The sequence below is a fragment of the Pseudomonas sp. ZY71 genome (assembly GCF_036542145.1).
Taxonomy (GTDB): domain Bacteria; phylum Pseudomonadota; class Gammaproteobacteria; order Pseudomonadales; family Pseudomonadaceae; genus Aquipseudomonas; species Aquipseudomonas koreensis_A.
Genome location: NZ_CP144274.1, coordinates 1,604,834 through 1,660,897, shown reverse-complemented (window position 1 = coordinate 1,660,897; position 56,064 = coordinate 1,604,834). Strand labels below are relative to the sequence as shown.

General features: G+C 59.3%; 55 protein-coding genes and 1 pseudogene (1 of these 56 running past the window's edge). 24 read left to right on the top strand and 32 right to left on the bottom strand.

Features of this window, described 5'->3' with window-relative positions:
- The first annotated feature begins 16 nt into the window (after window positions 1-16).
- Window positions 17-1,315, top strand: a complete 1,299-nt coding sequence (locus VY732_RS07370; RefSeq protein WP_322846275.1) for a mechanosensitive ion channel family protein — start codon at window positions 17-19, stop codon at window positions 1,313-1,315.
- A gap of 121 nt (window positions 1,316-1,436) precedes the next feature.
- Here VY732_RS07370 and VY732_RS07365 read toward each other — a convergent pair whose 3' ends face one another.
- The 3 genes from VY732_RS07365 to VY732_RS07355 all read right to left on the bottom strand — a co-directional run bounded on the left by VY732_RS07365 (window position 1,437) and on the right by VY732_RS07355 (window position 3,792).
- Window positions 1,437-2,303: a carboxylate/amino acid/amine transporter gene (locus VY732_RS07365; RefSeq protein ID WP_102900312.1), complete on the bottom strand. Its 867-nt coding sequence runs from the start codon at window positions 2,301-2,303 to the stop codon at window positions 1,437-1,439.
- A gap of 344 nt (window positions 2,304-2,647) precedes the next feature.
- The gene (locus VY732_RS07360; protein ID WP_116028893.1) at window positions 2,648-3,247 is read right to left on the bottom strand and encodes an FMN-dependent NADH-azoreductase; all 600 of its coding nucleotides are present in this window, start codon (window positions 3,245-3,247) and stop codon (window positions 2,648-2,650) included.
- A gap of 230 nt (window positions 3,248-3,477) precedes the next feature.
- Window positions 3,478-3,792 (bottom strand): 3-phosphoglycerate kinase, encoded by a 315-nt coding sequence (locus VY732_RS07355; RefSeq protein ID WP_077571578.1) that lies wholly within the window; start codon window positions 3,790-3,792, stop codon window positions 3,478-3,480.
- A 49-nt stretch (window positions 3,793-3,841) separates the two neighbouring features.
- On the opposite strand from VY732_RS07355, the gene VY732_RS07350 reads away from it, so the two are divergent.
- The 5 genes from VY732_RS07350 (at window position 3,842) to aqpZ (ending at window position 9,072) form a co-directional block, all read left to right on the top strand.
- Window positions 3,842-4,765, top strand: coding sequence for a LysR family transcriptional regulator (locus VY732_RS07350; RefSeq protein ID WP_007914443.1), 924 nt, complete (start codon window positions 3,842-3,844; stop codon window positions 4,763-4,765).
- 14 nt (window positions 4,766-4,779) lie between these two features.
- The gene (locus VY732_RS07345) at window positions 4,780-5,583 is read left to right on the top strand and encodes an alpha/beta fold hydrolase (protein ID WP_331695097.1); all 804 of its coding nucleotides are present in this window, start codon (window positions 4,780-4,782) and stop codon (window positions 5,581-5,583) included.
- Between the two features lie 3 nt (window positions 5,584-5,586).
- Window positions 5,587-6,150, top strand: a complete 564-nt coding sequence (locus tag VY732_RS07340) for a peptidylprolyl isomerase (RefSeq protein ID WP_331695096.1) — start codon at window positions 5,587-5,589, stop codon at window positions 6,148-6,150.
- A gap of 90 nt (window positions 6,151-6,240) precedes the next feature.
- Complete coding sequence (locus VY732_RS07335; RefSeq protein WP_137218130.1) at window positions 6,241-8,073, top strand: ABC transporter ATP-binding protein; 1,833 nt, start codon at window positions 6,241-6,243, stop codon at window positions 8,071-8,073.
- A gap of 303 nt (window positions 8,074-8,376) precedes the next feature.
- Window positions 8,377-9,072 carry an aquaporin Z gene (aqpZ, locus tag VY732_RS07330; protein ID WP_077571574.1) on the top strand — a complete coding sequence of 232 codons (696 nt, stop codon included), beginning with the start codon at window positions 8,377-8,379 and terminating at the stop codon, window positions 9,070-9,072.
- Window positions 9,073-9,185: 113 nt separating this feature from the next.
- Here the strand turns inward: aqpZ and VY732_RS07325 are convergent, their stop codons facing one another.
- Entirely contained in the window at window positions 9,186-10,310 is a 1,125-nt protein-coding gene (locus VY732_RS07325) for a GNAT family N-acetyltransferase (protein WP_331695095.1), read from the bottom strand.
- Window positions 10,311-10,593: 283 nt separating this feature from the next.
- Between VY732_RS07325 and VY732_RS07320 the strand changes: the two genes are divergently transcribed.
- Window positions 10,594-11,916, top strand: coding sequence for a putative porin (locus VY732_RS07320; protein WP_077571572.1), 1,323 nt, complete (start codon window positions 10,594-10,596; stop codon window positions 11,914-11,916).
- A gap of 145 nt (window positions 11,917-12,061) precedes the next feature.
- Here VY732_RS07320 and VY732_RS07315 read toward each other — a convergent pair whose 3' ends face one another.
- The 5 genes from VY732_RS07315 to aceK form a co-directional block, all read right to left on the bottom strand.
- Window positions 12,062-12,298 carry an anti-sigma factor family protein gene (locus tag VY732_RS07315; RefSeq protein WP_077571571.1) on the bottom strand — a complete coding sequence of 79 codons (237 nt, stop codon included), beginning with the start codon at window positions 12,296-12,298 and terminating at the stop codon, window positions 12,062-12,064.
- Window positions 12,292-12,903, bottom strand: a complete 612-nt coding sequence (locus VY732_RS07310; RefSeq protein ID WP_077571570.1) for an RNA polymerase sigma factor — start codon at window positions 12,901-12,903, stop codon at window positions 12,292-12,294. Before VY732_RS07310 ends, VY732_RS07315 begins: the two co-directional genes overlap by 7 nt.
- A 137-nt stretch (window positions 12,904-13,040) precedes the next feature.
- On the bottom strand, window positions 13,041-14,162 hold the full coding sequence (locus VY732_RS07305) for a beta-ketoacyl-ACP synthase III (protein WP_116028888.1): 1,122 nt from the start codon (window positions 14,160-14,162) through the stop codon (window positions 13,041-13,043).
- Between the two features lie 328 nt (window positions 14,163-14,490).
- Entirely contained in the window at window positions 14,491-18,402 is a 3,912-nt protein-coding gene (gene hrpA / locus VY732_RS07300) for an ATP-dependent RNA helicase HrpA (protein ID WP_331695091.1), read from the bottom strand.
- 277 nt (window positions 18,403-18,679) lie between these two features.
- Entirely contained in the window at window positions 18,680-20,401 is a 1,722-nt protein-coding gene (gene aceK, locus VY732_RS07295; protein ID WP_123594761.1) for a bifunctional isocitrate dehydrogenase kinase/phosphatase, read from the bottom strand.
- Between the two features lie 399 nt (window positions 20,402-20,800).
- Between aceK and VY732_RS07290 the strand changes: the two genes are divergently transcribed.
- Window positions 20,801-22,426 (top strand): methyl-accepting chemotaxis protein, encoded by a 1,626-nt coding sequence (locus tag VY732_RS07290; protein WP_331695090.1) that lies wholly within the window; start codon window positions 20,801-20,803, stop codon window positions 22,424-22,426.
- Between the two features lie 85 nt (window positions 22,427-22,511).
- A complete protein-coding gene (locus VY732_RS07285; RefSeq protein ID WP_123594763.1) occupies window positions 22,512-23,420 on the top strand; it encodes a DMT family transporter in 909 nt (302 codons plus the stop codon).
- Window positions 23,421-23,541: 121 nt separating this feature from the next.
- Here VY732_RS07285 and VY732_RS07280 read toward each other — a convergent pair whose 3' ends face one another.
- Complete coding sequence (locus VY732_RS07280) at window positions 23,542-24,405, bottom strand: DMT family transporter (protein ID WP_331695089.1); 864 nt, start codon at window positions 24,403-24,405, stop codon at window positions 23,542-23,544.
- Between the two features lie 95 nt (window positions 24,406-24,500).
- Entirely contained in the window at window positions 24,501-24,665 is a 165-nt protein-coding gene (locus VY732_RS07275) for a hypothetical protein (RefSeq protein WP_331695087.1), read from the bottom strand.
- Between the two features lie 190 nt (window positions 24,666-24,855).
- Here VY732_RS07275 and VY732_RS07270 point away from each other — a divergent pair, with 190 nt between their 5' ends.
- Both VY732_RS07270 and VY732_RS07265 read left to right on the top strand, forming a co-directional pair.
- Entirely contained in the window at window positions 24,856-25,383 is a 528-nt protein-coding gene (locus VY732_RS07270; protein WP_331695085.1) for a hypothetical protein, read from the top strand.
- On the top strand, window positions 25,380-25,580 hold the full coding sequence (locus tag VY732_RS07265) for a hypothetical protein (RefSeq protein WP_127926226.1): 201 nt from the start codon (window positions 25,380-25,382) through the stop codon (window positions 25,578-25,580). The genes VY732_RS07270 and VY732_RS07265 overlap by 4 nt, the downstream gene beginning before the upstream one ends.
- Before the next feature lie 57 nt (window positions 25,581-25,637).
- Here VY732_RS07265 and VY732_RS07260 read toward each other — a convergent pair whose 3' ends face one another.
- Together VY732_RS07260 and cysK are read right to left on the bottom strand one after the other, a co-directional pair.
- Window positions 25,638-26,576: an aspartyl/asparaginyl beta-hydroxylase domain-containing protein gene (locus VY732_RS07260; RefSeq protein ID WP_034153190.1), complete on the bottom strand. Its 939-nt coding sequence runs from the start codon at window positions 26,574-26,576 to the stop codon at window positions 25,638-25,640.
- A gap of 184 nt (window positions 26,577-26,760) precedes the next feature.
- Window positions 26,761-27,735, bottom strand: coding sequence for a cysteine synthase A (gene cysK, locus VY732_RS07255; protein ID WP_077571562.1), 975 nt, complete (start codon window positions 27,733-27,735; stop codon window positions 26,761-26,763).
- A 127-nt stretch (window positions 27,736-27,862) separates the two neighbouring features.
- On the opposite strand from cysK, the gene VY732_RS07250 reads away from it, so the two are divergent.
- Window positions 27,863-28,939: a DUF748 domain-containing protein gene (locus tag VY732_RS07250; RefSeq protein WP_077571561.1), complete on the top strand. Its 1,077-nt coding sequence runs from the start codon at window positions 27,863-27,865 to the stop codon at window positions 28,937-28,939.
- Between the two features lie 7 nt (window positions 28,940-28,946).
- Here VY732_RS07250 and VY732_RS07245 read toward each other — a convergent pair.
- Window positions 28,947-29,204, bottom strand: a pseudogene (locus tag VY732_RS07245) (DUF2442 domain-containing protein); the annotation flags it as partial.
- Between the two features lie 281 nt (window positions 29,205-29,485).
- On the opposite strand from VY732_RS07245, the gene VY732_RS07240 reads away from it, so the two are divergent.
- A complete protein-coding gene (locus VY732_RS07240) occupies window positions 29,486-30,331 on the top strand; it encodes an AAA family ATPase (protein WP_007911294.1) in 846 nt (281 codons plus the stop codon).
- A gap of 12 nt (window positions 30,332-30,343) precedes the next feature.
- Complete coding sequence (locus VY732_RS07235; RefSeq protein WP_007911295.1) at window positions 30,344-31,522, top strand: vWA domain-containing protein; 1,179 nt, start codon at window positions 30,344-30,346, stop codon at window positions 31,520-31,522.
- 62 nt (window positions 31,523-31,584) lie between these two features.
- Here VY732_RS07235 and VY732_RS07230 read toward each other — a convergent pair whose 3' ends face one another.
- The 5 genes from VY732_RS07230 to VY732_RS07210 all read right to left on the bottom strand — a co-directional run bounded on the left by VY732_RS07230 (window position 31,585) and on the right by VY732_RS07210 (window position 35,968).
- Window positions 31,585-32,133: a hypothetical protein gene (locus VY732_RS07230; protein ID WP_331695081.1), complete on the bottom strand. Its 549-nt coding sequence runs from the start codon at window positions 32,131-32,133 to the stop codon at window positions 31,585-31,587.
- A gap of 118 nt (window positions 32,134-32,251) precedes the next feature.
- On the bottom strand, window positions 32,252-33,169 hold the full coding sequence (locus VY732_RS07225) for a biotin-dependent carboxyltransferase family protein (protein WP_331695079.1): 918 nt from the start codon (window positions 33,167-33,169) through the stop codon (window positions 32,252-32,254).
- Window positions 33,166-33,870: a 5-oxoprolinase subunit B family protein gene (locus VY732_RS07220; protein WP_331695078.1), complete on the bottom strand. Its 705-nt coding sequence runs from the start codon at window positions 33,868-33,870 to the stop codon at window positions 33,166-33,168. Before VY732_RS07220 ends, VY732_RS07225 begins: the two co-directional genes overlap by 4 nt.
- Window positions 33,867-34,619 (bottom strand): 5-oxoprolinase subunit PxpA, encoded by a 753-nt coding sequence (locus VY732_RS07215; RefSeq protein WP_116028877.1) that lies wholly within the window; start codon window positions 34,617-34,619, stop codon window positions 33,867-33,869. Before VY732_RS07215 ends, VY732_RS07220 begins: the two co-directional genes overlap by 4 nt.
- 62 nt (window positions 34,620-34,681) lie before the next feature.
- On the bottom strand, window positions 34,682-35,968 hold the full coding sequence (locus tag VY732_RS07210) for an MFS transporter (RefSeq protein WP_116028876.1): 1,287 nt from the start codon (window positions 35,966-35,968) through the stop codon (window positions 34,682-34,684).
- A 159-nt stretch (window positions 35,969-36,127) separates the two neighbouring features.
- Between VY732_RS07210 and VY732_RS07205 the strand changes: the two genes are divergently transcribed.
- Window positions 36,128-37,039: a LysR family transcriptional regulator gene (locus VY732_RS07205; RefSeq protein WP_116028875.1), complete on the top strand. Its 912-nt coding sequence runs from the start codon at window positions 36,128-36,130 to the stop codon at window positions 37,037-37,039.
- A gap of 109 nt (window positions 37,040-37,148) precedes the next feature.
- On the opposite strand, the gene VY732_RS07200 is transcribed toward VY732_RS07205, so the two are convergent.
- The 3 genes from VY732_RS07200 to VY732_RS07190 are packed head-to-tail and all read right to left on the bottom strand — an operon-like array spanning window position 37,149 to window position 38,994.
- Complete coding sequence (locus tag VY732_RS07200) at window positions 37,149-37,691, bottom strand: DUF2937 family protein (protein ID WP_331695075.1); 543 nt, start codon at window positions 37,689-37,691, stop codon at window positions 37,149-37,151.
- A gap of 13 nt (window positions 37,692-37,704) precedes the next feature.
- A complete protein-coding gene (locus VY732_RS07195; protein WP_007911322.1) occupies window positions 37,705-38,481 on the bottom strand; it encodes a class II glutamine amidotransferase in 777 nt (258 codons plus the stop codon).
- Window positions 38,482-38,496: 15 nt separating this feature from the next.
- Entirely contained in the window at window positions 38,497-38,994 is a 498-nt protein-coding gene (locus VY732_RS07190) for an MFS transporter (protein WP_077571553.1), read from the bottom strand.
- Window positions 38,995-39,220: 226 nt separating this feature from the next.
- Here VY732_RS07190 and VY732_RS07185 point away from each other — a divergent pair, with 226 nt between their 5' ends.
- Both VY732_RS07185 and VY732_RS07180 read left to right on the top strand, forming a co-directional pair.
- Entirely contained in the window at window positions 39,221-41,275 is a 2,055-nt protein-coding gene (locus VY732_RS07185) for a S9 family peptidase (RefSeq protein ID WP_331695074.1), read from the top strand.
- Window positions 41,276-41,477: 202 nt separating this feature from the next.
- Window positions 41,478-41,951 carry a cyclic nucleotide-binding domain-containing protein gene (locus tag VY732_RS07180; RefSeq protein WP_077571551.1) on the top strand — a complete coding sequence of 158 codons (474 nt, stop codon included), beginning with the start codon at window positions 41,478-41,480 and terminating at the stop codon, window positions 41,949-41,951.
- Here VY732_RS07180 and VY732_RS07175 read toward each other — a convergent pair.
- Entirely contained in the window at window positions 41,948-42,232 is a 285-nt protein-coding gene (locus VY732_RS07175; protein WP_077571550.1) for a hypothetical protein, read from the bottom strand. The two genes, VY732_RS07180 and VY732_RS07175, sit on opposite strands and share 4 nt — an antisense overlap.
- An 80-nt stretch (window positions 42,233-42,312) precedes the next feature.
- Between VY732_RS07175 and VY732_RS07170 the strand changes: the two genes are divergently transcribed.
- The 4 genes from VY732_RS07170 to VY732_RS07155 all read left to right on the top strand — a co-directional run bounded on the left by VY732_RS07170 (window position 42,313) and on the right by VY732_RS07155 (window position 44,541).
- On the top strand, window positions 42,313-42,999 hold the full coding sequence (locus VY732_RS07170; protein ID WP_007911335.1) for a spermidine synthase: 687 nt from the start codon (window positions 42,313-42,315) through the stop codon (window positions 42,997-42,999).
- A 48-nt stretch (window positions 43,000-43,047) separates the two neighbouring features.
- Window positions 43,048-43,419: a YajD family HNH nuclease gene (locus VY732_RS07165; protein WP_007911336.1), complete on the top strand. Its 372-nt coding sequence runs from the start codon at window positions 43,048-43,050 to the stop codon at window positions 43,417-43,419.
- A 192-nt stretch (window positions 43,420-43,611) separates the two neighbouring features.
- Window positions 43,612-44,082 (top strand): RNA methyltransferase, encoded by a 471-nt coding sequence (locus VY732_RS07160; RefSeq protein WP_007911337.1) that lies wholly within the window; start codon window positions 43,612-43,614, stop codon window positions 44,080-44,082.
- A gap of 81 nt (window positions 44,083-44,163) precedes the next feature.
- Window positions 44,164-44,541 carry a YgaP family membrane protein gene (locus VY732_RS07155; RefSeq protein ID WP_007911338.1) on the top strand — a complete coding sequence of 126 codons (378 nt, stop codon included), beginning with the start codon at window positions 44,164-44,166 and terminating at the stop codon, window positions 44,539-44,541.
- Between the two features lie 102 nt (window positions 44,542-44,643).
- Here VY732_RS07155 and VY732_RS07150 read toward each other — a convergent pair whose 3' ends face one another.
- Together VY732_RS07150 and VY732_RS07145 are read right to left on the bottom strand one after the other, a co-directional pair.
- Window positions 44,644-45,873 carry a hypothetical protein gene (locus tag VY732_RS07150; RefSeq protein WP_331695073.1) on the bottom strand — a complete coding sequence of 410 codons (1,230 nt, stop codon included), beginning with the start codon at window positions 45,871-45,873 and terminating at the stop codon, window positions 44,644-44,646.
- A gap of 35 nt (window positions 45,874-45,908) precedes the next feature.
- Entirely contained in the window at window positions 45,909-46,358 is a 450-nt protein-coding gene (locus VY732_RS07145; protein ID WP_034153170.1) for a YcgN family cysteine cluster protein, read from the bottom strand.
- Between the two features lie 279 nt (window positions 46,359-46,637).
- Here VY732_RS07145 and VY732_RS07140 point away from each other — a divergent pair, with 279 nt between their 5' ends.
- A complete protein-coding gene (locus VY732_RS07140) occupies window positions 46,638-47,231 on the top strand; it encodes a nitroreductase family protein (RefSeq protein WP_212622761.1) in 594 nt (197 codons plus the stop codon).
- 122 nt (window positions 47,232-47,353) lie between these two features.
- Here VY732_RS07140 and VY732_RS07135 read toward each other — a convergent pair whose 3' ends face one another.
- The 4 genes from VY732_RS07135 to VY732_RS07120 form a co-directional block, all read right to left on the bottom strand.
- Window positions 47,354-48,286 carry a D-2-hydroxyacid dehydrogenase gene (locus VY732_RS07135; RefSeq protein ID WP_331695070.1) on the bottom strand — a complete coding sequence of 311 codons (933 nt, stop codon included), beginning with the start codon at window positions 48,284-48,286 and terminating at the stop codon, window positions 47,354-47,356.
- Window positions 48,287-48,390: 104 nt separating this feature from the next.
- Complete coding sequence (locus VY732_RS07130; RefSeq protein WP_331695069.1) at window positions 48,391-48,684, bottom strand: YcgL domain-containing protein; 294 nt, start codon at window positions 48,682-48,684, stop codon at window positions 48,391-48,393.
- Entirely contained in the window at window positions 48,681-49,814 is a 1,134-nt protein-coding gene (rnd, locus tag VY732_RS07125) for a ribonuclease D (protein WP_077571546.1), read from the bottom strand. The genes VY732_RS07130 and rnd overlap by 4 nt, the downstream gene beginning before the upstream one ends.
- A gap of 163 nt (window positions 49,815-49,977) precedes the next feature.
- On the bottom strand, window positions 49,978-51,627 hold the full coding sequence (locus VY732_RS07120) for a phosphoethanolamine transferase (protein WP_077571545.1): 1,650 nt from the start codon (window positions 51,625-51,627) through the stop codon (window positions 49,978-49,980).
- Window positions 51,628-52,041: 414 nt separating this feature from the next.
- Between VY732_RS07120 and VY732_RS07115 the strand changes: the two genes are divergently transcribed.
- Both VY732_RS07115 and VY732_RS07110 read left to right on the top strand, forming a co-directional pair.
- Window positions 52,042-53,235, top strand: coding sequence for a cyanate transporter (locus VY732_RS07115; RefSeq protein ID WP_331695068.1), 1,194 nt, complete (start codon window positions 52,042-52,044; stop codon window positions 53,233-53,235).
- 176 nt (window positions 53,236-53,411) lie between these two features.
- Window positions 53,412-54,347 (top strand): LysR family transcriptional regulator, encoded by a 936-nt coding sequence (locus VY732_RS07110; RefSeq protein WP_331695067.1) that lies wholly within the window; start codon window positions 53,412-53,414, stop codon window positions 54,345-54,347.
- 3 nt (window positions 54,348-54,350) lie between these two features.
- On the opposite strand, the gene VY732_RS07105 is transcribed toward VY732_RS07110, so the two are convergent.
- The 3 genes from VY732_RS07105 to VY732_RS07095 form a co-directional block, all read right to left on the bottom strand.
- Window positions 54,351-54,716 (bottom strand): 5-carboxymethyl-2-hydroxymuconate Delta-isomerase, encoded by a 366-nt coding sequence (locus VY732_RS07105; RefSeq protein WP_077571543.1) that lies wholly within the window; start codon window positions 54,714-54,716, stop codon window positions 54,351-54,353.
- Window positions 54,717-54,897: 181 nt separating this feature from the next.
- Window positions 54,898-55,818 (bottom strand): LysR substrate-binding domain-containing protein, encoded by a 921-nt coding sequence (locus tag VY732_RS07100; RefSeq protein WP_077571542.1) that lies wholly within the window; start codon window positions 55,816-55,818, stop codon window positions 54,898-54,900.
- Between the two features lie 87 nt (window positions 55,819-55,905).
- A protein-coding gene (locus VY732_RS07095; protein WP_331695066.1) for a DUF6311 domain-containing protein crosses the window boundary here: on the bottom strand, window positions 55,906-56,064 show its end. Its footprint extends 1,938 nt past the window's final position; the window shows 159 of its 2,097 coding nt (coding positions 1,939-2,097); the start codon falls outside the window, past its right edge; the stop codon is at window positions 55,906-55,908.

Below are 56,064 nucleotides of genomic sequence, written 5' to 3'. Positions count from 1 at the left end.
AAGAATCGTTGCTCATATGGATTTCAAACAGCTCTGGCTCAACGCCCAGGACCTCTGGGGCACCCTCGAACAGCATCCACTTTTGCAGGCCGGCCTCGCCCTGACGCTGCTGCTGGTCATCGCGCTGGTGCTCGGACGAGTGGCGCGATACCTGATCCTGCACGCCAGCCGCATGCTCGGCCGCCAGCCGGCGCTCCACTGGATCAATGACTTCCGGCACAACAAGGTATTTCAACGTCTGGCGCAAATGACGCCGTCGCTGGTGATCCAGTTCGGTCTGCATCTGGTGCCGGAACTGAGCAAAACCGCGATGACTTTCCTCGGCAACGTGGCGTTGTCGTTCACCATCCTGTTCCTGCTGCTCTCGGTCAGCGCCCTGCTCAATGCCCTGCTCGACATCTATGCGCGCACCGAGCATGCGCGCACGCGTTCGATCAAAGGCTACGTGCAGCTGGCAAAAATGGTTTTGTACGTGTTCGGCGCGATCATCATCGTCGCCACACTGATCGACCGTTCGCCGCTGTTGCTGCTGTCCGGTCTGGGTGCAATGTCGGCGGTGATTCTGTTGGTCTACAAGGACACGCTGCTGTCGTTTGTCGCCAGTGTGCAGTTGACCAGCAACGACATGTTGCGGGTCGGCGACTGGATCGAGATGCCGCAAGTCGGCGCCGATGGCGATGTGGTCGACATCACTCTGCACACGGTCAAGGTGCAGAATTTTGATAAAACCATCGTCTCGATCCCGACCTGGCGCCTGATGTCCGAGTCGTTCAAGAACTGGCGCGGCATGCAGCAGTCCGGCGGACGGCGGATCAAGCGCAGCCTGTTCATCGATGCCAGCGGTGTGCGTTTCATCCGCGATGACGAAGAAGAAAAGCTCTCGCAAGTGCACTTGCTGACCGATTACATGAGTCGCAAGAAAGCCGAACTCAAGGCTTGGAACGAGGCGCAGGGCAATGTCGCGGCAATGTCAGCCAACCGCCGACGCATGACCAATATCGGCACCTTCCGCGCCTATGCACTGGCGTATCTGAAGAGCCATCCGGAGATTCAGCCGAACATGACCTGCATGGTCCGCCAGATGCAGACCACGGCGCAGGGCATTCCGCTGGAGATCTACTGCTTCACCCGCACCACGGCGTGGGCCGATTACGAGCGGATTCAGGGGGATATTTTCGATTATCTGCTGGCGGTGCTGCCGGAGTTCGGGCTGAGTCTGTATCAGCAGCCGAGTGGTGGGGATTTGCGCTCTGGATTGCTGCCGGCGGTGCTCGGCGCGGCGAGCATTCCCGAGCCGCAGAAACATCTCATGTAACCCACAAATAAAACTGTAGGAGTGAGCCTGCTCCGGGCGGCGTTCCGACGATGGCGGTGTGTCAGTCAACATTGATTTGTCTGACACACCGCCATCGCGAGCAGGCTCACTCCTACAGGGGTTACGCGGTGGCTGGGGATTTGCGGATGCCCAGTCGGCTGATCCATACGGCAGCGAGGATGACGCTGCCGCCGAGGAACAACCGCCCCAGTTCCTCATGCTGATTCCAGATGAGCAGATTCAGCAGCAACCCCACCGGCACATGCAGGTTGTTCATCACCGCCAACGTGCCGCCGTTGACCATGCACGCGCCCTTGTTCCACCAGTACATACCCAGCGCGGTCGAGACCAGGCCGAGGAACAGCAACACGCCCCATTGCAGCGGCGCTTCCGGGAGGAAGTTGGCTTTGCCGAACATCAGGAATGCCGGCAGCACCACCGCCAGCGCGCCGAGATAGAAGAAGCCGAAACGCCGGTAATGCGGCAGGTCGCTCGGGTGCTTGGCCACCAGATGCTTGTACATCACCTGTCCAGCGGCGTAGGTGAAGTTGGCCAGTTGCAAGAGCAGGAAGCCCATGAAGAAGTCCGGATTGATGCTGTCGAAACGAATCACCGCCGCCCCGCCCACCGCCACCAGCGCAGCGATCAGTGCCCACGGATTGAAGCGCCGGTTCAGGGCATCTTCGATCAGGGTCACGTGCAACGGCGTGAGGATGGTGAACAGCAACACCTCCGGCACCGTCAGCACGCGGAAGCTCAGGTACAAGCAGACGTAGGTCACACCGAACTGCAACGCGCCGATCACCAGCATGCCGCGCATGAACGAAGGTTCCACCGAGCGCCAGCGGGTCAACGGAATGAACACCAGCCCGGCCAGCACGACGCGCACCAGCACCGCGAAGTAACTGTCGACATGACCGGCCAGGTATTCGCCGATCAGACTGAAGGAAAACGCCTGGATCAGCGTGACAAAAAGTAGATAGCCCATGCTCGCCTCGAAATCGAATGGCGGCGACGATAGCGGTTTTTGCGCAAGACCGCGAACCCTCCAACAACACAAATCCCCTGTAGGAGTGAGCCTGCTCGCGATAGCGGAGTGTCAGTCAATACTGATGTGTCCGAACAACCGCCATCGCGAGCAGGCTCACTCCTACAGGGATCTACGTCGTTCTGTGAATCGCAGGCAAAAAAAAGCCCGATCTCGCAAATGCGTTCAATCGGGCTACAGCACTCAGGAGCAACAAGTGCAAAGGGAGGTTCGATGCGCGTAGAGCCTTGAAGGGGTTGCGCCAGGTCACTTAAACAATCGGCGATTATCTGGCGATTAACATATCAAGCGACCTGGGAGAGCTTGGCGTTGGCTTGATTCAGACCTTTCTCCTGGAAGTCGCCACCGAGGTTCATGCCCTCGGCGTGAATGAACGTCACGTCGTTGATGCCGATGAAGCCCATGACCTGACGCAGGTACGGTTCCTGATGATCCGCCGGGCCGCCGGCGTAGATACCGCCGCGAGCGGTGAGTACGTAGGCACGCTTGCCGCTGAGCAGGCCTTGCGGACCGGTTTCGGTGTACTTGAAGGTCACGCCGGCACGCAGCACGTGGTCGAGCCAGGCCTTGAGGGTGCTCGGGATCGCAAAGTTGTACATCGGCGCCGCCATCACCAGCACGTCAGCGGCGAGCAGTTCATCGGTCAATTCGTTGGAACGATCCAGCGACGATTGCTCGTTGGCGTTGCGCTGCTCGGCGGGTTTCATCCAGCCGCCCAGCAGGTTGCTGTCCAGATGCGGAACCGGGTTCATGGCGAGGTCACGTACGGTGATCTGATCGGCAGGGTGCGCCGCTTTCCACTGACTGATGAAGGTCTGAGTCAGTTGACGGGATACCGAGTCTTGCTGGCGGGCGCTGCTTTCGATGATCAGAACGCGGGACATGGTGTGTAGCCTCCATCCGAGAATGTTGTAGGTCGATGGAGTGAAGGTTAAACAGAGTCGAATCGATGAAAAAGCGCAAATAATTGCTGCAAAGTATCGAATAATTCGTTTAGATGCTGAACCATGCTCCTGTAGGAGTGAGCCTGCTCGCGATAGCGGTGTGTCAGTTAACACAGATGTATATGACACACCGCTATCGCGAGCAGGCTCACTCCTACAGGGGATCGGTGTTATTTCGGGGTGCAGGTCAGTTTGATGCGCAACTTGATGATCTCGCGGGTGAACTTGGCCGTGGCGTTTTTGTGTTTGCCGGCCGGTACATCGATCGTGCGGGTGCGCGGTGCTTCCGGGCCATTGCTGAACACCGCTTTGCACGTTGCATCGACATCACCGTAGTTGGCCACCCGAATCGATCCGATGTCGTTGTCGGTGTCGAAGGTCTCGTAGTCGATCTTCATGCCGTTGAGGTCTTTCTGCACATCGATCGGGTACGCAAAAGCAGTCAGCGGAAGCAGCGCCAGCAGCACACAACAGAATTTTTTCATTCGGCAGTCTCCATGAGGGACGGCCAGCTTAGGACAAGAGGAGCTATTGATGAAAGCGCCCCGCGTGACCCTTGATCAATGGCGAACATTGCAGGCCGTGGTCGACCACGGCGGATTCGCCCAGGCCGCCGAGGCCTTGCACCGTTCGCAATCGTCGGTGAGTTACACCGTCGCCCGCATGCAGGACCAGCTCGGCGTGCCGTTGCTGCGCATCGACGGGCGCAAAGCCGTGCTCACCGAAGCCGGTGGCGTATTGCTGCGCCGTTCGCGGCAACTGGTGAAACAGGCCAGTCAACTGGAAGATCTTGCCCATCACATGGAGCAAGGCTGGGAAGCTGAAGTCCGTTTGGTGGTCGACGCGGCTTACCCGAGCGCGCGGATCGTTCGCGCGCTGACCGCGTTCATGCCGCAGAGTCGCGGCTGCCGCGTGCGTTTGCGTGAGGAAGTGTTGTCAGGTGTCGAAGAAGTGCTGCTCGAAGGCGTGGCCGATCTGGCCATCACCGGCCTGAGCATTCCCGGTTACCTTGGTGCGGAACTGAGCGACGTCGAATTCGTCGCCGTTGCTCATCCCGATCACCCGCTGCATCGGCTCAATCGCGAACTGAGCTTTCAGGATCTGGAAACCCAGATGCAAGTGGTGATTCGCGACTCCGGCCGCCAGCAGCCGCGTGATGTCGGCTGGCTCGGTGCCGAGCAGCGCTGGACCGTCGGCAGCCTTGCCACGGCGGCCACGTTCGTCAGCAGCGGGCTCGGTTTTGCCTGGCTGCCACGGCATATGATCGAGCGCGAACTGAAAGATGGCTCGCTCAAGCTGCTACCGTTGGACAGGGGCGGCAACCGCAATTCCAGCTTTTATCTGTATTCGAACAAGGACAAACCCCTGGGCCCGGCCACGCAAATCCTCATCGAACTGCTGCGTACCTTCGACACCTTGCCGCTGGACGCACCGTTCGCCGCCCCTGAACAAGCCTGACACGGAGTTCACCGATGGCGTATTTCGAGCACGAAGGTTGCAACCTGCACTACGAGGAATATGGCCACGGCACGCCGTTGCTGCTGGTTCACGGGCTCGGCTCGAGCACACTGGACTGGGAAATGCAGATCCCGGCACTGGCCGCGCATTACCGAGTGATCGTCCCGGATATCCGTGGCCACGGGCGCTCGGACAAACCACGCGAGCGCTACAGCATTGCCGGTTTCAGTGCCGATATGCTGGCGCTGATCGAGCATCTGAATCTTGGCCCGGTGCATTACGTCGGGCTGTCGATGGGCGGCATGATCGGCTTCCAGTTCAGCGTCGATCATCCGCAAATGCTCAAGAGCCTGACCATCGTCAACAGCGCGCCCGAAGTCAAAATCCGCAGCCGCGACGATTATTGGCAGTGGTTCAAACGCTGGAGCCTGATGCGCGTGCTGAGTCTCGCGGCCATTGGCAAAGCGCTGGGCGGCAAACTTTTCCCGAAACCTGAACAAGCCGATCTGCGGCAGAAAATGGCCGAACGCTGGGCAAAAAACGACAAACGTGCTTATCTCGCCAGCTTCGATGCGATTGTTGGCTGGGGCGTTCAGGAACGACTTTCCCGGGTGACCTGTCCAACGCTCGTCATCAGCGCCGACCGTGACTACACACCGGTTGCGCTGAAAGAAACCTATGTAAAACTGCTGCCCGATGCGCGGCTGGTGGTAATCGCCGATTCGCGCCACGCCACCCCGCTCGATCAACCCGAACGCTTCAATCAAACGCTGCTGGAATTTCTCGCCGCAGCCGATATTCAATCTCAGGATCACTGACCCATGTTGAAAAAACTCGCCCTCGCCGCTGGTACTGTTCTGTTTGCCGCCAACCTGATGGCTGCCACGCCGGCCAAGGCACCGCACGTGCTGCTGGAGACCACCAACGGCCAGATCGAAATCGAACTGGACCCGGTCAAGGCGCCGATCAGTACCAAGAACTTTCTCGATTACGTCAACAGCGGTTTTTACACCAACACCATTTTCCACCGTGTGATCCCGGGCTTCATGGCTCAGGGCGGCGGTTTCACCCAGCAGATGCAACAGAAAGAGACCAAGGCACCGATCAAGAACGAAGCCAGCAATGGCCTGCACAACGTTCGCGGCACCTTGTCGATGGCGCGCACTTCCAACCCTGACTCGGCCACCAGCCAGTTCTTCATCAACGTGGCCGACAACGCGTTCCTCGATCCGGGCCGTGACGCCGGTTACGCGGTGTTCGCCAAAGTGGTCAAGGGCATGGACGTGGTCGACATCATCGTCAACTCGCAAACCACCACTAAAAGCGGCATGCAAAACGTGCCTGTCGACCCTGTGATCATCAAGTCGGCCAAAGTCATCGACTAAGCTGTACAGGGCGTATCGAGCGGCGCCGGCCTGATCCCGCGCGCCGCTCACACCGATAAAAGGAGAGCCCGTACTCCGGGCGGTTATCTGATGCTCTATCGCCGTTTCGAACAACTGATCGACATATTCCGTGAAGCCCCGACGGCATCACCTCCCGATCGCGTCTGGCCCTTCTATACCTATTACCTCAAGCAAGTCTGGCCAAGTTTTGCCGCCCTGCTCGTCGTCGGCCTGTTCGCCGCGTTGATCGAAGTGGCACTGTTCAGTTACCTGAGCCGCATCATCGACCTGGCCCAAGGCACACCCAACCCGAATTTCTTCAGCGACCACGCCCTCGAACTGACGTGGATGCTGGTGGTTGCTCTGGTGCTGCGACCGATCTTCTTCGGCCTGCATGACTTGCTGGTGCATCAGACCTTGAGTCCCGGCATGACCAGCATGATTCGCTGGCAGAACCACAGCTACGTGCTCAAACAGAGCCTGAATTTCTTCCAGAACGACTTCGCCGGGCGCATCGCCCAACGCATCATGCAGACCGGCAACTCGCTGCGTGACTCGGCGGTGCAAGCGGTGGATGCGCTGTGGCACGTGGTGATCTACGCGATCAGCTCGCTGGTGTTGTTCGCCGAGGCCGACTGGCGCTTGATGATCCCGCTGCTGACGTGGATCGTCGCCTACATCGGCGCGCTGTATTACTTCGTACCGCGGGTGAAAGAGCGCTCGGTGGAAGCCTCTGACGCGCGCTCGAAACTGATGGGCCGCATCGTCGACGGCTACACCAACATCGCCACGCTGAAGCTGTTTGCCCACACCAACTTCGAACAGCATTACGCCAAGGAAGCCATCGAAGAACAGACCGTCAAAGCGCAAATGGCCGGTCGCGTGGTCACCAGCATGGACGTGGCGATCACTGCCATGAACGGCCTGCTGATCGTCGGCACGACCGCGTTGGCGCTGTGGCTGTGGACGCAGTCGCTGATCACCGTCGGCGCAATTGCCCTGGCCACGGGTCTGGTGATCCGCATCGTCAACATGTCCGGCTGGATCATGTGGGTGGTCACTGGCATTTTCGAAAACATCGGCATGGTTCAGGACGGTCTGCGCACCATCTCGCAACCGGTCAGCGTCACCGATCACGAGCAAGCCAGACCGCTGGAAGTGGCCCGTGGCGAAGTGCGCTTCGAGCACGTGGATTTTCACTACGGCAAGAAGCGCGGGATCATCGGCGACCTCAACCTGAACATCAAACCGGGCGAGAAAATCGGCTTGATCGGGCCATCAGGTGCCGGCAAATCGACGCTGGTCAACCTGCTGCTGCGCCTGTACGACGTCGAAGGCGGACGGATTATGATCGACGGCCAGAACATCGCCGAAGTCGGTCAGGAAAGCCTGCGCGCGCGGATCGGCATGATCACCCAGGACACCTCGCTGCTGCACCGTTCGATCCGCGACAACTTGCTGTACGGCAAACCCGATGCGACTGATGCCGAGTTGTGGGATGCGGTGCACAAGGCGCGCGCCGATGAGTTCATTCCGCTGTTGTCGGACGCTGAGGGCCGCACCGGTTTCGATGCGCATGTCGGAGAGCGCGGGGTGAAATTGTCCGGTGGTCAGCGTCAGCGCATTGCGATTGCGCGGGTGCTGCTCAAGGACGCGCCGATTTTGATCATGGACGAAGCGACCTCGGCGCTGGATTCGGAAGTCGAGGCAGCGATTCAGGAAAGCCTGGAAACGTTGATGCAGGGCAAAACCGTGATCGCGATTGCGCACCGACTCTCGACCATTGCGCGGATGGATCGGCTGGTGGTGCTGGAGAACGGCAAGATTGCCGAGAGCGGCACCCATGCTGAATTGCTGGCTCACCGTGGCTTGTATGCACGGCTGTGGGCGCACCAGACCGGGGGGTTTGTCGGCATCGATTGATCTCTCCAGTCACCACAAAACCCTGTAGGAGTGAGCCTGCTCGCGATAGCGGTGTGTCAGTCCCGTTAACGTCGGCTGACACACCGCTATCGCGAGCAGGCTCACTCCTACAGGTGCCATCGGCACAGGATAAAACCGCCACAACCCGCCAACCACGGGCGCTGGCGGTTTTTTTGTGGCCGCTGGAAATCCACCAAAAGCCTGCTGTACTCAGCCAAGGTTCCGGAAGGGAGCCTGTCGTAAGTCTGCAAGGATGCACAACGCGATGCAGTCTCGATAGCAGGGCTATCAAGGACGCCTCTCATGTCTCTGTTCAAACGTTCAGTCACTGAGTTGTTGGGTACGTTCTGGTTGGTATTGGGTGGTTGCGGCAGCGCGGTGATCGCCGCGTCTTCACCACTGGGAATCGGGGTGCTGGGGGTGGCCCTGGCGTTTGGTCTGACGGTGCTGACCATGGCATTCGCCATTGGCCACATCAGCGGCTGTCACCTCAACCCGGCCGTCTCGGTCGGGCTGTTCGTCGGCGGTCGGTTTCCGGCCAAGGAGTTACCCGCTTACATCATTGCCCAAGTGCTCGGCGCGATTCTCGCGGCGGCGCTGATCGCCCACATCGCCAGCGGCAAGGAGGGCTTCGACATCGCCACAGGCCTGGCATCCAACGGTTATGGTGAGCATTCGCCAGGCAAGTACTCGATGGCGGCGGGGTTTGTCACTGAGTTCGTGATGACCGCGATGTTTGTGATCATCATCCTCGGCGCCACCGATAAACGCGCACCACCCGGGCTGGCACCCATCGCCATCGGCCTGGGCCTGACGTTGATCCACCTGATCTCGATTCCCGTCACCAACACCTCGGTGAACCCGGCACGCAGCACCGGGCCGGCGCTGATGGTCGGCGGCTGGGCGATTGCGCAGTTGTGGATGTTCTGGGTCGCGCCGCTGATTGGCGCGGTGGTCGGTGGCGGGATCTATCGATGGCTAGGCAAGGAAGAAACCTGAAGCCTGTACAAATCCCCTTGTAGGAGTGAGCCTGCTCGCGATAGCGGTGTGTCAGTCAACATCAATGGCTCTGACAGACCGCTATCGCGAGCAGGCTCACTCCTACAAAGGATTTATGTCTGGCGATAAGGCAACGCGGTTTTCGCTTCTTCGGCATACGCGAGGATGCCGGCGCGTTCCTGTTGCAGGAAATCCTTCACCGCTGCTTTCAGCCCCGGATGCAGCAAGTAGTGCCACGAGTGGGTGATCACCGGTTCGAACCCGCGAATCAGCTTGTGCTCGCCTTGGGCGCCAGCGTCGAAACGCTGAAAACCCTGGGCAATCGCATAATCCATCCCCTGATAAAAACAGGTCTCGAAGTGCAGTCGATCAAACTCCGCCAGACACCCCCAATAGCGGCCGTAGAAACTGTCGCCCCCGACCAGACTGAACGCCATCGCCACCGGTCGTGAGCCCTGTTTCGCCAGCACCACGCGAATCGCCTCGGGCATGCGCTCGGCCAGCAGACTGAAAAACTCCCGCGTCAAATACGGCGTCTGGCGCCTGACCGCATAGGTATTGGCATAGCAGGCGTAGACAAAATCCCACTGCGCCTCGTCCAGCTCCCGCCCTTCCAGCCATTCAAACTCAAAGCCCTGCCCCGCCACCTGCTCGCGTTCCTTGCGCATCTGCTTGCGCTTGCGCGAACTGAGCACGTCGAGGAAATCCTGAAAGTCGCGATAACCGCGATTCTGCCAGTGATACTGACAGCCAATGCGTTGCAGCCAGCCCGGCTGTTCGGCCATCGCAGCATCGGTAAAAGCGTCGGTGAAATTGATGTGCGCGCTGGAAAGCCCTTCGATCTCCAGATAGCCCGGCAGGCTCTTGAGCAGTTCGAAACCGTCTTCGACATTGGCCGCCAACAAGCGCGGGCCGCTGACCGGACTGAATGGCACAGCGGTCAACAGCTTGGGGTAGTAATCGATACCGGCGCGGGCGCAGGCGTCGGCCCAGCCGTGATCGAACACGTACTCGCCGTAGGAATGCCACTTGCGATAACTGGGTAACGCGGCGATCAGACGCCCCTCTTCGATGTGCAGCAAATGCTCAGGTTGCCAGCCGGTGTGAGGGCCAACGCTACCGCTGTCTTCCAGCGCACTGAGAAAGGCATGGCGCAAAAATGGCTGGCTTTCAGGCACTAGCGCATCCCAGGTTGCCGGGGCAATTTCCGACAGGTTTTGCAGGCGTTGCAACGGCATCAACAAGCTCTCCACAACAGGACTTCAGCGCCCGGCGAGTATCGCCGATTGCGCGGCATTGCACACCCGCAATCGGCCGACAGCGCTCTAGATCAATAGTTCAGGGCGAATCGATATCGTCATCAACCTGCCATCACTGTGCCACTGCTCTGTCATAAACCATCGCGATACTGGCGCCTGTTTTTAGAGCGCCGGGTTCTACCCGGACACTGTTTTCCGACGCTCGAATCGTCGGTTGTGCCCCGGATGGCTGTGCCATCCCCTCTCATCTTCGGAGATTGCTATGCGTCTTGCTTCCACGAAAACTGCGGCGGCCCTGTGCGGTGGCTTGTTGCTGGCCATGAGTGTTCCGGCCAGTGCTGCAGTCGACGCCAAACTGCTCGACATGCTCAAGGCTAACGGCTCCATTTCCCAGGCGCAGTACATCGAACTGCAAACTGAACTGGCCAAGGATCAGAAGGCTCAGCAAATCGCCCAGCAGGCGCAGCAAGAGACCAACGAACAAGTCGCTGCTGTTGCGAAGAAAACCAACGAACAAAGCGTCTTCGACCAGAAACTCGCCTGGGCGGCCAAGACCCAGTTCAAGGGCGATGTGCGTATCCGCCAGGAAACCATCAAGATCGACGGCGAGCCGAACAACGGCGGCCGCGACAAGGATCGTCAGCGCATCCGTGCCCGTCTGGGCGCCTACACCGAGATCAACCCACAGGTCGACACCGGCATCCGTATCGCCACCGGCGGCGGCGACGATGCCCGTTCGACCAACCAGGACCAGGACAACTACTTCGACAAGAAGCAGATCTGGCTCGACCTCGGCTACATCGACTACCACCCGGATCAGATCAAGAACCTGCACATCATCGGTGGCAAGATGCTTCAGCCGTGGGTCAGCATGGGCGACGTGATCTGGGATAGCGACATCAATCCGGAAGGTCTGGCCGTGACCTACAAGTACCCATTGGGCAGCAGCGCCGAACTGTTCGGCAGCCTGGGTAACTACAACCTCAAGGACAACGTCGACGGCGATGGCGTGCAATTCCGTCACGACCTGCGTCTGACCGCTGGCCAGTTGGGTAGCCGCTTCAACATCAGCGACAACCTGAAAGTGACCGTGGGCGGCAGCGTCTACGCCTACCAGAACGACGAAGACAGCCGCTGCACCGGTACTTCCACACCGTGCGCGCTGGCGGTCAACGGCAACTCGGCCAACAACGAATTCCGTCTGTATGAAGGGTTCAGCCAGGTCGACATCGGCGGTCTGCCGATGCCACTGTCGTTCTACGGTCAGTACGTGAAGAACAACGACGCCGTGACCGATCAGGACACCGCGTGGCTGTTGGGCGCCAAGTCGAAAGTCTTCGGCCTGAACCTCGATTACAACTATCGTGACGTGCAGCGTAATGCCGTGGTCGGCGCCTTCACCGACTCCGACTTCGCCAACGGCACCACTGGTTCCCGTGGCCACAAGTTCAAGGTCGGTTACGACATCGACAAGAACTTCGCTATCGGTGCCACGTACTTCCTGACCAAGGCCGACTTCGCCAGCCGTACCCAGCGTGACGCTGACGCCAACACCCTGCAACTGGACGCCGAAGCCAAGTTCTAAGAAAACAGCTACAAGCTTCGAGCGACAAGCTGCAAGTCACCGCTCCCCTTGCGACTTGTCGATCGAAGCTGATTTTCCTGCAGCCCGGTCCAGTTACAGCGATCCCCATCATCCGTTCGCTGGCGCTGCATCGGGCTGTGTTTTTTCACGGGCTATCGTCCCGCCGCTGCGCCGCCAGACGCTCAGCCAGCGCATCCACCCCGTCCTCCGGTTTCTCCGGCATCGCCTTCAAGGTGGCTTGCATCAAACGCATCTGACGAATGAAACGCCGGCAGTTCGGGCAAAACATCAGGTGATGACGCACCATCCACTTTTCACCAAAGCTCAATTGGTCATCGAGATAATCGCTGGAGCGTGCCACTTGCTCCTTGCAGGTCAACATTCTCCGGTCTCCTCAAAATGCTCCACGGTCGCGAAGACTTTCAGCCGCGCACGATGCAGCAGCACACGGACATTGGAGAGCGAGATCTCCAGAAGATTACAGATCTCCTCCAGCTCCAGCCCCTGCCGTTCGCGCAACAGCAAAACGCTGCTTTGCAGTTCCGACAGACTCAGCAGCGTATGCTCCAGGCACTCGCGCAATTCGTCTTCAGTGAGCAGCGCTTCGGGGGTGTCCTGGTGCCAGGCGAACGGGGCGACCAGCCAATGGCCGTCACCGGGAGAAAAGCGGTCGTCGTCGATCGTGCCATGGGGCGATGGCAAATCATCCATCAACACTTCCCGGCGATTTTGCTTGTAGCGACTTTTTGCCGAGTTGGCAGTGATGGTCAACAGCCAGGTCTTGAGACTGGAACGCCCCTCGAAGCTGGCGATATGGCGCACCACGGAAAGCCAGGCGTCCTGCACCACTTCTTCGACATGGCGCTGCCCGACAATCGCATACGCTACGGCGCGCATGGCGCTCTGGTACGTCGTCACCAGTTCCTTGAAAGCCTGTTGCTCACCGGCCAGCAGGCGCGCAAGCAGTTGGGTGTCGTCAGCCGCCATCCAAAAATTTCCTTGTGCCGATTCCGAAAATGACGGCGCCAGGTCTTCACCTGCCGCCATTTCCGAAAAATTACAGCGTTTGAGCCGATTCGGATGTAGGAAAAGTCGGCGCGATTAAGAGGAAATTAAACCTCTTTTCAACGCTTGCGCAGAATGACGCTGCCGATCGAATAGCCGGCACCGAACGAACTCAAGACAGCCAGCGAACCGGCAGCCAGATCGTCCTGATATTTGTGGAAAGCAATCACCGAACCTGCGGAGCTGGTGTTGGCGTAGGTGTCGAGAATCACCGGCGCTTCTTCTTCGGTGGCCTCACGGCCCAACAGTTTGCGCACGATCAGGTGGTTCATGCTCAGGTTAGCCTGGTGCAGCCAGAAGCGCTTCACGTCGCCGACGTTAAGCTGGTTCTCTTGCAGATGCTCGCCAATCAGCTCGGCAACCATCGGGCAGACATCCTTGAACACTTTGCGGCCTTCCTGCACGAACAGTTTGTCGCGGGCGCCGATGCCCTCTTCCGCTGCGCGGTTGAGGAAGCCGAAGTTGTTGCGGATGTTGTTGGAGAACTTGGTCAGCAGTTTGGTGCTGACTACATCGAACTGGTGCTTGGACGTCGCGGTGTCAGCACGCTCGATGATCACCGCAGTCGCGGCATCGCCGAAGATGAAGTGGCTGTCGCGGTCGCGGAAGTTCAGGTGACCGGTGCAGACTTCCGGGTTGACCATCAGGATCGCCCGGGCCTGGCCCAGTTGCACGCTGTTGGCCGCAGCCTGGATGCCGAAGGTGGCCGAGGAGCAGGCCACGTTCATGTCGAAACCGAAACCCTGAATGCCCAGAGCTTCCTGGACTTCGATGGCAATGGCCGGGTAGGCGCGCTGCAGGTTGGAGCAGGCGACGATCACGCCGTCGATGTCAGCGGCGGTTTTGCCGGCGCGTTGCAGGGCCTGTTCGGCAGCGCCGATGGCCATCTGGCAGAGCACCGACCATTCGTCGTTGGAACGCTCTGGCAGGCGCGGGGCCATGCGTTGCGGATCGAGGATGCCGTCCTTGTCCATGACAAAGCGGCTCTTGATGCCGGAAGCCTTTTCGATAAACGCAGCGCTGGATTCGGTCAAGGCCTGGACTTCGCCGCTGGCGATCGCGTCGGCGTTGTCGGCGTTGAACTGGGCGACGTAGGTATTGAAAGACTGCACCAGCTCTTCGTTGGAGATGCTGTTGGCCGGGGTGTACAGGCCGGTGCCGCTGATGACGACGTTATGCATGGTCGTTTCTCTAATCTGTTCAGGCAGAAAGTGCTGGAACCGTCGTACCAACACACAAAGGGTCTATTCCCATCCGGGGGACGCAAACCTGGCATCGCTTTATTCCGTCGCGCGACCTGGCCGAAGGCTCTGGGTCGCGAAAGCGGCGTTTATGGTCGCGAAGTTTGCCATAAACGTGGACTTTTGGCGCCTTTCTCAAGCACAACCCACAACCCAATGTGGGAGCGAGCCTGCTCGCGAAGGCGCGGTGTCAGTCAGCACATTCTTACCTGACACACCGCTTTCGCGAGCAGGCTCGCTCCCACAGGGGATTGCGTATGGCTCAAGGTCAGGGCTCGACCTGAGTCCACTGCTTGTTCAGGCGTTTGTCGGAAATCGGCGTTTTCGTGCCCAACTGCTGGGCGAACAGCGACACCCGGTATTCCTCGAGCCACCAGCGATACAGCTCAAGCTGCGGATCGCGTTTGCCTTCCTGCGCATGTTTCGCTGCGCGGGTCTGGTATTGCGCCCAGAGGCCGGCGAGTTCGCCGCTCCAGACGCGATCCTTCTGCACCTGCGCACCGAGCTTTTCGAAACGCTGCTCGACCGCCTTCAGGTAACGCGGCAACTCTTTGAGCCACTGCATCGGCGTCTCGCGGACAAAACCCGGATAAACCAGATTGTTGATTTGCTGCTTGATGTCATTCAGCGCCACGGCTTGCGCCAGGTCGATCTTGCCTTTGAAGCGTTTTTGCAGACCGTGCCAGAGCTTGAGAATCTCCAGTGTCAACCGGGCCACGCGCTCGGCATGCTCGGTCCAGTTGCCGCGTTTGCGCTCGGCCAGTGCCGCCAAACCGGCGCCGTCGCGGGGCAAAGGGTCTTCGCCTTCGAGAATGCAGCTGTCGAGGCTCGCCAGCAGAATGTCTTCAACCAGCGCATCAACCCGCCCCAGCTCGCGATAGAGCAGGCCCAGTTCAGTCTGCCCCGGCAACTTGCTGCGCAGGAACTTGGCCGGCTCTGCCAGTTGCTGCATCAACAACCGCTGCAAGGCGCGACGGTGCTGGAATTCGGCTTCGGCCGGGGTCGAAAAGCGCCCCTCCTTGACCGTGCCGCCCTCTTCGACCAGCGCCGGATACACCGTCATCGACAGCCCGGCGATCTTCTGCTGAGTCTTTTCCGCCACCGGCGCAAAGACCTTGGCCTCCACCGGTTGCTGGCTTTTCGCACTTTGCGGCACGGCCAGTGCGGCCTGACTGGCTTCGGCAAACCGTGCGGTCAGCTCGGCCAGATCGCGACCTTCACCGAGGAATTTGCCCTGGCCATCGACGATTTCCAGGTTCATCCGCAGATGCCCCTCGACGCCTTGCTCGGCTTCTGCCCACGCCTCATCGCTGACCCGCGCGCCGGTCATGCGCAGCAATTCACGGCCCAGCGCTTGCGGCAACGAACCTTCGGCAAAGGTCATACGTTGCAAGGCAGCCTTGATGAAGTCCGGCACCGGCACAAAATTCTTGCGCAGCGCTTTCGGCAAGTTGCGCACGAGGGCGATGCACTTGGCCTCGATCAGCCCCGGCACCAGCCACTCCAAGCGTTCCGGCGGCAGCATCGGCAGCAGCGGCGCGGGCACGCGCAGGGTCACGCCGTCACGCGGGTGATTGGGTTCGAAGTGGTAGGTCAGCGCCAGTTCCAGATCGCCGATGTGCAGGGTGTCCGGGTAATCGCGCGCGGTGACTTCACTGGCCTCGCGGGCCAGCACATCTTCTTCGCGCATGATCAGCAGTTGCGAGTCTTTCTGACTATTGATGCGATACCAACTGTCGAAGGTCGCAGTCTGGTGAATCTCCGCCGGCAACCGCGCGTCGTAGAAGGCGTAGAGGGTTTCTTCGTCGGCAAGAATATCGCGGCGACGGGCCTTGGCTTCGAGTTCGTCGAGCTGTTCCAGCAGTTGTTTGTTGGCGCTCAGACACTTGGCTTTCGACTGAATCTCGCCGCGCACCAGACCTTCGCGGATAAACAGCTCACGCGAAACCACCGGGTCCACCGGGCCGTAATGCACCGGCCGGCGGCCGACCACGATCAGCCCGAACAGGGTGATCTGTTCGAACGCCACGACCTGGCCGCGCTTCTTCTCCCAGTGCGGTTCGAAATGGTTTTTCTTGATCAGGTGCCCGGCCAGCGGCTCGATCCAGTCGGCGTCGATCTTGGCGACCACGCGCGCGTAGAGCTTGGTGGTTTCCACCAGTTCAGCGGTCATCAGCCACTGCGGGCGCTTCTTGCCAATGCCCGACGACGGATGAATCCAGAAGCGCCGCTGACGCGCGCCAAGGTAATCGCCGTCCTCGGTTTTCTGGCCGATCTGACTAAGCAAACCGACCAGCACCGCTTTGTGCAGTTTCGGATAATCCGCCGGCTCTTTATTCAGGCTCAACTGCATGTCGCGGCAGATCAGGCTCAACTGCCGATGGGAATCGCGCCACTCGCGCAGACGCAGGTAGTTGAGGAAGTTCTTGCGGCACCAGTTGCGCAGCGGGCTCGCGGTCAGTGCCTGGCGCTGTTCCTCGAAACCACGCCACAGATTCACCAAACCGGCGAAGTCCGAGTCAATGTCTTTCCATTGCGCGTGGGCCTGATCGGCCGCTTGCTGACGCTCCGGCGGCCGCTCGCGCGGATCCTGAATCGACATGGCACTGGCAACGATCAGCACTTCCTGCAGGCTGCCGAGCTTAGCCGCTTCAAGCAACATGCGGCCCATGCGCGGATCGACCGGCAGGCGCGCCAACTGGCGACCCAGCGGGGTCAACTGGCTGTTGCGATCCACCGCCGAGAGTTCTTGCAGCAGGTTGAAACCGTCACTGATCGCCTTGCCATCCGGCGGTTCGATAAACGGGAACGCGGTGATCTCGCCGAGGCGCAGATGCAGCATCTGCAGGATCACAGCGGCGAGGTTGGTGCGCAGAATCTCCGGATCGGTGAATTCCGGGCGCCCGTTAAAATCTTCTTCGCTGTACAACCGAATGCAGATACCCGGCTCGACCCGGCCGCAACGACCTTTACGCTGATTGGCGCTGGCCTGGGAAATCGCCTCGATCGGCAGTCGCTGGACCTTGGCGCGATAGCTGTAACGGCTGATGCGCGCGGTGCCGCTGTCGATCACGTAACGGATGCCCGGCACGGTCAGCGAGGTCTCGGCGACGTTGGTCGCCAGCACCACGCGACGGCCCGGGTGCGACTGGAAAATCCGCTGCTGCTCGGCGGGCGACAAGCGCGCGTATAACGGCAGGATTTCAGTGTGTTTGATCTGCGCCTTGCGCAGCATGTCAGCGGCGTCGCGAATCTCACGCTCGCCGGGCAGGAACACCAACACATCACCGGGGCTGCGGCGTTCGCTGCGTTCGTAAGCGGCAATTTCATCGAGGGTAGCGAGGATCGCCTGATCGACGGTCAGGTCATCCTCGACGCGGTTGCCCTCTTCGTCCTGCTCCAGCGTCAGCGGGCGATACCAGGTGTCCACCGGGAAGGTGCGACCGGACACTTCGACAATCGGCGCATCATCGAAGTGCTTGGAGAAGCGCTCCAGATCGATGGTTGCCGAGGTGATGATGACTTTCAGATCCGGGCGACGCGGCAGCAGGGTTTTCAGGTAACCGAGCAGGAAATCGATGTTGAGGCTGCGCTCGTGGGCTTCGTCGACGATGATCGTGTCGTAGCGTTCGAGGTAGCGATCATTCTGGGTTTCCGCCAACAGAATACCGTCGGTCATCAGCTTGATCAGGGTGTTGGAATCGCTCTGATCCTCGAAACGCACCTGATAGCCGACCAGCGAACCGAGCGGCGTGCCGAGTTCTTCGGCAACGCGGCTGGCGACGCTGCGCGCAGCGATTCGACGCGGTTGCGTATGGCCGATCAGACCGTGCTGACCGCGACCGATTTCCAGACAGATCTTCGGTAACTGAGTGGTTTTGCCCGAGCCGGTTTCGCCGGCGATGATCAGCACCTGGTGTTTTTCCAGCGCCTTTTTGATCTCGTCGCGTTTGGCGGCGATCGGCAAACTGTCGTCGTAACGAATCACCGGCAGGCTGGCACGGCGCGCCAGCACCTGATCGCAGGACGCCTGCATGCGCGTCACCCATTGGGCCAGTTTGGCCTCGTCGGGTTTCTTGCGCAGCTCAAGCAACTGCCGCCGCAGCCGGTGACGGTCGGCGAGCATGGCGTGATCGAGGTTCTTCAGCAGTTTGTCGATGGAGGGCGATTCGTCGGTCATCGGGTAGGCAATTCGGTCGTCTATTTATGCAGGGGGCGGATTGTCGCAGATTTGGCGGATTTGTGGCGTGTCTGGGGGATTGCTGCCCTCACCCTAGCCCTCTCCCGGAGGGAGAGGGGACCGATCAGGGGATGCTGAAGATATTCACCGACCTGAAATTACTTTACCGAATCCACAATCGCCAAAATCTTTCAGGTCGGCGTTTGACCCAAGACACCTCGGTCAGCCCCCTCTCCCTCCGGGAGAGGGCTGGGGTGAGGGTGTTTTTTTTAAAGAGCTACTCGTTGTCGAGGCCTTTACGCCGATACGGGAAAACATCAATGACCTTCCCCGCCCGAATCGCCTCCTGCAAACTCTTCCAGTAATCGGCGTTATACAACTCGCCATGCAGTTGATCGAACAACTTGCGCTGCCCCGAATCGGCAAACAGGAACGGCGGAAACTCCTCGGGAAACACATCCAGCGGCCCGATCGAGTACCACGGTTCGGAGGCCATTTCGTCCTCCGGCGTGCGCGGCGCGGGAATGTGACGGAAGTTGGCCTCGGTCAGGAAGCAGATTTCGTCGTAGTCATAAAACACCACCCGCCCGTGCCGGGTGACGCCGAAGTTCTTCAACAACATGTCGCCGGGAAAGATGTTCGCCGCCGCCAGTTGCTTGATCGCCAGACCGTAATCCTCCAGCGCCTCGCGCACCTGCGCGTCGTTGGCGTTTTCCAGATACAGATTGAGCGGGGTCATTCGCCGTTCGGTCCAGCAGTGGCGTATCAATACCGTTTCGCCCTCGACCGAGACTGTCGATGGCGCGACTTCCAGCAATTCCTCAAGGCACGCCGGATCGAACTTGCTCAGCGGAAAACGGAAGTCGGCGAACTCCTGGGTATCGGCCATACGCCCTACCCGGTCGACGCTTTTCACCAATCGATACTTCTCGATCACCGTGGCACGGTCGACGTTTTTCGATGGCGAGAAACGGTCCTTGATGATTTTGAACACGGTGTTGAAGCCCGGCAGGGTAAACACGCTCATGACCATGCCGCGTACACCCGGGGCCATGATGAACTGGTCGTCGGTGTTGGCCAGATGATTGATCAGCGCTCGGTAGAACTCGGATTTGCCGTGCTTGTAGAAGCCGATCGAGGTGTACAGCTCGGCGATGTGTTTTCCCGGCAGGATGCGTCGCAGGAAACCGATGAATTCCGCCGGCACCGGCACATCGACCATGAAGTACGAACGGGTGAACGAGAAGATGATCGACACATCGGCTTCGTCGGTGATCAGCGCATCGATCTGGATCCCGCGCCCTTCGCGGTGCAGCAGCGGGATCACCAGCGGCCATTGCTCGTCGCGGGTGTAAATGCGCCCGACCAGGTACGCGCCCTTGTTGCGGTACAGCACCGAGGAAAACAGCTCGACGCTGAGTTCCGGGTCCTTGCACACCCAGTCCGGCAGGTTCTCGCGAAGTTGCGCTTCGAGGCGGCGCAGGTCGCCCGGCAGATCGGCGTAGTCCTCGCTGAAACGGTAGTCGGCAAAAATGCTCGCGAGCATCCCCGACAACTGGCCTTGCGGTTTGTAGGTTCGGGTCTGCGCGGCGCGGGCACGGCGCAGGCTCGGGCGCGTGGTGTGGATGAACATGCAGCCGTCACTGATCAGGTCATGGCTGAACAGCCCGCAGAAAATCGAGTTGTACCAGGTCTCGGACAGCTCATCGTCGAAGCGCAGGTCGATGACGCTGATGTAGGCACTTTTCACCAGCGGCCAGCAGCTGACATTCATCAGCGTTTCGTCGTCGAAGTATTCGCGCAGACGGGCGATGGTTTCGCCGACCTTGTCTTCGTAGAGGTTGATCCGCGCTGCCGACGCGGTTTGCGTCTCCTGCCAGCGCGCCTGCTCGAATCGCTCCCGGGCGCCGTCGGTGATCCGCCGGAAATGCTCGCGGTAATCGTCAAAGCCATCGAGGATCATCCGGGCGATGTCGGTGGCTGGCCATTGCTGCGGCATAGATAAGACCTCGGCGTGCGTTTGGAAATCTGTGCCTGAGCTTAGCCACGGATGCGCGCGCAGGTGAAGTGCAATTTCTGCCAAATCTGCGCCGGGGTTGTACGCCAACAGCGTTTTTGCAAAGTTTTTTTAATCGACCGTTCGGTCAGTTAAGCGCCTGAGCGGTGCTGTCTCTCATCCTGCGCCAGCCCGCGAATTCTCTGGGCTTCGGATCCAATAGAAAGCAGACGCGTCTAGGCCGTGGCTTTGCTGCAAATTCACGCACCCTCAGCGACGACGCCAGATTGATCTTACCAAAATAGTGGCACTTTGATATACAGCCCGCCATCACCCGCCTCACAACAAGATCCTCGGTCCACGAGGACGACCTCTCCCCCTCAAAGATCAAGGAGCACACTGATGTCTATCCGGAATCTGCGCATAGGTTTGCGCGCCAGTTTGAGTTTTGCCGTTTTGGCCGGTCTGCTGGTGGTGGTCGGCCTGTTCGGGCTCGGCCAGATGAAAACCCTGCGCGAAAGTGCAGCAGTGATCGAAGAATCATGGATGCCCAGCATCGAGAGCATTCATGACGCGGCGGCGAACATCGCCAGCATCCGCCTCGAATCGCTGCGTCTGATCACTAACTCCCAGCCTGCGGTGCGCGACCGAAGCAAAAGCATCCTCAAGGCGCAACGCGAGGAGTTGCTCAAGCGCCTCAACGATCACAAAGCCTTGATCGCCAGTGATCAGGAACAGGCGATGCTCGACGGCTTGAACGCGGCCGTCGGCAAATACCTGAGCATTCTCGATCAGATTGTCAGCCAGATTGACGCGGGGCAGAACGAGCAGGCTGCCACGCGTTTGAGCAACGAACTGGCACCGCAGGGCACAGTGCTCGACAAGACGCTGGAGCAGATGATCAGCCTCAATCAACAAGGTGCAGACGACGCCGCCGATGCCGCCGCAGCCATGTATGAACGGGCATTGTGGATCGTCGCGTCGATCATCGTGGTCGCCCTGATTGCCACCTTGCTATTGGCCTGGCTGCTGACCCGCAGCATCACCACCCCGATCAATCAGGCACTGGATGTCGCGCGGCGCATTGCTGCCGGCAATCTCAGTGGCGAAATTATCAGTAGCGGTAAAGATGAAGCCGCGCAGTTGCTCGAAGCCCTCGCCGAGATGCAAGGCAATCTGCGCTCGACCATCCGCGGTATCAGCGAATCAGCGCAGCAACTGGCTTCCGCTGCCGAGGAAATGAGTTCGGTGATGGAGCAAAGCACCCGCGGTCTGCAACAGCAGAATGACCAGATCGAACAAGCTGCCACCGCGGTCACCGAGATGAGCACGGCGGTGGACGAAGTCGCGGCCAATGCGGTGTCCAGCGCCGAGGCGTCTGCCGCATCCAACGAGGACAGCAAGCACGGCCACGTGCAGGTCAGCGAAACCATTAGTTCGATTCAGGAGCTGGTCGATGCGGTACTCGGTGCTTCCGCACAAGCCGAGGGCCTGGCCACTCAGGCGCAGGACATCAGTAAAGTGCTGGAGGTGATTCGCGGGATTGCCGGGCAGACCAATCTGCTGGCGCTCAATGCGGCGATCGAAGCGGCACGCGCCGGTGAAGCCGGGCGCGGTTTTGCCGTGGTCGCCGATGAAGTGCGTTCGCTGGCGCAACGCACGCAGAACTCCACCGAAGAAATCGAGCTGATGATCAGCAGCATCCAGCAAGGCACCGGGGCAACCGTTGGCGCTTTGCAGAGCAGTGCCGAGCAGGCGGGTCAGACGTTGCGCCGCGCCAACAGTGCCGGTCAGGCACTGGAAAAAATCACCGCGTCGATCTCGCAGATCAACCAACGCAACCTGGTGATCGCCAGCGCGGCCGAGCAACAGGCATTGGTGGCGCGTGAGGTCGATCAGAATCTGGTGACGATCCGTGACCTCTCGACGCAGACCGCCGCCGGCGCCACTCAGACCTCGGCCGCAAGCCAGGAACTGTCGCGTCTGGCGGTCGATCTCAACGGCCTGGTCACACGCTTTGTGATCTGACCGCTAAGTTGCATGCCCGAATAGCGGTTGCCTTCGTCAGGGCGCTCGGCAACACTCTCGTCCCGATCAAGGAAGGAGACCCGCCGTGAGCCCTGTCGATATTTTCCGTATGTTGTCGCTGGCGGCCATCTGGGGCGCAAGTTTTCTGTTCATGCGCATTATTGCGCCGGTGATTGGCACGATTCCGACCGGATTTTTTCGCGTGTCCATCGCTGCCGCCGGCCTGTTGGTGATCCTCGGTCTGATGCGCGTGCGCTGGGATTTCAAAGGCAAACTGAAAACCGTGATGCTGCTGGGCGTGATCAACTCAGGGATTCCGGCGACGCTGTATTCGGTTGCTGCCCAGGTTTTGCCGGCCGGTTATTCGGCGATTTTCAACGCCACCACGCCGCTGATGGGCGTGCTGATTGGCGGGTTGTTCTTCAGTGAAAAACTCACCGCAGCCAAACTCGGCGGGGTGTTCCTCGGCCTGTTCGGTGTTGGCGTGCTGACCCGCGCCGGTCCCGTGGCATTTGACATGCAGCTGTTGATGGGCGCCCTCGCCTGCTTGCTGGCGACCACTTGTTATGGTTTTGCCGGTTTCCTCGCGCGACGCTGGCTGGATCAGGCTGGTGGACTGGACAGTCGTCTGTCGGCGCTGGGCAGCATGCTCGGCGCGACGTTGTTCCTGTTGCCGTTGTTCGGCTATAGCGTGATCACTTCACCGCCGGTCAGTTGGGGCGGCTGGAATGTCTGGCTGTCGCTGCTGGGCCTGGGTCTGGGCTGCACGGCGTTTGCCTACATCATTTACTTCCGCCTGCTCAGTTCGATCGGCCCGGTGAAGTCGATGACCGTGACCTTCATGATTCCGCCGTTCGGGGTTTTGTGGGGGGCTTTGCTGCTGGATGAGCCCTTGTCGATGGCGCATATCTACGGTGGCGTGCTGATTGCGGCGGCGTTGTGGTTGGTGTTGAAGCCGGCGGTGGTGAAACCTTCGCAGGTGACAGCCCGCTAGACTTCTGGCGTTGCTGAAATGGCTATCGCGAGCAGGCTCACTCCTACAATTGGAATGCGTTCCCCTGCAGGAGTGAGCCTGCTCGCGATCGGCGGCCTAAAAGCCGCCACCTGACGATCTGTTACCCCCTTTCACGAAACACAAATGCCAAGCCGACCACAATCAACAGCATCCCAAGCACACTCAACGCCGCCAGGCGATTGCCGAAAATCAGATAGTCCATCACCGCCGTCACCGCTGGCACCAGGTAAAACAGACTGGTGACATTCACCAGATTGCCCCGCGCAATCAGCCGATACAGCAACAACGTCGCCAGCACCGAGACCACCAGCCCCATCCACAACACCGGCACGATAAAACCGGTGCTGTGTTCAAAATGGAACGGCTGAAACGGCACGAAAATCCCGCACAACAACAGCCCGGCCAGATATTGCACCGGCAGTGTACCGAGGGGATTGTCGGTGATGCGTTTCTGCATGATCGAGCCCAGCGTCATGCTCGCCAGCGCCAGCAACCCGAACAACATTCCCACCCAGGACATCCCGGCCAGACCGATGCCTTGGTAAACCACCATGATCAGCCCCGCCAATCCCAAGGCCAGACCGAACATCCGACTCGCCGAGCGCTGCCGCTCCATCAACACCACGGTGAGAATCGGCTGCACGCCCATGATGGTCGCCATCACGCCCGGAGTGACTTTGGTGTTGAGCGCCAGTAGATAGAAAATCTGATAGGCCCCCAACAACACCACACCCGTGGCAATCGCAAACAGCATCGGTTTGCCGCCCTTGGGCAGCTTCAGCTTCAGCAGCGGCGCCAACAGCATCAGCCCACACAAGGCGATCACAAAGCGAATCAACAGAAAGGCAAACGGCGAAGCGTGGGCCAAACCCCATTTGGAGAAGATCGCACCGCTGCTCCACAGCAGAACGAACAGGCTCGTGGACGTCGCCGCGAGCGCGGATTTTTTCGACAGGACAAACATGAATACCACCTGTAGTCAGGCAAGAAGCCAACTCAGCCGAAGCTGAAATTCAGTAGGTTTTTCTGGCGGGCGCAGGGGTCAGCAAAAACTGCCGATCAGCCCGAAACGCCAACGCCCGGCGGTGATACGACTGCGCACACCGGCGTGCTACTGACAGGTGGGGGGTAATGACTGATCTGCTTGGGCTGCTGATTCCCCCACGGCACGACGCCAGCGTTGACCGCTGAATCGACTACCGCGTTGATGAGGGATGCAGGCATTTGCGCAGATCTTTTTTGAAGGGGTGGAGCGTGAGGCATACGACTCACGAGCGCCGACTATAACCAGCGTGGGACATGGATTGCAATGATTTGGACAAAGGGCCAGTAGCGACGGATGCATGGGAGCTGAATAGGCTGTTGAGCAACCGCAACACCTATCGATGGGGAGACATGGAATGCTCGAAATCATATGCCAAGGGAACGGACGTATTTGCGCTACCAGTTGTATCGGTCAGAGGCGAGAAAGGCGGCTAGTATCACCACCAAGAAAATGCTTTCTCATGAGGGCGCAGACTTTTCGAAAGTACGCTTCGAAGCCATCGATGCTCAGGCAATGAGTGCTTTTGAGCTTTGGGATAACCCGCATTTTTCCTGGGGAGATGTCGTCACCTGGAAGACCCGAGAACCCTTGTCTCTGGATGTCGCGATCTGGTTTGAACAAGAGCTCTGCGGGCTGTGTTTTGTCATTCCAAACAATAGCCGTCAGCGAATTCGAATCGTGCGGCTAGAGGGAAGGCCAGGGGAAGCGCATCCACTTAAAAACCGTATCGCGGCGTTGGCGATGCTGGCCATTGACGAATTTGCCCAAATTATTGGCAGCAGATTGATTGAAGTTCAGGAGCCCATGCAAGGAGCCATTCCGAAATATAGACAGCTCGGCTTCACATTTGATTTGGATGGCCGGCTTGTGCTCGCAGTGGAGGGTAAAGTATTGTGAAAACTGTTCAATTAATGATCAGCGAGGGCAAAAAAATGCGTAAGGTTGTTAAACGAGCCCCCTCGAAAAAGGGATCACGCAAAGCCGATGAAAAGCTGGGGGATTTAGTGTTATCCACCAACCAGCAACGATTTCTGCAAGTTCTTGTCGATGGCATTGACGTAGATGAACCCAACGTTCTCGCTGGGCGGCGCTGAATCGCAGGCAATAAAAAACCGCTCACAAGGAGCAGTTTTTTATTACAACATCCAGCCTTAACCAAACAGCCAATACCCCAACAACGTCAACACCACCACCGCCAGCACCGGCCGCATCACGCGGTAGGCTTTCGGATGACGACGTTTCCACTGTTTGACCACGCCGCTGAACTTGTCGCTGAAGTTCTTGCTCCAGGCATAGGCCTGGTTGATCCCGCCGACGCGTTCGTCATCAAGGTTTTGCGGTGCGGTGGCACGGCCAAGCCAGGCGCTGATCGCGCGGTTGATGCGAGTCATGAGGCGGTTGCTCAGCGGACGCTCGACGTCGCAGAACAGGATCACGCGGGTTTGGTCGGTTTCGTTCTTGACCCAGTGCACGTAGGTCTCGTCGAACATCACGTCTTCGCCGTCACGCCAGGCGTACACCTGACCATCGACGAAGATCCGGCAATCATCGGAGTTTGGCGTCGACAAACCGAGGTGATAGCGCAGCGAGCCGGCAAACGGATCGCGGTGCGGGTTCAGGTGACTGCCACCCGGCAGCAACGCAAACATCGCACCTTTGACGTTGGGAATCGCACTGACCAGCGCCACGGTTTTCGGGCACAGGGTTTCAGCCGACGGCAGCGGTTTGTCGTACCACTTGAGGTAGAAACGCTTCCAGCCCTTCTTGAAGAACGAGCCGAAACCGGCGTCGTTGTTCTTTTCCGCCGCGCGAATATAGCCCTCATCGAACAAATGCATGGCTTCGTCGCGAATGGTTTCCCAGTTGTCGCGCAGCACATCCAGTTCCGGGAATTTGCTGCGATCCAGGTACGGCTTGGACGGTACGCCGGAGAACAGGTACATCAAGGCGTTGTACGGGGCGAACAGCGCCGAGTGGTTGACGAACTGGCGCAGAACCGGCAAACGCGCCTTGCCGCGCAAATGCACATACAGGATGCTGCCCACAAACAGCAGCAGCACCAATACCTTGGCGGCTAACGAAAAGGTCATCAACGACTCCTTGAATAAAGACAACGCTGCGCAATGCCCTTTACCCGGCATGGCAGCCGGCCATGATAAACACTACCGGCGCCGGGCAAAACCCGCCTTACACAAGATTCAGTGTTAAGAATTGCGCAACAAAGCATTTATTAGCATAACGATCCTGAACCCTGGCTGACCTGAATCAACTGGATTACTGCTGAGTCTCCTGCTCTGTGAACAGATCGCTGAACAGCATGCTCGACAGATAACGCTCACCGGAGTCCGGCAGAATCACGACGATAGTCTTGCCCTGCATCTCCGGCGTCTCTGCCAGTCTCACCGCTACCGCCATTGCGGCACCGCAGGAGATACCGCACAAAATCCCCTCTTCCTGCATCAAGCGCAGGGCCATGGCCTTGGACTCTTCGTCAGTGACCTGCTCGACCCGGTCAACCATCGACAGATCCAGATTCTTCGGCACGAAACCGGCACCGATCCCCTGAATCTTGTGTGGGCTCGGTTTGATCTCTTCACCGGCCAGCGCTTGGGTGATTACTGGCGATGACACCGGCTCCACCGCTACCGACAGGATCGGTTTGCCCTGGGTATTCTTGATATACCGCGAAACACCGGTGATGGTTCCGCCAGTGCCGACGCCCGCGACCAGTACATCGACAGCGCCATCGGTGTCGTTCCAGATTTCCGGACCGGTGGTCTTTTCATGGATGGCTGGGTTGGCCGGGTTATCGAACTGCGATGGCATGAAGTATTTGTCGGCATCGCTGGCAACGATCTCGGCGGCCTTTTCGATGGCGCCTTTCATGCCCTTGGCCGGTTCGGTCAAGACCAGTTCGGCGCCCAAGGCCTTGAGAACCTTGCGACGCTCGATGCTCATCGAGGCTGGCATGGTCAGCATCAATTTGTAACCACGAGCGGCGGCGACGAATGCCAGACCGATCCCCGTGTTACCCGACGTCGGCTCGACAATGGTCATGCCCGGCTTGAGTTTGCCGCTGCTTTCGGCGTCCCAGATCATGTTGGCGCCGATCCGGCACTTGACCGAGTAACCGGGGTTGCGCCCCTCGATCTTGGCCAGGATAGTCACGCCGCGCGGCGCGATACGGTTGATCTGCACCAGCGGCGTGTTGCCGATGGAATGGGCGTTGTCAGCAAAAATACGGCTCATGGCTGGGTCCTTATGCAGCATTGAATTCAGCCTTCCAAGGTATGCCTGTTGCCTGGCGCAGTCCAGTCGGGTCGAACGTCTGCGCGGCGTAACAGTCAATCGCTTACATCGTCTGGGAATTGCCGTCATGAAGCGTCGCTACAGTTGGCCACTAGGGATTTTCGCCGTCGTCGTTGTGTTGCTGATCGCGCTGCACATCGCCCTGCCCTACATGGTGCGCGACTATCTGAACGGCAAACTGGCGGACATGGGTGACTACCGGGGTCAGATCACTGATGTCGATCTGGCCCTATGGCGCGGCGCCTACAAGATCAATGGGCTGAAAATCGTCAAGGTCGACGGCAAGGTGCCGGTGCCGTTCGTCAATGCACCGCTGATCGATCTTGCGGTCAGTTGGCATTCGCTGTGGTACGACCATGCTGTGGTGGCGCAAGTGAAATTCGTCAATCCCGAGATCAATTTCGTCGATGGCGGGGCCAACAAGCAGAACTCCCAGACCGGTCAGGGCACTGACTGGCGTGCGCAACTGGGCAAGTTGCTGCCGATAACCCTCGACGAAGTGCAGATTCACGACGGCAAGATCAGCTTCCGTAATTTCAATTCAAAACCGCCAGTGAACATGAACGCTACCAATGTCGACGCAAGCATCTACAACCTGACCAACGTGGTCGACAAGCAGGGCAAACGTGACGCCCGTTTCGAGGGCAAAGCGCTTTTGCTCGGGCATGCCCCACTGGAAACCACTGCCACCTTCGACCCGCTGAGCAATTTCGAGGACTTCCAATTCCGCCTGCGCGCCAAAGACATCGAACTCAAAAGCATGAACGACTTCGCCTCGGCTTACGGCAAGTTCGACTTCAACGCCGGCCACGGTGATGTGGTGATCGAAGCCCAAGCCAAAAAGGCCCAGGTCAACGGCTACATCAAACCGCTGCTGCGCGACGTCGAAGTGTTCAACTGGCAGCAGGACGTGGAAAACAAGAACAAGAGCATCTTCCGCTCGGTCTGGGAGGCCATCGTCGGCGGCTCGGAAACCGTGCTGAAGAACCAGGCGAAAAACCAGTTCGCCACCAAGGTCGAACTCAGCGGCAACGTCCATCAGCAAAATATCAGCGCATTCGAAGCGTTTTTGCAGATTTTGCGCAATGGTTTCGTACAGGCATTCAATGCCCGGTATGAGCGGCCGAAGCCGGATGCGGGTTAGGGTTCATTTCTGGAAAAGCATCCAGATATAGAGTATCGGCGCCAATCTGAATATCCGGGGCAGGCCATTCAACGGTCCAACCTTCATCGCCCAAGATGGCAGTCGCAAAGACTTGGGGATCAAGCAAGGGCTGCAACTGCTTATACGTATGAATATCTCGACTCAAATCGAGTGTCAGCGCTCGACCATCAACAAAGTCCAGTGCAAGCCGGCTATCAGAGAGTGCAGTAACTGCCGCCAAGCGTGGCCGTTTCATGGATAGCATCAATTCAGCGCCTCCGGGCACATGGGGGACTGCTTCGCAGCCCAGCGGGAGCAAGCTCCCTCGCCACAGATTCAGTGGACATCCTGAAGGCTATCGTCAAATCAACGAGGCCTGAATACTGGCCATCGGCCGAGACTGAGTCAACATGTGACGCCCCATTCAGAGACTGAATAAGCCGTCTGCGTTCACAGTCGACCGGCCTGCGCGTTATAGTCGGGCATCCGATTATTTCGCCCCCGCCCTGCCCGTTCAGGTCGGCGTTACCGTTCGAGGATTAGCAGATGAAGTTCGAAGGCACCCAGGCCTACGTCGCCACCGATGACCTGAAGCTGGCGGTCAACGCCGCCATCACCCTGGAGCGGCCGCTGCTGGTCAAGGGCGAGCCGGGCACCGGCAAGACCATGCTCGCCGAGCAACTGGCCGAATCGTTCGGCGCCAAGTTGATCACCTGGCACATCAAGTCCACCACCAAGGCCCATCAGGGCCTGTACGAGTACGATGCGGTCAGCCGCCTGCGCGACTCGCAACTGGGCAATGAAAAAGTCCACGACGTGCGCAACTACCTGAAAAAAGGCAAGCTCTGGGAAGCGTTCGAGTCCGAAGAGCGGGTCATTTTGTTGATCGATGAAATCGACAAGGCCGACATCGAGTTCCCCAACGACTTGTTGCAAGAACTCGACAAGATGGAGTTCTACGTTTACGAGATCGACGAGACCATCAAGGCCAAGAAGCGCCCGATCATCATCATTACCTCCAACAATGAAAAAGAGCTGCCGGACGCTTTCCTGCGCCGTTGCTTCTTCCACTACATCGCCTTCCCCGACCGCACCACCCTGCAGAAAATCGTCGACGTGCACTACCCGGACATCAAGAAGGATCTGGTCAGCGAAGCGCTAGACGTGTTCTTCGATGTGCGCAAGGTGCCGGGCCTGAAGAAGAAGCCGTCGACCTCGGAACTGGTCGACTGGCTGAAGCTGCTGATGGCCGACAACATCGGCGAAGCGGTGCTGCGCGAGCGCGATCCGACCAAAGCGATTCCGCCGCTGGCCGGCGCGTTGGTGAAGAACGAGCAGGACGTGCAGCTGCTTGAGCGCCTGGCGTTCATGAGCCGTCGCGGCACCCGCTAAGAGGCTGATGCCATGTTGCTCAACCTGTTCAATGAAATGCGTGCCGCCAAGGTGCCGGTGTCGGTGCGCGAGTTGCTCGACCTGATCAACGCGCTGAAACAGCGCGTGACCTTCGCCGACATGGACGAGTTCTATTACTTGTCGCGGGCGATTCTGGTCAAGGACGAACGCCATTTCGACAAGTTCGACCGCGCGTTCGGCGCCTACTTCAATGGCCTCGAAAAGCTCGATGATCACTTGCAGGCGCTGATTCCCGAAGACTGGCTGCGCAAGGAGTTCGAGCGCTCGCTGAGCGACGAGGAACGCGCGCAGATCCAGTCACTCGGCGGTCTGGACAAGCTGATCGAAGAGTTCAAGAAGCGTCTGGAAGAACAGAAGGAACGCCACGCCGGCGGCAATAAATGGATCGGCACTGGCGGCACTAGTCCGTTCGGCTCCGGTGGCTTCAACCCGGAAGGCATTCGGGTCGGCGATGCCGGCAAGCGTCAGGGCAAAGCCGTGAAAGTCTGGGATCAACGCGAGTACAAGAACCTCGATGATTCGGTGGAACTGGGCACGCGCAATATCAAAGTCGCCCTGCGCCGACTGCGCAAATTCGCCCGCCAAGGCGCGGCAGAAGAGCTGGACATCGACGGCACCATCGACCACACCGCCAAGGACGCCGGTCTGCTGAATATCCAGATGCGCCCCGAGCGCCGCAACACGGTGAAGCTGTTGCTGCTGTTCGACATCGGCGGTTCGATGGACGCGCATGTGAAGATTTGCGAAGAGCTGTTCTCGGCCTGCAAGACCGAGTTCAAGCATCTGGAGTATTTCTACTTCCACAATTTCGTTTACGAATCGGTATGGAAGAACAACATGCGCCGCACCTCGGAGCGCACTTCGACCCAGGATCTGCTGCACAAGTATGGCGCCGACTACAAAGTGATTTTCATCGGTGACGCCGCCATGGCGCCGTATGAAATCACCCAGGCTGGCGGCAGTGTCGAGCACTGGAACGAAGAGCCGGGCTACGTGTGGATGCAGCGCTTCATGGAGAAGTACAAGAAGCTCATCTGGATCAACCCGTATCCGAAAGATACCTGGGGCTATACCTCATCGACCAATATCGTGCGGGATCTGATCGAGGATCAGATGTATCCGTTGACGTTGCGCGGGCTTGAGGAAGGCATGCGGTTTTTGTCCAAATAACGGCCAAAGGGTTCCCACGTGAGCGTGGGAACCCTCAATTCCGTGCGGAATCGGCGGCCGTTTTACCAACCTGTTGCGAGATAGGAATTGCAGAGCCTGTCCATAAAGACGGTGTCCTGAATCGCCGGCCCGACAGAGGCAGTTTTTTGCCCGCGACGTCTCGTTTTCCCTTTGGCGACCACTTTCGTCCCGCCGTTTGCCAGCTCTACCCTGCGAGCTTTCTCAATATCCGTTTCAGAACTCAGGGTCGTTTCACTCTTCATCTCGCCCTCTGGCGACAGAAAACGAAACCTGACCCGGGTCGCCTCCGTTTCACTGTTGTTCCCCTCGGCAATCAGTTCCATGGATTGACCACTTGCCTCTGTGCGGTGATTCCAGTGAAACATTCGCATCATGTCGACGGTTGCGGTGGACATGAATGTCTCGATACGCGCAACGATGTCCTGATGACCGGCATCTTCGGCGTCCAGTCGTTGCACATTGTAGAAACGATCGACGCTCGCCCGATAAACCGGCACGCTGCCCACATCCTCATAAAAACCGACAATGTGCCCATCGACACGGTTCGCACACTCGCCCTCTGACTGGGCCATCACTTTCATAAAACGCATCTGTAACTTCCTTGTAAAAGATGAAGACCGATAGTTCCACACCTCCTTGACGCGTGATGTAGGGCAACTTACCAAAGCGTCAGGAAACGTCTCGGTCTTCAGTCCGAAATAAGGACAATTACAAGTAGGACTTCAGGTAGTTGATATGGTCGTGCCATGCACGCTCTTGCATGACAGGTGTGAAGCGCACCTTGTCACCCGGCAGACGCTGCGCCAGCCTCGCCAGCGCCAACGGCGTCAACGCGCCCAAGCGTGGATAACCACCAATGGTCTGGCGATCATTGAGCAAGACGATCGGCTGCCCGTCCGGCGGCACCTGCACTGCGCCGAGTGGAATGCCTTCGGAAATCATCGGTTGCCCCTGATAGTGCAAGGCGCTGCCCAACAAGCGAATGCCCATGCGATCTGCGCGACTGTCCAGTGACCAGGATGTATTGAACACGTCAAACAGGCTCTGCCCGCTGAACTGGCCGATCTGCGCGCCGAGTACCAGATCCAGCGCTGCATTCGATTTCAAATCCGGCCGTAACGCCAAAGGCACTTCACGAAGCGACAGCGATTCACCGCGATAGCTCAGCGCCGCCCCCTTGGCCAGCGGCAAGCCCAGGCCATCCAGACCACCGAACTCCTCGCGCACCACTGTCGCGCTACTGCCCAAGACCTTGGGGGCCTCGAAGCCGCCGGGCGCCGCCAGATAAGCCCGGGCACCGAGCAACGGTTGCGTGAACAGCAACTTCTGTCCTTTACCCAACTTGAAACTGCGCCACGGCGCCAGCGGTTGACCCTCAATCTGCGCGCCAAGATCAGCGCCGGCCAGCGCCAGCAGGCAGTCCTCCTCGGCGATGACGGCAAAGCCGCCGAGGGTGATTTCGATCACCGGCACATCCAGTCCGTTGCCCAGCAACCAGTTGGCCCAGCTCATTGAGCACCAATCCGCCGCGCCGCCCTGGGTCACGCCCAGATGGCGCACGCCGAAACGTCCTGCATCCTGCAACAGACAGAGCGGTGTACTCGCTTTAATCGTCAGTCGGCTCATGCCTGCACCTCCAGTGGTGTGTCATCGCCGCCCAGATTGACGAATTCGGCGTGACTGACCGCGTCGAATCGCACCGTGTCGCCCGGTTGCATCAGGCTGTAGCCATCACGGTTGCGGTCGAACAGTCTGGCCGGAGTGCGACCGATCAGGTTCCAGCCGCCGGGTGATACCACGGGATACGCAGCGGTCTGGCGCTCGGCAATCCCGACGCTGCCTGCAGCAACTTTTTTTCGTGGGGTATTCAGACGTGGCGCGGCCAGAATCTCTTCGACCAGGCCCATAAAGGCGAAGCCCGGTGCGAAACCCAGGGCAAACACCTGATACTCCCGCGCACTGTGGCGCCGGATCACCTCCGTCACCGCCAGACCGCTGCGCTCGGCGAGCAAGCTCAACTCAGGGCCGACGCTCAAGTCATACCAGACCGGCAGCACATGGCACTGGCCAGCCGTTCGCGCATTGGGCGACAGGTCGATCAACGCTTCGGCGATCAATTCCCGCGCCTGACCCGGACTCAGTGCAGTCAAATCGTAATGCACCATCAACGTCGTATAGGACGGCACCAGATCGATCAGTTGCTCACCGAATGCCGTACGCAAGCGCTCACTGGCGGCGAGCATCCACGGCATGTTGGCTTCGGCGATTTCATCGAACAGACGCAGCATCAGGCAATCCAGTGCCACCACTTCAATCCTTGGGTTCATGGCGCGCTCTGCTGATTCAAGGCCTCGCGAATGCGTTGCACGGCGGCGACCGAACTGGCGTTGTCGCCGTGCACGCAGAGGGTATTGGCGTGCAGCAGCAAGGCGCTGCCGTCGCTGGCGCTGAGGCTGTCGCCACGGGCGATGGTCAACGCTTGCTCGATGATCTTCTCGGGGTCGTGATGCACCGCGCCCGGCAGTTGTCGTGAAAGCAGTTTGCCGGCGCTGTCGTAGGCGCGGTCGGCGAAGGCTTCGAACCACAGGGTCACACCATACTCATCGCCGATCTGCTGCGCGGCGCAGTTGTCGCGGGTGGCCATCAACATCAACGGCAGGCTGCGGTCGTAAGCGGCCACGGCCTGAATCACCGCACGCAGTTGCGCCGGGTTGGCCATCATGTCGTTGTACATCGCGCCGTGGGGTTTGACGTAACTGACGCGCCCGCCCTGGGCCTTGCAAATGCCATCGAGGGCACCGATCTGGTAATGCAGGATGTCTTGCAGCTCTTGCGCCGAATACGCCATGGAGCGACGGCCGAAACCGACCAGATCCTGGTAAGCCGGGTGTGCGCCGATCTGCACGCCATGGCTCAACGCCAGGCTGACGGTCTTGCGCATGATGCTCGGATCACCCGCATGGAAACCACAGGCCACGTTGGCGCAATCGATGAAGGGCATGACCTCGGCATCCAGACCCATGGTCCAGCTGCCGAAACTCTCGCCAATGTCGCAATTCAATAGCAGGCGGCTCACGGTGAACACTCCTGTAGGTGCTTGTCTTTTTATCTGTAGGACTGTGCTGCGCAGGTTATCAGTTACTGCGCGTCCAGTTGCTTGCCACGGGTTTCCGGCAGGCTCAGCGCCGCGATAATCACCACGCCGTAAGACACCGCCGCAAAGGCGCCAATGCCTACGCTCAACGGTACTTTCTGGCTAAGCAGACCGATCAGCAGCGGAAACAATGCCGCCAGCGCCCGACCGATGTTGTAGCAAAAGCCCTGCCCCGAACCGCGAATTCGCGTGGGGAACAGCTCGGTCAGAAACGCGCCCATGCCACTGAAAATCCCTGAAGCAAAGAAGCCCAGCGGGAAGCCCAGCCACAACATCACGCCGTTGCTCACTGGCAGCTGCGTGTAGAGCAGAACGATGGTGAACGAGCCGACCGCGAAGAGGATGAAGTTCTTTTTCCGCCCCAGCAGGTCAGTCAGATAAGCGCTGATCACGTAACCGACGTAGGAGCCGACAATCACCATCGCCAGATAGCCGCCGGTGCCGAGTACGCTCAAGCCGCGTTCGTTTTTCAGAAAGGTCGGCAGCCAGGAAGTGATCGCGTAATAGCCACCCAACGCGCCGGTGGTCAGCAGCGAAGCGCGGAACGTGGTGAAGAGCATGCCGGGGGCGAAGATCTCGTAAAACTTCGACTGAGTCTCCGGCGTTTGTTGGGCCTTGGCCTCGCGATAGATCTCCGGATCCTTGACCAGACGACGGACGAAAATCACGAAAATTGCCGGCACGATGCCGAGGATGAACAGCGCCCGCCAGGCATCTTCCGGCGGCAATACCGAGAACAGCAACGCATACAGAATCGCCGTCAGTCCCCAGCCCAACGCCCACCCGGATTGCACCATGCCCACTGCTTTGCCACGGTCCTTGGCACGGATCACCTCGCCAATCAGCACCGCACCGGCGGTCCATTCGCCGCCGAAACCGAAGCCCATCAAGGTGCGAGCGATCAATAATTGTTCGTAGTTTTGCGCGAAGCCGCAGAGGAAGGTGAAGAAGGCGAACCACAGTACGGTCAGTTGCAGGGTGCGCACACGACCGATGCGGTCAGAGAGAATCCCGGCGACCCAACCGCCAATCGCTGAAGCAATCAGCGTGCTGGTATGAATCAACCCCGCTTCGCCGGTGGTGATGCCCCACATCGCAATCAGTGTCGGCACGACGAAGCTGAGCATCTGCGTGTCCATGCCGTCCAGACCGTAGCCGATCTTGCAGCTCCAGAACGTTCGGCGCTCCTGCTGGTTGATGTTGCGATACCAGTCGAACGGCCCCGGACGCGCCGGTGCCGTGGATGTTTCTAGGGTGTCGGGAGCACGCATGGCTTATCTCCGCAGGTTTTTTATTGGTCTTGTTCGTAGCCCCGACGACGCCTATCGTGGGGACCGGATGCGTCGATTTTTCGTCGCGCAGCCCTGCTGCGTCCAACGAATAAAAACCCGCCTTAGCCATAAGAAAAATTTGTCACCCGAGCCTTGCCCATGAACCTGAAGTTTCTCGAGACCTTTGTCTGGGTCGCCCGCCTGAAGAGTTTTCGCCTGACCGCCGACAAGCTGTTCACCACCCAGGCGTCGATTTCCAGCCGTATTGCGGTGCTGGAAGGTGAACTGGGGGTGAAGCTGTTTTTGCGCGATTCACGCGGTGTCAGTCTGACGCCTGAAGGGTTGAAAGTGCTGGAATATGCCGAGCAGATGCTCGACACGATGTCAGCGCTGAAACAGTCGATTGAGACCCGCTCGAGCAAGGTCGGGCGCGTACGCATTGGCGTGATGGACACGGTGATTCACACCTGGCTCAGCCCGTTGGTGGCGCAAATGACCGACTTGTATCCACGGGTGGAAATCGAGCTGGTGGCGGATACTTCGCTGAACCTCTGCGATCAGTTGCAAAAAGGCTTTCTCGACATCGTTTTGCAAACCGATCTGGTGCGCCATGAAAGCGTGCGCAGTCTGGAGCTGGCCAGTCATCCGCTGGGCTGGATTGTCGCCAGTAATTCAATCTACAACCGCGACTACGCCGACCTTGCCGAACTGGCGCAGGAACGGATCATTACCTACTCGAAAAACTCCCGACCGCATCAGGATCTTTTGGCGCTGATGCAAGCCAATGGCGTACTCGCGCCACGTTTGAATTGCGTGAATTCGGTGTCGGCGATTACCCGGTTATTGCGTGATGGATTCGGGATTGGTGTGCTGCCGCCGGTGTTGGTGGCGGAGGAACTGGCGCGGGGTGAATTGACCTTGCTGGACATTGATCAACGGCCACCGAACTTGCAGGTGGTGGTGTCGTGGCGGGTGGGCGTTGAGTGGGTCGAGGAGATTGTGACGTTGTGTCAGCAGGTGCTGGGGGCATATGCGCACAAGGTGGGCAAGGACTACATCGCTTTAAGTTGATCGTTCCGACGCTCCGCGTGGGAATGCAGCCCGGGACGCTCCGCGTCCCTCGAAAGCCGAACGCGGAGCGTCCGTTGAGGCATTCCCACGCAGAGCGTCGGAACGATCATCAGAGACCGCGCACGTCGCGGTCTTCAATCGGCCGGCTCTGGCGCAGACGTCGGCCACCCAGCACGACCCAATCGATCAAGCGGAACAGGCATTCAATGCCGAACGACAGCAGCAACGCGCCGCTCATGCCCCAGATCATCGCTTCCGGGGTCAGCAGGATCTGGTAGCTGTAGCCGTTCCAGGTTTCCTTGCGGATATCCGGATCGGCGGCCAGCACCACTTGCAGGAAGCGGATGTACCACGGGCCTTGCATCGCCTGGAACTGCTTGTCCAGCGCGATCTGACGGCTGAGCAAAGTGCTCAGGCTGTCGGCATCGCTGCGAAACACCGGATCTTCACTGGCGCGGTAATGCGCGACCAGCGCCTGCATATCACCCTTGAAAAACTGCTCGGCGGTGCCCTGAAAACCGCGCAGGCCCGTCTGCGCCTCGATCAGGTGCGCCTCCACGCGTTTGGCGTAATCGTTGATGAAACCCGGCACCTGGACACCGATCAACAGGCCCGCCGCAAACAACACCAGCCGTATATAACTGAGCAACATGGGGTGCAATCCTTTATTCGGTCTTGCCCTGGCTGACGCATTCGCCGCGTCGCCACAGGCTCCATTGGCCCGGTTCGTAGCGGGTCCAGGTTTCGTTTTCGGTCAAAGGCTCGGTAGCGATCACGGTGACCACGTCGTTGGGCGTGGTTTCCGCCTGGAAATCGACGATCACGTCGACATCCTTCAGACGCGCCGGGCCGAACGGTGCGCGCCGGGTGATCTGTGCGAGTTTGGTCGAGCAATAGCAGAACAGCCAGTCGCCATCGCTGAGCAGGCAGTTGAATACGCCTTTGCTGCGGTATTCGGCGCAGGCGGCGACCAGATCCGGCAGCAGTTCTTCTATATCGACCGGCTCCGGGAATGCTGCACGCACACGGTTAAGCAAATCGCAGAACGCCGCTTCGCTGTCGGTATCGCCGACCGGGCGGTAGAAACTTTTGATCGGGGTGAAATCGGCGAGCTGGCCGTTGTGCGCGAAACACCAGTTGCGCCCCCATAGCTCGCGGACGAACGGATGGGTATTGGACAGGCAGACCTTGCCGACGTTGGCCTGGCGGATGTGGCCGATGACCACTTCGCTCTTGATCGGATAGCGCTGCACCAGATTGGCGACTTCCGACTCGCAACTCGCGGCCGGGTCCTGAAACAGGCGCAAGCCACGGCCTTCATAGAAGGCAATGCCCCAGCCGTCGCGGTGCGGGCCGGTGCGGCCGCCGCGCTGCATCAGGCCGGTGAAGCTGAACACGATATCGGTCGGCACGTTGGCACTCATGCCCAGTAATTCACACATGTGCGGACTCTCGGGTTACAGGCGCGGCTCGACCCGCATGCGCTGCGGATTATTCGGCAATGGAGGACGACCGTAGCGGTCATCGCCGGCGCCGCCAAACGGTTGATCGTCATCGCGATCATCGGCGCGAGCGGCGGCTTTGGCGGCTTCGGCCTGTTCACGACGCGCACGCGAAGCACGTTCGATCGGGAAGCGGATCGCCACGAAAATCAGGTAGATCGCGAAAGCGATCATGCCGTACATGAACAGATCGGAGACTGCCCGCCAGGCGTTGTTGCCGACCTTGAAGGCCAGGTCGAGCGCGGTGATGGCAATGGACGGCGCAACCTTGGCTTTCACCGGATCAATGATGGTCGGGCTGAACAGCAACACCGCCATCAGCACGCGCAGCGGTTCGCGCAACCAGCGCCACATCCAGGTAGTCAGGCGCATCCATACCAACAGGCAGCCCACAGCGGCAAAGGCGTAGAGGCCCCAGGCGATCAGATAGTCGTTCTCGGTCATGGTGTCCATGGCAAGGCAGGCAAAGAGGCGCTTATAGTAACGACTTTTCGCCCGTGCGGCTTGTCCCAATAGACACACGACCTGTGGGAGCGAGCCTGCTCGCGATGACGGACAGCCTGACAACATTGATGTTGAATGTGCCGGCCTTATCGCGAGCAGGCTCACTCCTACAGGGTCTGCGGCGGTTTCAAGCGCTGCGAAAACCCTTATTCCGTACATTGTCCGAGAGCCTTCCATGCCCCAATCCGCCAACGTCATCAGTGCCCCGATTGCCCACAAGGCCGCCGGTGCCGACCCGTATGCCTGGCTGCAGGAGCGCGACACCGACGCGGTGCTCGATTACCTAAAGGCCGAAAACGCCTACCAGGAAGCGCAAACCGCCGATCAGGCTGAATTGCGTGAAAACCTGTTCGAAGAGATCAAGGGCCGGATTCTGGAAACCGACCTGTCCCTGCCCTCGCCGTGGGGCCCGTACCTGTATTACACGCGCACCACGGCGGGCGACGAATACGCCCGGCACTACCGCTGCCCACGCCCGGCGGACGACAGCCTGAGCCTCGACGAAAGCCGCGAACAATTGCTGCTCGACCCGAATGTGCTGGCCAACGGCGGGTTCTTCTCGCTTGGTGCGTTCAGCATCAGCCCCGATCATCAGCGCCTGGCCTACAGCGTCGACGCCTCGGGCGATGAGATCTACACGCTGTTCGTCAAGGAACTGGCCAACGACAAAGTCAGCGAACTGGAATTCGAAGATTGCGACGGCAGCATGACCTGGGCCAACGACAGCCTGACGCTGTTTTTCGGCGTACTCGACGACACCCATCGCCCACACAAACTGTTCCGCTATCGCCTCGATGGCACCGCTGCCGAAGAGGTGTTCCACGAGCCGGACGGGCGTTTCTTCCTGCACTGCTACCGTTCCAGCTCCGAGCAGCAATTGCTGCTGTCGCTGGGCAGCAAGACCACTAGTGAAGTCTGGGCGCTGGATGCCAATCAGCCGCACCTGCCGTTCACCTGCCTGGCGCCACGGGTCGAGGATCATGAATACGATGTCGATCACGGTCTGCTCGATGGCGTGTGGACGTGGTTCATCCGCACCAATCGTGACGGCATCAACTACGCCCTGTATCAGGCCCCGGACAGCGGCACCGCGCCGACCGAAGCCGACTGGCAAAACCTGATCCCCCACAGCGACACGGTGATGCTCGATGGCGTCAGCCTCAACACCGAGGCGATGACCCTGAGCCTGCGCGAGGGTGGCCTGCCGATCATCGAAGTTCACCCACACGGTCTGACGCCTTATCGCGTGCAATTGCCGGACGCGGCCTACAGCCTGTATGTGCAAAACAGCCTGGAGTTCGAGAGCGACCGTATTCGTCTACGTTACGAAGCGTTGAATCGCCCGGCACAGGTGCGCCAGTTGATCTTGGCGAGCGGCGAACAAACCGTTTTGAAAGAAACCCCGGTGCTTGGCCCGTTCGACGCCGACGCCTACGTCAGCCAGCGCCTGTGGGCGACGGCGCCGGACGGTACGCAAGTGCCGATCAGTCTGGTGATGAAACGCGAAATGGTTGGCAAAGCGGTGCCGCTGTATCTGTATGGCTACGGCGCTTACGGCTCGAGCCTTGATCCGTGGTTCTCCCACGCGCGCCTGAGCCTTCTGGATCGTGGCATGGCCTTCGCCATTGCTCACGTGCGCGGCGGCGGTGAATTGGGCGAAGCCTGGTACCGCGCCGGCAAGCAGGAACACAAGCACAACACCTTCAGCGACTTCATTGCCTGCGCCGAGTTCTTGATCCTTAACGGCATCACCACCGCTGAAAAACTGGCGATCAGTGGCGGCAGCGCGGGTGGTTTGCTGATTGGTGCGGTGTTGAACCAGCGTCCGGATCTGTTCGGCGTGGCGATTGCTGAAGTGCCGTTCGTCGACGTGCTCAATACTATGCTCGACCCGGAACTGCCGCTGACCGTTACCGAGTACGACGAGTGGGGCAATCCCGAAGAGCCGGAGGTTTACGAGCGGATCAAGGCGTACGCGCCGTACGAAAACGTCAGCGCGCAGGATTATCCGGCGACGCTAGTGATCGCCGGCTACAACGACAGCCGCGTGCAGTACTGGGAAGCGGCCAAGTGGGTAGCGAAATTGCGCGCGACCAAGACTGACGACAATGTGCTATTGCTCAAGACCGAGTTGGGCGCCGGGCATGGCGGGATGAGCGGGCGTTATCAGGGATTACGTGACGTAGCACTCGAATACGCATTTGTTTTCAAGGTTTTGGGCCTGGCCTGAGGAACTCCGTTGGTCACTTGGGTCTTAATTGCAGACCCAAGAGGCCGATACCCCACAGATCCCCTGTAGGAGTGAGCCTGCTCGCGATAGCGGTATGTCAGTTAAAGATGATTTGAATGACCGACCGCTATCGCGAGCAGGCTCACTCCTACAAGGGACCGTGTGAAGCCTGAAACAGTGAAAACAAAAAGACCGTGACGACATGTCAGAACCGACCTTACTGAACAACGAAATCCGCGACTGGCTGATGGACTGCGGCCTGTTCGATCAATTGCAACTGGCCGACTTTGCGGCCGCTTCCGGCTATTTCAGCATCAGCACCGTGGCTGAAGGCGAGGCGATTTTCCGTGAAGGCGATGCCGGCAGCTTCATGTGCATCCTCCACACCGGCCAGGTCGCCGTGCAGAAAACCGGGCCCGATGGCCAGGTGATCACCATGGCCACCCTGCGCAGCGGTCGGGCGTTCGGCGAAATGGCCGTGCTCGACGGTGAACGCCGCTCGGCCACCTGCGTCGCTGCGACTAACTGCCAGCTATTGAACCTCGGCAAGGACTCGCTGGAAAAAATGCTCAACGACGCGCCGAAGATCGCCGCGAAGATCATCCGCGCCCTCGCCGTTTCCCTGTCGAAACGCCTGCGCATGGCCGACGGTCAACTGGCGGCGCAACAGGTTTAACCGCCGGGAGATTTTGCCTTGGTGCCGGTCGGTTCGATACCCGGCACCGGCTGATCCTTACTCGGCGGGCTAGGCATTTCGATCGGCACCAGCGGCGGGCTGCCACTGCCGGCACCGGACTTGGGAATGTTGATCGGCGTGATCTGCGGATAAGGCGTCGGTGTCGCTGTCCCGGGCGAGCCAGGTTGCGGCGCCGGACTGACCGGAATTATCTGTTGCGCCTGCACTGCAGTAATCGAGAGCGCGGCCAGGGCAATGACCGTTAGAATGGTGCGCTTCATCAAGGGCTCCGTTTGGCCTCTAGTCTGCGCTCAGGCTACTCCCAACGGGCCTGCTTGCCTTCCCCCTTGTAGAGATTTCCATGAAACGTTTCGTTCTGCTCGACACCACCCCGATCCCTGAAAGCGGCGGTGCCCTGTGCCTGTTCGAATATGGCGAGGATTTTGTCATCAAGATCCAGGGCGGCGACGGCGGACAATTGATGAACACGCGCATGCACGGTTCCGAAGATGCACTGGCCGAGATTCCGTGCCGCAAGGTCGCTGGGCGGCCGGATTCGCGGGTGCTGATCGGCGGTCTGGGCATGGGTTTCACCCTCGCCTCGGCGCTCAAACATCTGGGCAAGACTGCCGAAGTGGTAGTCGCGGAACTGGTGCCCGGCGTGGTCGAGTGGAACCGTGGCCCGCTCGGCGAGAAGTCCGGTCGACCGCTGCTCGATCCGCGCACGGTGATCCGTCAGGAAGACGTGGCCAAAGTGCTGCAAAGCGAACCGAACGGCTTCGACGCGATCATGCTCGACGTCGACAACGGCCCCGAAGGCCTGACTCAGAAGGCCAATAGCTGGTTGTATTCGGCCGCTGGTCTGAATGCCTGCGCCAAAGCCCTGCGCCCGAAAGGCGTGCTCGCCGTGTGGTCGGCCAGCGCCGACCGGCTGTTTTCCGACAAATTGAAGAAGGCCGGCTTCAAGGCCGAAGAAGTCCAGGTCTTCGCCCACGGCAACAAGGGCACGCGCCACACGATCTGGATTGCCGAGAAGCTCAAGGGCTGAGCTAAACTCTGCGCATAACCGTCATTAGTCTTTTACAAAGGTGAACCCATGAGTTCGTCCACCCCAACCAACACGTCGAAGCTGGATCGCATCCTCGCCGACAACCAGCGCGACAAGGAAATGGGCTACCGCGACAAGGCCCTGAAGATGTACCCGCACGTCTGTGGCCGCTGCACGCGTGAGTTTTCCGGCAAGCGCCTGAGCGAACTGACCGTGCACCACCGTGACCACAACCACGACAACAACCCGCAGGACGGCTCGAACTGGGAATTGTTGTGCCTGTATTGCCACGACAACGAACACTCGCGCTATACCGATCAGCAGTATTTCAGCGAAGGCTCGCTGAGCACGCCGAAGATTGCCAAGGCAACGCATAACCCGTTTGCTGCACTGGCCGGGTTGATGAAGAAAGAAGACTGATGATCTTCAGCGCCTGAACTGGCCCCTTCGCGAGCAGGCTCGCTCCCACATTTGATTGGTGGTGTACACGAAATCAATGTGGGAGCGAGCCTGCTCGCGAAGGCGGCCGGCCAGACACCACAGATCTCGAATCTGCCCGCCCTCTCCCAATCCCCGTATAATCGCGCTCTTTTTCCCGAAGGCACCCCGCTCGTGGCAGACAAACGGTACAGCTGCATTGGTTTGTATAACCCCAAATCACCGGAGAACGTCGGTTCGGTGATGCGCGCCGCAGGCTGCTATGGCGTGGCGTCGGTGTTCTACACCGGCAAGCGTTATGAACGCGCCGCCGACTTCGTCACCGACACCAAACGCGTGCACTACGACATCCCGCTGATCGGCATCGACGATCTGAAGAAGATCCTCCCGCTCAACTGCGTGCCGGTCGCCGTGGAACTGGTCGAGGGCGCCCGCCCGCTGCCGGAATACACTCACCCGGATCGCGCCCTGTACATCTTCGGCCCAGAAGACGGCTCGCTGGATAAAGAGATCCGCGACTGGTGCGAAGACGTCGTGTACATCCCGACCACCGGTTGCATGAACCTCGCCGCCACGGTCAATGTCGTGCTCTACGACCGCATGGCCAAGGGCTTGAACACCCGCTCCGGGCCAAAATTCCGCTAAAGCGTCGCACATCCGATGGAACGAGCTGACCGCTCTGGCAGTCAGCTTGTTTATCGATTACTCATTGCCTGGAGAAAGATCATGACCGAGCTCAAACGTGTCGAACGTATCGAATCCACCCCGTTCCAGAGTCGTTCCGAGCAGAACGTCGAAGGCTGGGAACGCATCGGCTCGCTCGCGGGCGGCGTGATCATGGTCGGCAAAGGCCTGCGCCGTGGCGGTGTGTTCGGGTTGATTCAGGTGGCGATTGGCGGCGTAGCGATGGCGCGCGGGATTACCGGGCACAGTTCGGTGAAAAGCCTGATCGAGAAGAGTCGTCAGGACATGAATAACGTGCGGGCGAAGATCGAGCGGGCCGGGGAAGAGTTGAGCAAGCTGAAAGCCAATGCCGAAGCGGCGACCAGCACTGCCACCGTGACCGGCAATGATTCGGTTAAATCGCCGAAAGCCGGGGTTTGATCCGAGATTTGCGGTGGGGTTGAGGGCCCCATCGCGAGCAGGCTCACTCCTACATTTGGAATGCGTTCCCTTGTAGGAGTGAGCCTGCTCGCGATAGCGGTGTCACTGAAGCAATACGGTATCAAGGACTTTGGACGACTCGCCAAGAACGCTCTCGGCCAGTTGCACAAACGCCTTGGTACTCACCGTCCCCAGATGCATCGCCCCACGCAACACATCATCCAGCGAACGCTTGTTGCGCGTCTTCAAGCGAATCTCGCGATCGAGTTCCTGCAACACAACTACTGCTTTCGCTACCTGCGCCGGGCTGATCTGCTCGCCGCGCAACGTCGTGACCTTCTGGCTGTCCTTGGCCAATTTCGCCTGTAGCGCCTGATAACGCTCATCGCTCATGCCACCGGCACGGCGCACCAGTTCGATCGCGTAATACTCGGCAAAACCTTCGCTGATCCAGTCACTGCGCTGCTCGTCGTTGATCCGCCCGAACACCTGCGCCAGCTCACGCACCAGCGCGCTGCTACCGCTTTCGCTGACCAGCGGCAACCGTGTGTTTACGTAGATGGATTCATGCGCACCGAGGCTGCCGCGCCACATCGGATCGTTGGCGCCGACAATCAACAGTTTGGCCGGATGGCGTGGATAAACCGCCTGCACCTGCGGCCAGACGAACGTCAGCAACGTCAGCATGTCCATGCGCCGCATGCCCTGCCCTTGCGGCGAGGCCACGGTGACTTCGGTTTCGCCTAAACGTGTGCGGCGGCTGCCGAGATGACCGGCGAGCATCCACCCGGTCGGACGGTCGAACAGGCGCGAAGGATTGTCGATGCGGAATTTGTTTTTGCCTATGCGTGGCCAAGCGGTTTCGATGCTCTTCCAACCGTCGGGCAATTCGAATTGCAGACGCGCGACCAGTTCGGTGCCGTCCTGCTGATCGAGTTTGGCTGGCGGCACCAGTTCGTCACCACGCATCAACGCCCAAGTCGGGGTCATGCGCGTGTCGAAGCTGCCGTTCTTGCGGCCGTGGCTGATGCGCACGCGGTAGGTCAGGCTGGACTTTTCGCTGGCGGGGCGCCAGACCCCGCGCGCCTGTTTGCCCGGGCTCAGCAGCCACTGGCCGTCAGCCTTGAAGTCGCTGTAATGGCTGCCGTCGCCAAGATCGAAATCGAGACTGCGCACCGCTTCGCCCTTGGCCAAGGTCAGGCGTACTTCGGCCTGATCGCTCTGCGGCAACAGACGCACGTGATAATCCAGATCGACTTTTTTCGCCGCCCATGCCGGCACGCTTAACGCCAGCAGCGCAACCATCAACGCTTGCGGCAATCCGACAGCCATACGCACTCCTTGGTAAAGCTTGATTCGGCGGACGCTCAGCCCGCGCGGAAAATCAGGTGATCTTCCCAGTCATCTTCCGGCACGCTGCCTTCGGCAAGCATGCGCCCGGACTGGGAAATACGTTCATGGTGCACCGCGTCGCGATCGCCACACACCAGGTGGTGCCACAACGGCAGATCCTTGCCCTCACTGACTAGCCGATAACCGCAGGTCGGCGGCAGCCATTTGAACTCTTCGGCCTGGCCCGGGGTGAGCTGGATGCAGTCCGGGACAAACTTGATGCGATTCGGATAATCGCTGCACTGGCAGGTTTTCAGGTCGAGCAGTTTGCAGGCGATGCGCGTGTAATAAACGCTGTTGTCCTCTTCATCCTCGAGTTTCTGCAGGCAGCACAGACCACAGCCGTCGCACAGCGATTCCCATTCCTGGTGATCCAGTTGATCGAGGGTTTTGCGTATCCAGAACGGTTCGACTTTGGCGGCCATGGCTCAAGCATCAACATCAGGTGGTGAAAAGGCCGCCAGTCTAGTGCCCAAGGCCCGGCGGGCCAAGCGTTGGCGACTGCCGGTTGTGCGGGACTTGTCAGTTTTTGTGGCGGCGCGTAGCTTTGCCAGTCGCAAGGAGCCTTGCCCGCAAGCCATTAACGCTCGACCGCGTTGCATTGTGGTGAACCCTCAGGCTCGGAAAACCCCATCGTTCAGCGCAACTGATCCCGCCGGGGTTTCATTCAAATCCCTGACTCAACCGTAGCAAGGAATCTCTCCATGAGTGCCAACCCTCGCGTTGCCGATTACGCCATTCACCCGCAATTCACCGACCGCTGGTCGCCGCGTGCCTTCACCGGCGAAGCGATCCCGGAAGAAACCCTGCTGAGCTTCTTCGAAGCCGCGCGCTGGGCGCCTTCGGCGTACAACTCGCAGCCGTGGCGTTTCCTCTATGCGCGTCGCGATACACCGAACTGGGAGCGTTATCTGGGTCTGCTCAATGAGTTCAACCGTAGCTGGGCGCAGCATGCGTCGGCGCTGGTGATCGTGATTTCGAAAACCACGTTCACCGCACCGGGTGCAACCGAAGAAACCCCAGCGTTGTGGCACACCTTCGATACCGGTTCGGCGTGGGGCCATCTGGCGCTGCAAGCGAGCATCAGTGGCTGGCACACCCACGGCATGGCGGGTTTCGATCAGGAGCTGACGCGCAAGGAGCTGAATATTCCTGAAGGTTATGCGCTGCACGCGGCGGTGGCAGTCGGCAAACTCGGTGACAAGGCAACGCTGGCTGAATACCTGCAGGCTCGCGAAGAGCCGAGCCCGCGTCGCCCGCTGAACGAACTGACGGCGGAAGGCGACTTCACCCTCTAAGCCACACCGTAAAACAACTGTAGGAGTGAGCCTGCTCGCGATAGCGGTGTGTCGGTCGACATTAATGCTGTCTGACACACCACTATCGCGAGCAGGCTCACTCCTACATTGATTGCGGTGTATCAATACCCGCGATTGAAATCCACTTCCCCGCGCAACGCTTCGCTCGCCTGATACGCCTTCAGGTTCTCGACAAACAGCTGCACCATCAACGCCGGTGACGTCGGTGCCGAGCTGTGCCCGGTCAGCAGCAAACCCCACGCGGTCCAGAACGGATGGCGCTGTGGCAGTGGTTCCTGACGGCAAACGTCAATCACCGCCCCCGCCAGATGGCCTTCCTTCAACGCGTCCACCAGATCGGCATCGACCACCGCAACCCCGCGCCCGGCGTTGATAAACAACCCGGTCGGCTTGAATTGCTTGAACAGCGCCGCGTCGTAGATATCGTGGGTGTGCTCGGTGTTCGGCAACAGGTTGACCACGTAATCCACCTCGCCCACCAGACGCGGCAGATCGGCCATCGAACCGACTTCGACAAATGGCGCCTGGTCGCGGGCACTGCTGGCGATGCCGTACAGTTCAATGCCAAATGGCAGCAGGAATTGCGCCACGCTCTGGCCAATGTCACCGGTGCCGACGATCAACACCTTGCGCCCGACCAGACTCTGGCCACTGCGGTTATCCCACTTGCGTTCGACCTGGCTGACCAGTCGCGCGAGCACTTCGCGCTCATGGCCGAGGATGTAGGTCAGTACGTATTCGGCCATCACCTGACCGAAAATCCCCACCGCACGGGTCAAACGGTAATCGCGGCGCAAACCGTCAGCGAGCAACGGCGTGATGCCGGCCCAGGTCGATTGCAGCCACTGTGGTTGATGACCCTGACGCAGCAGGGTCGCCAATAAATCGGGCTGGCCGAGCCACACCGGGCAATCGGCGGCCTGACGGGCCAGCTCGGCGGAGTCGCCGCTGGTCAGTACTTCAACCTCGGGCGCTGCCTGACGCAGCAGCCGGGCGTATATCGCGTGGTCGTGTTCAGCAATCAGAACGCGCATCTTCAAACCTTTCGCAAACCGTGCAGACGGCCGCCGGATTCGGGCGGCCATCGCGGTAAAAACCGTTCCAGGGTAAATCGAGACTCAGAACAGAGTCTCGCCGATCAGACCGGGTCGTTGCGTCGCAGCAACTCTTCGGGCAAGTGCTCGATGTACTCGTCCTCCGCCGGCGGCATTTGCAGGTGATAGCCCTGCTTGTCGAGGTTTTCCAGGACCACGACGATGTCCTCGCTGGCCAGTTTGCGCTCGGGCGACAGCACCAGACTGAAGGTAAATATGGCTTTGCCGAAAGCCGCCATCAGGGCCTCGGGCACGCGTTCCAGCTCATCGCTCTTGAGCACATAGAGATACATGCCCTTGCGCTTCGAGCTTTGGTAAATAGAGCAAATACGTTTCAAGGCTGTTCTCCGGCGGTGGCCAGGCTGTCGAGCAGCTTCTGACCCATGAGTTCGCGGCGCCAGCCACGCAGCGACTCAGGCAATTGGTAAGGACCCTCGGGGTAGCCGCTTTTGACCAGGGCTTCGAGGGTTTTCTTGCGCAGCATCAGTTCCGGGGCAATGCCCAGGCGCTCGGCCTCAGCCTGGCCCAATGCGCGCAATTGTTTGATCAACGCAGCGGCTTCGATCGGCAATGGCTCCGCTACAGCGGGCGGCCATTGATCAGGGCCCACACTGCCAGAGCGCTTGATCAGATCAAGCAGAAACTGGCCGTCCTGACGCACGGTACGCGGGTGCATGTCTTCGATCTTGCCCAGCGCCGCAAGGTTGTCCGGTTGCGTGCGGGCCAGCGGCCACAGCGAATGCTCACGAACGATGCGGTTGCGCGGCAGATCGCGGGCACGGGCCTCTTTTTCACGCCAGGCGCACAACTCACGCAGAACGGCCAGTTGCGCGCGGGACAGTTTCCACGCCAGTTTGGCCTCGCGATAGACCTCGTAAGGGTCGGTTTCGCGGCGCAGGTTGGCAACCAGTTCGGCACCGTCCTCCAACACCCAGGCGAATTTGTCGTCAGACAGTTTCGGCCGCAGTTGTACGAAAACTTCCGCCAGATGTACGGCATCTTCGGCGGCGTAGCTGATTTGCGTGTCGGACAACGGGCGCTGCAACCAGTCGGAACGGGTCTCGCCCTTCGGTAGCTCGATGCCGAGCACTTCCTGCACCAGTCGCGAATAGCCCATCGAGAACCCGAGGTTCAGGTAAGCGGCGGCGAGTTGCGTGTCAAACATCGGCGCCGGCAGGCTGCCGGTCAGGCGCAGCAGGACTTCGAGGTCTTCGCTGCAGGCATGCAGGACTTTCAGCACCGCCGGGTTTTCCAGCAGTGCGGCCAGCGGTTGCCAAGCGTTGATGGTCAGCGGATCGATCAGGTAAGCGCGTTTGCCGTCGCCGACCTGCAACAGGCCGGCAATCGGGTAGAAGGTGTCGACCCGCATGAATTCGGTGTCGAGGGCAACGAACGGCAGCTGCTGCCACTCGGCGCAAAACTGCGCGAGGCTTTCGTTGTCGCGAATCCAGTGAATATCGATGGCCACACGGCTCTCCCTTGAAGAATGGCGCGCAGTATATATCGCCACCGGCGATTTACGCGCCTGCGAAGGGCAAGAGCTGTAACGAAATGTCCTGCCAAAGGACAAGAATAGTCTTACAGAGGAAACAGACGGCCCCGTCGCGTCAGAACCACGGAGCCGATTGGCTTCAGTCCTTGGCCAGCACGCCGTCGATCACCGCGCCACGGCAACCGGCAAACATGTCCAGACCCGGCTGATAGACCTTGCTCTTGACCTCGAGAAGGCCAAGCATCGAGTGGAACAGGTTGTCCTGGCTCAGGGGTTTGTCGCGGCTCATCTGCAGGCAATGGGTGTCGACCGAATAAGCCTTCTGATAGTTATCGGAAAACCATGCCAGCATCGCTACATGCTTTTGTTGCTCTGGCGCCAGCATGTAAGGCGTACCGTGCAGGAACAAGTTGTACTCGCCCAGCGACTCGCCGTGGTCCGACAGATACAACATGGCGGTATCGACTTTGTCCTGATTGCTGCGCAATACATCGATCAGGCTCGACAGCACATGGTCGGTATACACCAGTGTGTTGTCGTACCCGTTGACGATACTTTCGCGACTGCAATTGTTCAGCGCGTTACTTTCACACACCGGGGTGAAGTGCTCGTATTCCTTGGGATAACGCTTGAAGTATTCCGGGCCGTGACTGCCCATCTGGTGCAGGACTAAAACAGTGTCCTTGTCCAAGTGGTCGATAAAACCTTGCAGGCCTTGCAGGAGGATTTCGTCGCGGCACTCGCTGTTGGCACACAGCGCCGGGTCTTTCAGGTTGCTGACATCCTGCAGGGTGACTCGATCACAGGTGCCTTTGCAGCCAGACTGGTTGTCACGCCAGATCACGTCGATACCGGCACGCTTGAGCACATCGAGTAAACCTTCTTCATTCTTCGCCTTGCTGGCGTCGTAATTCTTGCGGCCCATGTTGGAGAACATGCACGGCACCGAAACAGCCGTTTCCGTGCCGCAGGAATGTACATCGGTAAAGGCGATCAACCCGGTTTCCTTGTCGAGTTGCGGCGTCGTATCGCGGTTGTAGCCAAGGATGCCGAAATTCTCCGCACGGGCGCTCTCACCCACAACCAGTACGGTCAGGGATTTGCGTGGCTGGAGTTTCAGATCGGGATTGCGCTGGGCGTCTTCGCCGATCTTGACGAACGGTTGCTGCGCCGAAACCACTTGCTCACGCAGGTAGCCGGCCGACGCACCGATGTAGTTGCTCGGCACCAACATCAGGCGAATTTCGTGATGGTTGCGAAACAGTGAAGACAAGCCCTGATAGTTGGCCAGGGCCACGCCGCCGATTACCGCTGCCGAGGCGACACTGACAATAACTTTACTGAACAACTCACGGTGCCAGCGACGATAATTAATCGGCAACTTCCACAACAAAAATGATGGCAAGACACCGAGCAACAGAATATAAGCAAACAACTTCAACGAGAGCAGATCACGCACTTCCGTTGCATTGGTTTCGGCCAGGTTTCGAAACATGCCGGCATCGATCATGACGCCATATTGACTCATGAAGTAAGCCACCCCGGCGCTGATCAGAAATATCAGCGTCAACAGCGGTTTGAGCAACGGACGGAAAGCCAGAACCGTCAGCACGATATTGAATGCCGCAAGGATCATCACCCCGAAAGCCACGCGCATGGCGATGCCCTTGCCATCGGCGGCAGTGATCTCGAACAGGTGCTGCCAGAGGACAACATTGCAGCCGATTAAAAGAAAGGCGCTGGCGATCAACGTCACCCATTCCGGGCGCACGGCTTTTAACTTCAACATAGAAAGGGCGATTCCTGAAAAGAAGAGCCTCGGTCAATGAGAGAAAATTCAATTGTGAAAATTTCATTAACCAAGGCATGACAAACTTTAAGCAGGCAACCATCAATTTTTTGTGAAAAAGACGCCAACGATTAGTTGGCCGTTGGCAATGTGATGAAACTTGTGAAGTATTTGAGAATGGTTCAGCTTTGATTCAGTAAAAACAACTCGGCTGTCCATTGGGGGAGCGAGCCTGCTCGCGAAGAGGTCGGCACATCCAATATTTTCGGTCGCATACAAACCGCTTTCGCGAGCAGGCTCGCTCCCACAGAAGGTGCAGGGTTATCGACTTTTTAAAAAGGGCTGTGGATTTTCTGGTTTGCCCGGACTGGACCGCTTCGCGCTTAATCATCCGCCCAGCCCAAAGGTCTGATGATGGAAAACGTTCGCACCACCTCTCGCCCCGCCGTCTGGTTGATGCTCGCAATCATTCTCGTCGCGCTCAATCTGCGTCCGTCGATGGCGGCGGTCGGTCCGTTACTGTCGGCCATTCGCGGCGACATCCCGCTGAGCTTCACTGTCGCTTCACTGCTGACCATGCTGCCGGTGATGGCGATGGGCCTGGCGATGTTTTTCGGCATTGGCATCAGTCAACGGCTGGGTGAGCAACGGACGGTATTGCTGTCCTTGCTGATCATCGGCCTGGCGACATTGTCACGACTGTTTATCGACTCTGCTGCCCAATTGATTGCAAGCGCCGTGCTGGCCGGCATCGGCATAGCACTGATTCAGGCGCTGATGCCGGCGCTGATCAAATCGCGCTTCGCTGACAACGTCGCCTTGTGCATGGGTCTATACGTCACGTCGATCATGGGTGGCGCTGCACTTGCCGCGTCGCTCGCGCCGCTGGTGATGGTGCAAACCGGGAGCTGGCGCAGTGGTCTGGCCTTCTGGGCGATTCTGGCTTTACTCGCGTTTGTGTTCTGGTGGTTCCAACGCCGCCAGCAACCCTCCGCGGAGATGACGGCAGCCAGAAAAGATTCGTTCTTCGCCAATTCCCGCGCCTGGTTACTGGCAATATTCTTTGGTTTGGGGACAGCGTCCTACACCTGCGTGCTGGCCTGGCTCGCGCCGTACTACGTGGAAAAAGGCTGGAGCGAACAAAACGCCGGGCTGTTGTTAGGTTTTCTGACGGCCATGGAGGTGATTTCCGGCTTGGTGGTTCCCGCAATCGCCAATCGCAGCCGCGATCGACGCGTGATTCTGATGGTGTTACTGATGCTGATCATCGCCGGATTTTGCGGCCTGATCCTCAGCCCACAACAGCTCAGCCTGCTGTGGCCGTGCCTGTTGGGGCTGGGCATTGGCGGTTTGTTTCCGATGAGCCTGATCGTCTCGCTCGATCACCTCGACAACCCGCAACGCGCCGGTGGGCTGACCGCGTTCGTGCAGGGCATTGGTTACTTGATCGCCGGGCTTTCGCCGCTGCTGGCCGGAATGATCCGCGATTGGCTCGGGAGTTTCGAGTGGGCCTGGTGGTCGCTGACCGCTGTGATGGGAGTGATGCTGTTGATGGTGTGGCACTTCGATCCCAGGCATTACGCCCGACACTTTCACTCGTCGAGATAAAGGCTTCTGGCCACTTTTCGGCGGTTTTGTCGGCGACGTCGTGTTCGTAAAACTTTCTGTCCCACAACTGACTGTGAAACGTCCTACAGGGCTTTGTCCTGGCACCATCGTTCCGCTACGATCGTTCGCACACGTTTGCGCGGATTCAGCGCAAGAAGCACAGCGAGACAGTACGGATGCTGAACAGTAACTTGCTTCGAAAGCTCGACATGCAGGATCTCATGGTGTTTATCGCCGTTTATGAGCAAAGCAGCGTCACCGATGTGTCAGAAACCCTGTTCGTCAGCCAGTCCACCGTCAGTTACTGTTTGAAAAAACTGCGCACCAGTTTCGAAGACGAACTGTTCATCAACACCCGCACCGGCATGCGTCCGACCTACAAGGCCAGCACCATGTACGGCCATGTGCAGAAGATCCTCGAAAGCATCAACCTGTGCCACGCCGGCGCCCCTACGTTCGACCCGACCCAACAAGCCGTCACCTTCAACATCTGCGCCCCGGAATACTTCGAGCAACTGATTCTGCCGCGCCTGCTCAAGCGTTTCGATTTCGATGATTTGCCGGTGATGGTCAACATGCACAAGTTCGAGACCGACGTCCCGGCGGATGAGCTGCGCGACGGCAGCCTCGATCTGGTGATCAGTTTCGGCCCCAACTTCCACCGCCATCACACTGACCTGAAATCGCGGATGCTGCTGGAGGATGATCTGGTCTGCGTCTTCGACAAACGCGCCACGCCGCTGGAGCCGCGCCTGAGCCTGCAGGCCTTTACCGAACGCCGACATGTGTTCCCGACACCGTGGACGTCAACCACCAACATGGTCGATGGCTGGCTGGCGCGGCAGGCGCAGAAGCGCCAGATCGTCGCGCGCTCGAACAGCTACAGCGCGGCATTGAAAATGATCACCGGGACCGACTTCATCCTCACCTTGCCCCGCCGCATCCAGCGCTTGCTGACCAACGAGGCGGTGTTCAATCATTGTGAGGCGCCGAACGGCTTGCCGGGCTTTACCCTCGACATGCAGTGGAGCCAGAGCGTTGATCAGGACAGCGCCAACATCTGGTTACGCGAGCAAGTGGTCAAGGTGTGCAGCGAACTCGAAGCGGCCTGAGTCCTACACACCAATCGCGGTTTTGCTGTAGGACTCGCGATCCATATCGACCAGTTCGACACACAGCTGCACTTCGACGCCGGCCGGCCATTCGCACAGGTCCTGCAAGACCGCCAACAGGCTTTCTGACAACTGCTTCTTGATCTGCGGCGAACGCCCGCTGAGCAGCGCCAGCTTCACATAGACGAAGGCGCGCTCGGCCATGGCGGTGCCGACCTTGAAGGTCTCGACTTTAATCGCACGGCTTTTGATATCGAACTCCGCCGCGAACTGACCGGAGCCCACCAGGGTGTTGTTGAGGCGGATCAACGCGACGTCGGCGTTCAACTGCGGCAGGTTGGCGGTGTATTCCATGTGCAGGTGTGGCATTGCAGATCCCCGGTGAGTTGGCAGAAAGGTCGTACATATAGCACAGCTCTGTCCGAGCCTCCTGGTGACTTTCCAATGTGGGAGCGAGCTTGCTCGCGAATGCGGTCGTTCAGCGACACTTAAGGTGCCTGATAGATCGCTTTCGCGAGCAAGCTCGCTCCCACAGGGTATGTGATGCTCATCAGGCTGCGGTCAATGGCCGTTCGCTCATGAATTGCTCCAGCCGCGAACGCAACCAGCGCTCGGCCGGATCGCTGTCCACATGGCTAAGCCAGACCATCGACAAATCCAGCGTCGGGGTCTTGAACGGAAAGGGTTCCTTGAACAGCAGCCCCGAAGTGGCCATGGCCGCCGCCGTGTAATCCGGCAGACTGGCAATCAGGTCGGTGCCGGCCAGCAGCGCCGGCAACGCACTGTATTGCGGCACCGACAGCACCACCTGACGAGTGCGACCGAGCTCCGCCAGCCACTCATCAGCGAAACCACTGACATTGGCCGTGTGCGAAACCAGTACGTGCGGGCGCGCGCAATATTCATCCAGCGTCAGCGGTGTGTCGCTGGCGTCGGCGCGCAGGATGCTCGGCTGGATGTGCCGCAGCAGTTTGCGCTTGGCATTGGCCGGCAGGCCTCGGGTCTGGCTGATGCCGACCGTGATGTCGCCCGCCGCGAGCAGATCGGGAATGCGCCAGTAATCGACATGTTGCACCACAAACACCACGTTCGGCGCCTCCTGGCGCAGCGCACGCAACAGCGGCGGCAGCAGACCGAACTCGACGTCATCGGACAGGCCGATGCGAAAAGTCATGGTGCTGACGGCCGGGTCGAAGTCGCGGGTCAGGCTCAGCGCCACCGATAACGAGTCCAGCGCAGGCTTGAGATGGCGAAAAATATCTTCGGCGCGGGCGGTCGGCTCCATGCGGTGGCCGACGCGGATAAACAGCGGATCGTTGAGCATCGTGCGCAAGCGATTGAGCGCCGAACTGATGGTTGGCTGGCCGAGAAACAGCTTCTCGGCCGCGCGGGTCACGTTGCGCTCGAGCATCAAGGTCTCGAACACCACCATCAGGTTGATGTCGGCCTTGCGAAGTTCATTGCGGTTCATCCATTGCCCCCTGCCCCCCGGAATACCGGCAGTGTAGAAAGGCCTTGGGGCTGGCGTCCATCAACCTTTGCAGCGCCGAGCGAGGTCCTAGCGAACGGTCAGCGATTTCAACCCCAACCCCATCACTCGCGCATCATCGTTCAAGCCCAGATTTCGTGGGCTGGTGGCGTCAGGCAAATGCACCTGGATACTCAACACCCGGCCATCGACCAGTGTTTCGCGCACGGCCGCATCGAGCGGGATTTC

Bases quoted from the DNA above. Each gene is read 5' to 3' on its own strand.
- VY732_RS07170 (WP_007911335.1), top strand. From the start codon at position 42,313: ATGAAACGTTTCGTTCTGCTCGACACCACCCCGATCCCTGAAAGCGGC.
- VY732_RS07165 (WP_007911336.1), top strand. From the start codon at position 43,048: ATGAGTTCGTCCACCCCAACCAACACGTCGAAGCTGGATCGCATCCTC.
- VY732_RS07225 (WP_331695079.1), bottom strand. From the start codon at position 33,169: ATGAGCCGACTGACGATTAAAGCGAGTACACCGCTCTGTCTGTTGCAG.
- VY732_RS07320 (WP_077571572.1), top strand. From the start codon at position 10,594: ATGCGTCTTGCTTCCACGAAAACTGCGGCGGCCCTGTGCGGTGGCTTG.
- VY732_RS07365 (WP_102900312.1), bottom strand. From the start codon at position 2,303: ATGGGCTATCTACTTTTTGTCACGCTGATCCAGGCGTTTTCCTTCAGT.
- VY732_RS07145 (WP_034153170.1), bottom strand. From the start codon at position 46,358: ATGGCCGCCAAAGTCGAACCGTTCTGGATACGCAAAACCCTCGATCAA.
- VY732_RS07140 (WP_212622761.1), top strand. From the start codon at position 46,638: ATGAGTGCCAACCCTCGCGTTGCCGATTACGCCATTCACCCGCAATTC.
- VY732_RS07210 (WP_116028876.1), bottom strand. From the start codon at position 35,968: ATGCGTGCTCCCGACACCCTAGAAACATCCACGGCACCGGCGCGTCCG.
- VY732_RS07235 (WP_007911295.1), top strand. From the start codon at position 30,344: ATGTTGCTCAACCTGTTCAATGAAATGCGTGCCGCCAAGGTGCCGGTG.
- VY732_RS07115 (WP_331695068.1), top strand. From the start codon at position 52,042: ATGGAAAACGTTCGCACCACCTCTCGCCCCGCCGTCTGGTTGATGCTC.
- VY732_RS07305 (WP_116028888.1), bottom strand. From the start codon at position 14,162: ATGCATAACGTCGTCATCAGCGGCACCGGCCTGTACACCCCGGCCAAC.
- VY732_RS07370 (WP_322846275.1), top strand. From the start codon at position 17: ATGGATTTCAAACAGCTCTGGCTCAACGCCCAGGACCTCTGGGGCACC.
- VY732_RS07360 (WP_116028893.1), bottom strand. From the start codon at position 3,247: ATGTCCCGCGTTCTGATCATCGAAAGCAGCGCCCGCCAGCAAGACTCG.
- aqpZ (WP_077571574.1), top strand. From the start codon at position 8,377: ATGTCTCTGTTCAAACGTTCAGTCACTGAGTTGTTGGGTACGTTCTGG.
- VY732_RS07335 (WP_137218130.1), top strand. From the start codon at position 6,241: ATGCTCTATCGCCGTTTCGAACAACTGATCGACATATTCCGTGAAGCC.
- VY732_RS07345 (WP_331695097.1), top strand. From the start codon at position 4,780: ATGGCGTATTTCGAGCACGAAGGTTGCAACCTGCACTACGAGGAATAT.
- VY732_RS07190 (WP_077571553.1), bottom strand. From the start codon at position 38,994: ATGGACACCATGACCGAGAACGACTATCTGATCGCCTGGGGCCTCTAC.
- VY732_RS07230 (WP_331695081.1), bottom strand. From the start codon at position 32,133: ATGCGTTTTATGAAAGTGATGGCCCAGTCAGAGGGCGAGTGTGCGAAC.
- VY732_RS07290 (WP_331695090.1), top strand. From the start codon at position 20,801: ATGTCTATCCGGAATCTGCGCATAGGTTTGCGCGCCAGTTTGAGTTTT.
- VY732_RS07175 (WP_077571550.1), bottom strand. From the start codon at position 42,232: ATGAAGCGCACCATTCTAACGGTCATTGCCCTGGCCGCGCTCTCGATT.
- VY732_RS07315 (WP_077571571.1), bottom strand. From the start codon at position 12,298: ATGTTGACCTGCAAGGAGCAAGTGGCACGCTCCAGCGATTATCTCGAT.
- VY732_RS07150 (WP_331695073.1), bottom strand. From the start codon at position 45,873: ATGGCTGTCGGATTGCCGCAAGCGTTGATGGTTGCGCTGCTGGCGTTA.
- VY732_RS07325 (WP_331695095.1), bottom strand. From the start codon at position 10,310: ATGCCGTTGCAACGCCTGCAAAACCTGTCGGAAATTGCCCCGGCAACC.
- VY732_RS07200 (WP_331695075.1), bottom strand. From the start codon at position 37,691: ATGTTGCTCAGTTATATACGGCTGGTGTTGTTTGCGGCGGGCCTGTTG.
- VY732_RS07355 (WP_077571578.1), bottom strand. From the start codon at position 3,792: ATGAAAAAATTCTGTTGTGTGCTGCTGGCGCTGCTTCCGCTGACTGCT.
- VY732_RS07350 (WP_007914443.1), top strand. From the start codon at position 3,842: ATGAAAGCGCCCCGCGTGACCCTTGATCAATGGCGAACATTGCAGGCC.
- VY732_RS07100 (WP_077571542.1), bottom strand. From the start codon at position 55,818: ATGAACCGCAATGAACTTCGCAAGGCCGACATCAACCTGATGGTGGTG.
- VY732_RS07110 (WP_331695067.1), top strand. From the start codon at position 53,412: ATGCTGAACAGTAACTTGCTTCGAAAGCTCGACATGCAGGATCTCATG.
- VY732_RS07275 (WP_331695087.1), bottom strand. From the start codon at position 24,665: ATGCCTGCATCCCTCATCAACGCGGTAGTCGATTCAGCGGTCAACGCT.
- VY732_RS07250 (WP_077571561.1), top strand. From the start codon at position 27,863: ATGAAGCGTCGCTACAGTTGGCCACTAGGGATTTTCGCCGTCGTCGTT.
- VY732_RS07310 (WP_077571570.1), bottom strand. From the start codon at position 12,903: ATGGCGGCTGACGACACCCAACTGCTTGCGCGCCTGCTGGCCGGTGAG.
- hrpA (WP_331695091.1), bottom strand. From the start codon at position 18,402: ATGACCGACGAATCGCCCTCCATCGACAAACTGCTGAAGAACCTCGAT.
- aceK (WP_123594761.1), bottom strand. From the start codon at position 20,401: ATGCCGCAGCAATGGCCAGCCACCGACATCGCCCGGATGATCCTCGAT.
- VY732_RS07220 (WP_331695078.1), bottom strand. From the start codon at position 33,870: ATGAACCCAAGGATTGAAGTGGTGGCACTGGATTGCCTGATGCTGCGT.
- VY732_RS07205 (WP_116028875.1), top strand. From the start codon at position 36,128: ATGAACCTGAAGTTTCTCGAGACCTTTGTCTGGGTCGCCCGCCTGAAG.
- VY732_RS07240 (WP_007911294.1), top strand. From the start codon at position 29,486: ATGAAGTTCGAAGGCACCCAGGCCTACGTCGCCACCGATGACCTGAAG.
- VY732_RS07180 (WP_077571551.1), top strand. From the start codon at position 41,478: ATGTCAGAACCGACCTTACTGAACAACGAAATCCGCGACTGGCTGATG.
- VY732_RS07195 (WP_007911322.1), bottom strand. From the start codon at position 38,481: ATGTGTGAATTACTGGGCATGAGTGCCAACGTGCCGACCGATATCGTG.
- VY732_RS07185 (WP_331695074.1), top strand. From the start codon at position 39,221: ATGCCCCAATCCGCCAACGTCATCAGTGCCCCGATTGCCCACAAGGCC.
- VY732_RS07120 (WP_077571545.1), bottom strand. From the start codon at position 51,627: ATGTTGAAGTTAAAAGCCGTGCGCCCGGAATGGGTGACGTTGATCGCC.
- VY732_RS07105 (WP_077571543.1), bottom strand. From the start codon at position 54,716: ATGCCACACCTGCACATGGAATACACCGCCAACCTGCCGCAGTTGAAC.
- VY732_RS07280 (WP_331695089.1), bottom strand. From the start codon at position 24,405: ATGTTTGTCCTGTCGAAAAAATCCGCGCTCGCGGCGACGTCCACGAGC.
- VY732_RS07135 (WP_331695070.1), bottom strand. From the start codon at position 48,286: ATGCGCGTTCTGATTGCTGAACACGACCACGCGATATACGCCCGGCTG.
- VY732_RS07260 (WP_034153190.1), bottom strand. From the start codon at position 26,576: ATGACCTTTTCGTTAGCCGCCAAGGTATTGGTGCTGCTGCTGTTTGTG.
- VY732_RS07340 (WP_331695096.1), top strand. From the start codon at position 5,587: ATGTTGAAAAAACTCGCCCTCGCCGCTGGTACTGTTCTGTTTGCCGCC.
- VY732_RS07155 (WP_007911338.1), top strand. From the start codon at position 44,164: ATGACCGAGCTCAAACGTGTCGAACGTATCGAATCCACCCCGTTCCAG.
- cysK (WP_077571562.1), bottom strand. From the start codon at position 27,735: ATGAGCCGTATTTTTGCTGACAACGCCCATTCCATCGGCAACACGCCG.
- VY732_RS07270 (WP_331695085.1), top strand. From the start codon at position 24,856: ATGCCAAGGGAACGGACGTATTTGCGCTACCAGTTGTATCGGTCAGAG.